Here is a 46,821-nt window from a genome sequence, read left to right as displayed (position 1 = left end):
ACTTGTGATGCTGATAATCTTGCGATCAGTCAGTCTTAACCCACAAGCACCCACACGAATTGCTTGATTCAGTTGTTAAAGAACGGTTGGCTGAGTCTTTCGTCTCAACCGAGGCGCGCATCTTACAGCACCCTCATTTGCTGTCAAGTTGTTTTTGAAGAATTTTTTCTTTCTTCTCAACACCTTGCAGCGCCCGACCAGATCATCTTCTCTCCAGCGGGAGGCGCATTCTACAGCGTTACAAACCGCTGTCAACACCCTCTTTACCGCCTTCGATCAAACCTGATCGAACCACCAACAGAGCCACTCAAACCACCCTGTCGATGCCGGCGCATTCTACTCGAATTCGCCGTCTGTGCAACCCTTATTTTCGTCTAACTCTTTGTTTCCAAAGGAGTTTTCAGATCAGGCTGCGCCGGAAGTGGTGCGCATTATAGGCCCCCACATTTTCTGGTCAACCGTTTATTTTCGATTTCTTGCGAAATGGATCGGTGCGCGATAATCGAACGCTTTGCCTTCTACTTATACAGGTAGCTAGTTGACCAAATTAACCAGTTAGTACATTTTTTACAGGCGCCATCACAGGCTGGCAGCACAATAACAACGGGAAGCACCATGGCTCCGATCATTCTCATCCTCAACGGCCCGAACCTGAACCTGCTTGGCACTCGCGAGCCAGCCACCTATGGTCATGAGACCCTGGCCGACCTCTCCAGGCTGTGCGCGGAGACTGCCGAGGCCCTGGGCCTGGCTATCGAGTTCCGGCAGACCAACCAGGAAGCCGAGTTGATCGACTGGATTCACAAGGCTCGTGGCCGCTGCGCCGGCATCGTGATCAATCCGGCAGCCTGGACACACACCTCAATCGCCATACGCGATGCGCTGGTCGCTTGCGAGTTGCCGGTAATAGAAGTGCATTTGTCCAACGTGCATAAAAGGGAAACCTTTCGCCACCACTCCTTCGTATCCCCTATCGCTCTGGGCGTGATCTGCGGCCTGGGCAGCGGTGGCTATCGCGCAGCCCTGCAGCACTTCAGCCACTTCGTTAAGGAATAACCCATGACCAGCACTACCCAGGGCATCCTGGCCGGCCTTATCGGCGCCGGCATCCAGGCTTCGCGAACCCCCGCCATGCACGAGCATGAAGGAGACGCCCAAGGCTTGCGCTACTTATATAGGCTGATCGACCTCGATCAATTGAAGCTCGATAGCGGCGCCCTCCCCGACCTGTTGAGCGCTGCCGAGCGCATGGGCTTTACCGGGCTCAACATCACCTTCCCCTGCAAACAGGCAATCATCCCCCTGCTCGATGAGCTCTCAGATGAAGCGAGGGGCATCGGGGCAGTCAATACGGTTGTGTTCAAAGACGGCAAACGTATTGGCCATAACACGGACTGCCTGGGTTTCCTGGAAGGTTTCCGGCGTGGCCTGGGTGACGTGCCGCGCCACCAGGTCGTGCAAATGGGTGCAGGCGGTGCAGGCGCAGCAGTTGCTCACGCCCTCCTGAGCGAAGGCGTGGAGCAATTGAGCATCTTTGACGTTGAGCCCGCGCGCGCCCAGGCACTGGCTGCCAGCCTGAACAAGCACTTCGGCTCACAACGTGCTCAGGCGGGTGGCGACCTCGCCTCGGCAATGGCGAACGCGGATGGGCTGGTCAATACCACGCCGATGGGTATGGCCAAGCTTCCAGGCATGCCGATCCCCAAAGAGCTGTTGCGTGCCGCCCTCTGGGTAGCCGAGATCGTTTACTTCCCGCTGGAAACCGAGCTGCTGCGTGAAGCGCGAGCCCTTGGCTGCAGAACGCTGGACGGCGGCAACATGGCGGTATTCCAGGCAGTGAAAGCATTCGAACTGTTCAGCGGTGTTGAAGCGGACGCGCAACGCATGCTCGACCACTTCCACAGCATGAACGCCTGATGCACGTGGGCCGGCGGCAGATCAACCGGCCCTTTCACCGCATGATGTAACGCAACACCGCTTCGCAGATCATGGTCTTGTGGCGCTGCTTGACCTGCTCATCCGGTAGGTCGATCTGGAAGATCTCACCGAAGGTATGGCGGTTGGACACTCGATAGAAGCAAAACGAGCTGATCAGCATGTGCACGTCAACGGTGGTAAGCCCCTCGCGAAACAGGCCTTCCTGCTCTCCCCGCTTGAGCGTTTCCTCAAGCGCCTGCAGCACCACATCACTCATTCTGCGGATTTCCGGCGACTGCTTTACGTATTCGCCGTAATGAATGTTCTCGATACAGACGATGCGCACGAAGTCCGAATTACGGTCGTGGTGATCGAAGGTGAATTCGACCAGCCGGCGGATGGCATCGGGCGCGGCCAGTTCACCGAGATGCAGGCGGTGCTCCGTGCTGCGGATATCGCCATACAACTTCAATAGCACCTCGACGTAGAGCTGCTCTTTGCTGCCGAAGTAGTAGTAGATCATGCGCTTGGAGGTCGCCGTACGTTCGGCGATGGCATCGACCCGTGCGCCTGACAACCCTTGCTGAACGAACTCGGTGATGGCGGCCTGCAGGATATTCTCCCGTGTCTTTTCCGGGTTGTTCTTGCGAGGCTTGCGCGGCGGCGCTGCGAGTTCCGGGCTTGCAGCCTCAAGGGTGGTGGTCATGGAATCACTCATCTTGGCGCTCTTGTTATCGTGGCTGACGCAAAGCGGATGCCGCTATTGGCCTGCATCCGCCCAAACACAGCTTACAGCTTCGCCGGACGCACGCTACCACTGCGTGCCTTGGCCATAGCCGCGAGGCGAACGGCGACGTTGGCGGCACCATAACCGACGTAGCCATTCTTGCGCTGAATGATCTCGAAGAAGAACCGTTCCTCGAAGGCCTCGGTGTACACGTGAAACAGCTCGCCGCCCTGAGCATCGCGATCATAGAGCACGTTGTAGTAGGCCAGTTCGCTAAGAAACTCGTCATCGAAATCGAAGCGCGCGGCCAGGTCGTCGTAGTAGTTGAGGGGAATGTCCAGCAGCGGAACACCGGCCTCCTTGGCCCGCTCGACCTCCTTGAAGATGTCCTCGCAGGAAAACGCGATGTGGTGCACGCCCGAGCCGCGGTAGCTCGACAGTGCATGGGCGATGGCGGTGTTGCGGTTTTCCGAGATGTTCAGCGGCAGGCGAACCGAGCTGCAGCGACTGCGCAGCGCGCGACTTTTCACCAGGCCGTAGGGATCGGGCAGCACAACCTCGTCGTCGGCCTCGAAGTCCAGCAGACTCTTGTAGAACAGCACCCAGCTGTCGAGACTTTCGGCAGGCAACGCCAGCGCCATATGGTCGATACGCTGCAGGCTTCCGGGCGGTACCGCGGCGGGGTCCAGTTTGAAGTCGCTGTCGTAAATGGTCTGCCCCGCCTCGGCCTGGTCGACCAGGTAGATGAGGCTGCCATCGGGGGCGCGCATGGCGGGAATCTCCCGTTCGTTGGGGCCGACCAGTCCGCGATACGGATGGCCCCGGTAGTCGACAGCGCGTTGCAGCGCCGCGGCACTGTTCTTGACCTTCAGCGCCGTGGCGCACAGCGAAGGGCCATGGGCTTCGAAGAAACCGTGGGCAAAGGAATACGGCTCGGCATTGAGCACGATATTGATATCGCCCTGACGCAGCAGGCTGACGTCCTTGGAGCGGTGCTCGCCGGCCTTGGCGAAGCCCAGCCGCTCGAGCCAGCCGGACAGCTTGGCCCCGGCCGCCTCATCGACGGCGAACTCGAGGAACTCCACACCGTGGTAACGGCTGGCTGGCGGCGTGTCGAACAACAGGTCTAGGTTCGCTGCCTGGGCATCCCCTGCCAGTAGCTGCCGGGTCTTTTCTTCCAGATAAAGAAGCGAGCGTAGCCCGTCAACAGCATTGGCGCGCGGCGGAGCGGCGCGGAAGCCATCGTTAAAGATTTCCAGCGACAGCGGACCGGTATAGCCGGTGCGGATGATCGGCGCCAGGAAGCCCGGCAGATCGAACTCGCCCTGGCCCGGGAAGCAACGGAAGTGGCGACTCCATTCCAGCACGTTCATGGCCAGCAGCGGTGCATCGGCCATCTGCACGAAAAAGATCTTGTCGCCCGGGATCTCGGCGATGGCCGCCGGATCGCCCTTGAGCGACAGGGTATGGAAGCTGTCGAGGATCACCCCGACCGCGGAGTGATCAGCCTGACGAACCAGATTCCAAACCTGCTGGTAAGTATTGACGTGGCGCCCCCAGGCCAGTGCCTCGTAACCGATACGCAGGCCGCGTGCGCCGGCTCGCTCACCCAACAGGCGCAGGTCATCGACCAGAATGTCTTCATCACCGAGCGAGTCGGCCGCGACGTTGCTGCACACCAGTACCAGGTCGGTGCCCAGCTCCTGCATCAGGTCGAACTTGCGCTCGGCGCGGTCCAGATTGCGCTGCAGGCGATCACGGCGGCAGCCTTCGAAATCGCGGAAAGGTTGAAACAGCGTGATGGCGATGCCCAGATCGGCGCACATCTTGCGCACATCTCGCGGGCTACCTGCGTAGTACAGCAGATCGTTCTCGAAGATTTCCACGCCATCGAAGCCGGCAGCGGCGATGGCTTCGAGCTTCTCCGGCAGGGTGCCGCTCAGCGAGACGGTAGCAATCGAGCGATGCATGCTTTAGCTCCTTGTAGATAACGACCTCTGCGGATCGTGCAATGGCCTGGATCCGGGAGCGGCGTAGCCAACACGGCGTTCGAGCCTGGGGTCAGCCATGCCGCTCCATCCCCTGCGGCGTATTTGCAGGGCTTGAAGCGATTATTCGCGCGCCCAGGTGAGTCAGCAATGTAAAGTGTACGAACTAGTTAGTATTTAGTGCGGTTATCGAACACTAGGCGGTTTAGTGAATTGACCCTATTTCACGGTTTGCAACACCATGCCCTCACAGCAGTGTGAAGCACCTGTTGGCGGGCTGGTAAACAGCCCCGCTTCAGCCATAACAATTTCAATAAGAGTACGCCCATGCTCACTTCCAAGCCTTTGCATACCCGCCTACCATTCGCACGCTTTTTGGCACCTACCCAGCCAACTGCGTCCGCGTCCGTCAAACCCTGACACGCGACACTCCGCTCGATAATCCTGAAAGCGGGTCGACCGGTGCCATCCCCAAGGCCGGTCACCTCGAGCTGTGGCCAGCCGCATCCCGGTGCCGCTTCGCTCAGCACGCTAATAACAACGGAGACCATGATGGCTAAGCCCTCGAATTCACAAGCCAAGAAAGCCACTGCCAGCGGCTGGGTCGGTTCAGCGCTGGAGTACTACGATTTCTTCATCTACGCGCAAGCTGCCGCGTTGATCTTCCCGCAGATCTTCTTTCCCAACACCGACCCGAAGATGGCCATCGTTGCCTCGTTGGCCACTTATGGCGTTGGTTACCTGGCCCGCCCGGTAGGCGCCTTTGTTCTCGGCCACTGGGGCGACACCCGCGGTCGCAAGAACGTGCTACTGCTGTGCATGTTCCTGATGGGCATCTCGACCATGGCCGTCGGCCTGCTGCCGACCTATCACGACATCGGCTTCCTCGCTCCGGCCTTGCTGGTCGTGCTGCGTCTGATCCAGGGGTTTGCCGTAGCCGGTGAAATCTCGGGAGCCAGTTCGATGATTCTCGAACACGCCCCATTCGGGCGACGAGGTTTCTACGCCAGCTTCACGCTGCAGGGCGTGCAGGCCGGCCAGGTGCTTGCCGCTGCCGTGTTCCTGCCGCTGGCCTACTTCATGCCGAGCGAAGCATTCAACGACTGGGGCTGGCGAATTCCTTTCCTGCTCAGCGCCTTCGTGCTGCTGGCGGGGTTCATCATCCGCCGTGAAGTCCACGAGACACCGGCCTTCGTCAACGAAGAGAACAAGCAGAAGATCGCCAAATCGCCGATCTCCGAAGCGTTCAGCACCAGCTGGCGGACCATGTTCCTGGTCATGGTCATGGCCCTGATGAACGTGATCCCGGTGGTGGCCACCATCTTCGGTGCCGCTTACGCCGTGCAACCGGCCTACGGAATCGGCTTCGACAAGAGCGTTTATCTGTGGATTCCGGTGGTGGGCAACATCGTCGCGGTGCTGGTGATCCCCTTCGTGGGTAACCTTTCCGACAAGATCGGCCGCCGCCCGACCATGATCACCGGTGCACTGGGCTCGGGTCTGCTGGCCTTCGGGTACCTGTATGCAATCAGCATCAGTAACGTGCCACTGGCATTCATCATGTCGCTGCTGATGTGGGGCGTGGTCTACCAGGGCTACAACGCGGTGTTCCCGAGCTTCTACCCGGAGCTGTTCCAGACCCGCTACCGCGTATCGGCCATGGCCATCGCCCAGAACATCGGCACCATGCTCACCGCCATGCTGCCTGCAGTATTCGCCATGGTGGCGCCGCCCGGATCGGACAACATCCCATGGCTGATCGGCGGCCTGGCATTCGGCATCACCTGCCTGTGCGCCATAGCTGCCTTCATCGCGCCGGAAACCTACCGGATCCCGATGAGCGAACTGGGCAAGCCGGGCGCCAAGCCGATGGACAAGGCCGAGTACGACGCCGCCCGCACCAGCAGCCTGAACGACACCACGCATTGAGCGGCGCACAGGCGTAAAACAAGAAGGCCTTCGATGGGCCTTCTTGCATTTCGGGGTCAGCGCTTGCGGCGCTGCTGGTAGGCCGCGGCCAGGCCGCTCAGGCAGATGATTGCGATACCCACCTTGGCGCTGGTCTCGGGGTCATGGCCGAACACCAGCAACCCGAGCAACCCCGCGAAAACGATCTGGCAATAACCAAACGGAGCCAGCAGCGCCGGTGCGGCATGGCGGAACGCCTTGGTCAGCAGCAGATGAGCGAACATGCCACACGCCCCGAGCGCCAGCATCAACGGCAAATGGTGCCACTGCGGCAGTTGCCAGAAGAACGGCACCAGGCAGCTCATCAGCAGGGTATTGAGCAAGCCTGTGAAGAAATTGCTGGTGGTTGGCGTGTCGTACTGGCTGAGCAGGCGCGTGAGTATCTGATAGGCCGCGAAGCAGCTCGCCGAGCAGAGCGGCAGCAGCACGGCCGGGGTGAACAGATCGCCACCCGGATGCACGATGATGAGCACCCCTACGAAACCCACCAGCACCGCAGCCCATTGCCCGCGGCTGACATGCTCCTTGAGCAGGGGTACCGACAGCGCGGTGACGAGCAGGGGGGCCAGGAAATTGACCGCCGTCGCTTCGGCCAGCGGGATATACAGCAGGCCGCTGGTGAAGAACAGGCTACAGCCCAGCAGACAGACCGCGCGCAATGCCTGCAACCCTGGCCGCTTGCTGCGTAAAACCCGCAAGCCCGACTGGGGCAGAAAGATGCCCGCCATCAAAAGGGTGTGCACCACATAACGCGCCCACACCACCATGACCACCGGATAGAAGCCGGACAGGTATTTGGATAGTGCGTCATGGCTGGCGAACAGGAAGGTCGCCAGGACCACCAGTGCAATACCTTTGAAAGGATGGTTGACGCCTGACAGCGAACTCGGGGTGCTCATGGGGATTCTCGTGATTCAGACGTCGTTATCGGTAGCAGACTAACTATCTAGGCGATCCACCGCCATCGCAGCTTTCAGTATGGGTCATGCTGGCGGGTCGAAGCGCTTCCATGACACGCAGACCTTACTAATGCCGTTGCACCGGATCCGGCGCCTGCCCTGCAGGCTTAACGGAACATTGGCCGGTAGGACAGCGCAACAGCCTTACCAAGTCACAATCGCCATCATCGGGAAAACCGTCACTCGTCGCGCGCCTGGCGTTAAATCTCCGCCATGCCATGCGGCCGCGGCTTAGCCACGTCGCCCCGCTGGGCATAACCCAGCCATGATGGTTCCATGCACTGCAGATCGTCGCGATGCGCATCCAAGTGGTCGTCCAGCAGCGTGCAGCTGTCATCTCGAACCTGCGAACCACGTGTACGGTCTTACCCGGCGAAATTAGCGGCAGGCGTGCCTGGCCGGGTCATTGGTGGCGACAGGCACCTCGCACGCGCGGCTCGAGACGCAGGATCTCCACGACGAGCACGCTGATACAGGTGGCGGGTGCTCAAGGGTTTAGCGAGGCAGCTGGATATCCGCGACCAGCGCAAGACGGTGCTCATCCTTATCACCGACACTAAGGCCCCTGGCCTGTGAGCGCACTCAGCGACGAACAAAGAGCAAGCAACACACCACCACCCCGAACCTGGTGCGATTCCATATGCACCTCCGGCGTGACCATACGCAACGCCTGACCCAGCTCGCCAACGCTCTTGCCAAACGCAAAGGCCGCGATGTCCGATTGGGAGAAGCCCTGGAGCTTGCCCTGACGGCAGGCTTCGCCTGGGACGACACCGATCTCTTAGACCTGGCGCCTTCCGACAAATCGTCCCCTCATTGGCTCGCGCTCGGCCCCGTCAATCGCCATGGCGGAGTAGCCTTGACGCCAGCAACGCTGCGTCGATGAGGGCAGACCATGAATACCCCATTGAACACGAACAGCACGCCCATAAGCGCCCCTACATCATCGGCAGGAGCCACATCACTTAACCTGATGACGCCTTCTCAGATTGCAGAGCTGTCTGCAAGGATCGAAGCCAATGCCGAGCTTTGGATTCAGTGCAACCGGCAGACAAAGACATATACCTCCAACAGCAGCAAACCAACCCCGAGCAAGACATCAACAAGGAGTGCGGGCAGACCGGCTAAATGCATCCACAACCCTTTTTTCGGATTCCTCGGACCTCAGACAGGCTATGGACGCTACCCGTACTTCAGCCAAGAAATTGTCGAGGGCATCGCACGACTGGACTGGCACGACCGGCCTATTGGCAAGGGAGGCTCATCCAAACCGCTGTCCGTTCGCTCAATGATGATGATCCTTGAGTCATGGGAGACCATCACCACCGAAGGCGTGGCAGCAGTCATCGGAACAAAGGAGCGCCAGGCCCAGCGTTATGTTAAGGCTATCGAGTTGGCCATCCCGTTCCTAATGAAGTCCCGACCCAAAAGATTGGTCTTCGACATGGATTTGCCCGAGGATGAATTCGTTAACGCAGTCTACAGTCGACAGCTTCAAGACAAGCCTTGTGAGCTGGAGGCTGAGATGGGCCCCGCACCCGCTGAAGACATCGCAATCCTGCGTCGAGACCTAGGAGATGACGCCTTCCAAGACTGGGTAATTAACGCCGCATACTATAAAGAAGACTCCTTCAAAGACCTCCCTGACACTGAAAAGGGCAGGCGTGGCACAGGCAGTAGCGAAGCTGCTGCATGGGGCCGTAGAGCCTGACCAGCAATCACGTTTAACCAACGATGTAGTTGGTCGTAGTCCCCCCCCCCCACAAATCCTCCGCTGATTTGACTCACTGTGATTGACCACTACTGAGATTGACACATCAGACCACCTCGTTTGTTGGTCGGTCTCAGAGGGAAGCCGACAGCAGCTCGCTGCGCTTCGCTACTGCCAACTCCCACGACCGCCCTTTATGCCCGGTCAGGTTGGTCTGACGCACCACCTGTATCTATGTCGGGAGTTGATTCATCCCTGTCGCCCTATCACTCGCCACTCTTCGGTCTTGCGGTCTCACTCTGAGACTGCCGGGTAGGGGCACCCAAAACTCACCATTAAGGAAATTACATGAACACCCGTACCTACATCGCCTTCACTGATGGCGCCTGCCTCAACAACGGAAATATCCTCGCCAGAGGTGGTTGGGGAGCGGTCATCCGTAACGCTGATGGCGAAACCCTGGAAATTGCAGGGCCGCTAGACGATGGCCTGCACCCGACCAACCAGCGAGCAGAGCTGACGGCAGCTATCGAATCACTAAAAGCGGTCAAGACCTCGTCTGCAATCACCTTGGTTAGCGACAGCAACTATGTCGTCAAGGGCATCACTGAATGGCTCCCAGGCTGGAAATCCAGGGGCTGGAAAAAGTCCGACAAGAAGCCCATAGAGAACGCTGACCTATGGCAGCAGCTCGATGCCCTCCTCAGCCATCATCAAGTTTCCGCTCAGTGGGTCAAGGGCCACAGTGGTCATCCAGATAATGAACGGGCAGACGCCCTAGCTGCACGCGCAGCTGAGTTTCAAAGGGCAAGCAGGCAGAGGCTGCCCAAAGTCGTAACCGTCGTCGCGTAACTCCATCATGTTCGATCCAGACCAGAAACCGGGTCTGGGTCGGCCTGCCTGCCTGCGCCCCTGCTGTTTTCGTGCGCAGGGTTGTCCCTGGCCGACCTGACCGCGCAGGGCCTTACCGCCCACCTGCAGAAAGTCGTGCTGGACATCATCGTCGACGAACAGATGGCCAAGTTCGAGGAGACCCTACCCGAGCGCCTGGAGACCCACGTAAAGGCCATCACGCTGGGCCACATCGAGCACATCCGTAACCACCTCAAGCTGGCCGACGAAATGACCTTCCGTATCGAAGTGAACATGGAGGAGGTACAGCCATGAGCGCCGCGAAAAGCATTCTGAAGCAGTTCAACAAAGCCGTAGCCAAGCTGGCGACTACAACTGCAACGAAGCCAGCGTCAAAATCGACCAGGCCGATGCTCTCGACCTCTTGGCAGAACAGCTCTTGAATTAAGCTGCAGCGGCTGACAAAGCAGCAGCTCGCCCGAAGGACATCCTGGATGCGCGGGCATGAGCAACCTCCAGACCTATCAACCCGGCGTAGCAGCCTATTGTCAGCAAGGCAGTTTGATTGATGAGGCAAAGGATTGGCATATATCAAGTGCGACTCGCTTTGCAAATGCCGAAAGCCGCTATGACTGGAAGACCATTTGTATTTCGCGTGCTGGCGCTCCAATGGTAGATTCCACCCTTAACTCTCGGGAGCACCGAACGAAATGCTCAGATTATGGATTCGAGCCAACTGCAGTGGGAATGAAGATAAGTATAAAAATTTTAAAATGCAAAATAACGTCAAATGCACCCAGGCCTGTCTTTTGAGCAGCCAATACCTTGTAGTGGTCTTCAGACTGCTCAAAATCTCCTTTTTAGTTGTACTCCTTTCACCCGCAGCATGGGGCGCCTTGGACATCGATCAAGAAAGCCAATTGAGGAAATCAGCTGATGCAGAGCTGATAGCGGTAACCAGCCGCCTGACCCCACTACTAGAGGCACTTGGGGATACTTCGGCCCTGTCGTTGAGCGAATACCTTACTAGAGCCGATGAAGCGCTTGATCAAATAGAAACGTCTATTGCCCGTCTCTCGGCCATGGAGTCGAAGGCAGAGTTTCTTAACAATCATTTGCAATACGTCAGAATTTCCCGTGATGTTGTCGTACATGCAAAACTCGGAGTTGGCGAATTTGTCGACTACAATAATGCCAAGAAGAAACTGACGGCGGCCGAGCTACAATCTGAGTCGCCACATGAATATATAAGAACGCAAGCGGACATTGAGAAGAGGGAGGCTTATAAACGGCTTATTATTCTAGCGGATAATCAAACAGATATACGCCTTAAGTTTCGAATGGCTTTAGCTGATCTCCGGCATGCTACAAGCGACTTAGAGGGCAGTCCTCCAGGGGCCGTTATAGATTTAGACGTTATTTCTAGAGCAGAGAATAAATAAAAACCTGTCTCGCCGATTTTATGCCCGGAGGCTAGCGTATCGAACACAGCGCCGAGGTGAAATTACTGGAATACCAGCGCTGACCTCATGACATAGCTAGGCACCTAGCAACAGGAAACCCGCACCAGCCAGGGCAAGGAGCATCAAATAAGACCGCCGCATACAATGCTCACTTCCAGACGTGAAAATGGACTCTACTCGACCTCCGACGCCGGCTTCCAAGCCATTGGCGGGCACTGAGAACAGCAGCGCACGTCGACAGCTCAAAAGACGTCATAGACGATCATTTCAATTACCGGCAGCAGCGACTCAGGCTTGAATTCCTTCCCGTATCGACTGAACGTAATGCCACCTGTTTGATGCCCAAGAATTCCACCGACTAAGGACTCCGCAACACCCTTCTGCTTCAAGTGGGCGGCCAACGTATGCCTGAAGCTGTGGAAGTCCTTTTTGCCCTCGAAACCCAATTGCGACCTGACACGTGTGAACCACTTGGACGGTGCGGCACTGTAGCCGTGCTTCTTGTGGAGAGTCAGCTCACGAAAAAGGCGGGCCTGTCCCAATTGCCGCTGGCTCTCGACGTACTCCAGAAACCCCAACGCCTTGAGCCGCGAATGGATCGGAATCAGCCGTTCGGAGCTGTCGGTTTTTATCTTCTGGTCATGAGCAGCGCTGCGAACGTGGAAACAGTCGATCCCATTGACGACGACAATGTCATCCACGCGTAGCTGGCAAAGTTCATTGAGCCGGGCACCGGTGTATAGCCCAGCAGGGGAAGCCAATACTGATTCGGCTTTGGCCCGTCCTTCGGTGCGTATCTGGTCTTATCGAACAACGCTCGCAGGTCGGCATCGCTGAACGCCTGCCGTTCCTGGCTGACTTTGCCCCGCCGCTTCACCCGCAGGCCATCAAAGGGGTTCTTGTCGCAGTACCCCTCCCGTACCGCATAGGTGAACACAGTGGTCAGATTTTTAACGTAGTTATTGAAGGTGGTCAGGCTGATGGTTGTCTCTGCCTGCGCGATAGCCTCCTCCAATGTAGTCACTGAAAGCTGGTGCATGCGTGGCGGCAGCTTCAATGCAGTCTCACGAAAGCGATGCGCTTCCTGTCTGGTAATCAGGTTGATGGGCTGGTCGCCGATGATGCGAACCAGCAGCGTTGCAACTGCCCGCTTGTCATCCAAGGCCTTGATCGACACCCCCTCCCGTGCCCGCTCTCGCAGATGCTCATCGACCACTTCCGAAAACCTGGGGGTCAGTTTTGGTCGATCCCTCACCAAGGCTATAGGAGCTGCAACACGAGCGTTTGAAGGCTGGGCTCTGGGGTTGCCTATCATTGACTCGAAACTGCTCACCAATTGCTGCTGGCGAAGCCAGGAAGCCAACTGGCTACCCGCTTGCCGCCTGCATCCCAGGCACCACACAGCAACTCCAGCGGCGGTTTTCTGCCCTGGAACGCTTCAGTGAACAGCCGCTGCACCTGCAGCAATAGCTCCCGGCCACGGATAAGCGCCTCGCGTCGACAACGGGTCTGCAGCGACCTGCGTATCTCGCGCTGGACAAACAATGGGCGAATGACATCGGGCACCACGATTCGGAAGTAAAAGACCGAATGGCGCGAAAGCAGAAGGTAGGATGGAACGGTAGACACGGATGTATCACTCCTTGTACCACTACGTGGTCTGGAGCGAAAAACCGTTGAGAATCAGTCACTTAAAGGACTGGAGGCGATCCTGCCAGCCACACCCCGGCACACAATGTTCCCGCTGTGGCTGCTTCCTTCCGGATCTGACCAGGTTCACGGGTAATCGTTGCGGGGGGACCGGCAGGACCACCATAACGCAGCTCGCCATGCAGCGAGCCGGCGCCATTGTACCGGCTTGCGCCGAACTTACAACTGCTTCAAACACTTAGCTCGCCAACGCGAGGCCAAAAGTGGCCGTGCCGGAGCAGTTGACGCAGGCCGAGGCACAACTTCGGCAGATGTTCACTGCGTTTGCATGCTGGCCGAGCACCCTGCGCCGCCCGGTTGGCAAGGATGCCGCCAGCCACCACGCTGCAACCTTGATGCGGCTCTGCCGTGCGCACGCTGGCACTGCCCTGGCGGCGTGTCGCTCGCGGGCCCGGCGACGACCCGACGCGCCGGCTTCCGTCGCCTGCGCCCCAAGGCAAACCGAGGCAGCTGGCTTGCTGCAAGGGATAACAAGCCCTGGGGGCGAGCCAAAACGGCTGTGAATGCCCGTAATTGAGCACTGTGATGGGAATTAACCAGCGGCAGGTAGGTCACAATGAAGCCTGACCGACCGGGCAGAACCGCCCGACCGGTCACCCATGATGCACGGGCATCATTCAATGCCAGTCTTTTCATCCCAAGGAGCTATCACATGGCCATTACCAAAGACCAATTGATCGGTGACATCGCCGAAGCCATCGACTCGCCGAAGACCACCGTTCGTGCGGCACTCGACCAGCTGAGCGAGATCGTCAGCGACGCATTGGAAAATGGTGGTGAAATCACCCTGCCGGGTATCGGCAAACTGAAGGTCAGCGAGCGCCCGGCCCGCACCGGCCGTAACCCGCAGACTGGCAAGGCCATCGAGATCGCTGCCAAGAAGGTCGTGAAGTTCGTACCGGCCAAGGCGCTGACCGACGCGGTCAACTGATCGACCAGCGAGGCGTCGCACGACGCCTCGCTGCCTCCCCGCGACACGCTCCCCTCGTTAACACTGAACCCCTGCCTGCCTGCTGCCTCAAACGACGACACCCGTCAGACGCAGGTTCGTCATGCCCGCCGACCGCGAACTCACTTTCCGCGCCCTGTCCTCAGGCGTGCTGCTCGGCGCCTTGCTGACGCCGTCGAACATCTATTCCGGCCTGAAGATCGGCTGGTCGTTCAACATGTCGATCATTGCCCTGCTGGTCAGCTACGGCATCTGGCGCAGCCTGGTGCGCTGGCGTCTGGGCACCGCCTGGAGCATGCGCGAGAGCAATATCAACCAGACCACCACCTCGGCCGCGGCCTCGATCATCTCAGGAGGGCTGGTGGCGCCGATCCCGGCCTATACCCTGCTCACCGGCCAGCAACTGCCGACCCTGCCATTGGTGGCCTGGGTGTTTTCGGTCAGCTTCCTGGGTATCTGGGTGGCCTGGTACCTGCGCCGCAGCATGGTCGAAGACACCCGCCTGCGCTTCCCGGAAGCGGTCGCCACCCTGGAAACCATGCAGCAGGTCTACAACCATGGGCGCGACGCGATGCAGCGTCTCTGCGTGCTCGGCGCCGCCGCCGTGCTTGGCGGGTTGGTCAAATGGGCTGATACCTTCGTCTTCGCATTGCCGCGCTGGTCGCCCAGCGTGCAGCTGGAGCGGCTGACGTTCAACCTCGATCCGTCACCACTGCTGATCGGCTTTGGCGGCATCATCGGCATTCGCGTCGGCCTGTCGCTGCTGCTTGGGGCGCTGATTGCCTGGGGAGGCCTGGCACCCTGGCTGCTGAGCAGCGGCCTGGTCGCGCCGGGCAGCGAAGCCAGCGGCCCGCAATTCGCGCCATTGGTGGAATGGCTGTTATGGCCAGGGGTGACACTACTGGTCTGTGCCACCCTGACCGCCCTGGCCATACGCTTCGTGGCCAGCCGGCGGGCAGCCCGCGCGCCTGGTAAAACGCCGCGCCAGGCCCCGGCGAAGCTGCCACTGCTCATGCTGACCCTGGCCTCGCTACTGGTGCTGACGCTACAGGTCTTGCTGTTCGATATCGACCCGCTGATGGCACTGCTCAGCGTGCCTCTGGCGGTCGCCCTGGCCTGCATGGCGGCGCGGGTGGTCGGCGCGACCGGTATTCCGCCGATTGGCGCTACCGGGCAGCTGTCGCAGCTGACGTTCGGGTTGATCGCACCGGGGCAGATCAGCGTCAACCTGATGGCCGCCAATACCGCGGGAGGCGCAGCCGGCCAGTGTACCGATCTGCTCAACGACTTCCGGGTGGGCCACGCCATCGGCGCCAAGCCCTACAACCAGTTGATCGCCCAGTGCCTGGGTATACTGGTCGGCAGTATCGTCGGCGTGCTGGTCTACCAGATACTGATTCCCGATCCCCAAAGCATGCTGATCACCCAGCAATGGCCGGCGCCGGCCGTGGCCACCTGGAAGGCGGTTGCCGAAGTGCTGGGCTACGGCCTGGACTCGCTCGACGCCAGTATTCGCTGGGCCATGCTGATCGGCGCACTGTGCGGCGTGGTGTTCGGTGTACTGGAAGCGAGCCTGCCGGAGCAGTCGGTGTTCGCCCGGCTGCTGCCCAGTTCAGCGGCCTTCGGCCTGGCCTTTATCATCCCGGCGTCGATCTCGCTGATGATGGCCATCGGTGCCCTGCTCGCCTGGGTGGTGCAGTCGCGCTGGCGCAGCCTCGGCGAACGCTTCACCATTGCCGCCGCGGCTGGCCTAGTGGCCGGGGAAAGCATCGTCGGGGTCGGGGCGTCATTCTGGATGATGCTGGCCGGCGGTTGATGCGTGGGCAGCGTTCAGCCGTTTAGTCGATGGGTTGCACCCATCCTACAAGCTGTGACCTGGAAATGGGCATCACACCATGCGGGAACGGGCGGAGGCGCCCGCTCCACACAGGTGATTCGCGGGGATGGCCCGCTCCCACATAAGTGGATGCTCAATCCAATGCTGCGCCCTAACGCTAGCCAGGCGTAGCGCGCCAGTTACGCCCCTAGTCGGCAGCGATACCGTACTCACCCAACCTGGCGATAAAGGTCTGCTCGTCGAGCACCGGTATGTTCAGCTCGGTGGCCTTGGCCAGCTTCGAACCCGCCCCGGGGCCGGCTACCACGCAAGTGGTTTTTGCCGACACCGAACCGGCCACCTTGGCGCCCAGGCTTTCCAACTTGTCCTTGGCGATATCGCGGCTCATCACTTCCAGGCTGCCGGTCAGCACCCAGGTCTGGCCGGCCAGCGGCAGGCCTTCGACCACCTTTTTCTCGCTCTCCCAGTGCATGCCGAAATCACACAGCTGCGCTTCGATCGCTCGTGCGCGCTCGGCATTTTCTGCCCTGGCAAAGAACTCGCGCACCGACTGCTTGGCCTTCTCGTTGAGCCCCTTCATGGCGCTCAGGTCGAGCCAGTCGGCGGTGATCACCGCGTCCAGGGTCTTGAAGCGCTCGGCCAGGTTCTTCGCGCCGGTTGCTGCGACAAAGGGAATGTTGAGCTTGTCGAGCAGCCCACCAAGGGTCGTGCTGGCAGCGAACTCGGCCGCCAGTTCGCCCTGGTCCTGCAACTCCAGGCCACGCTCGAGCAGCTGCTTGATCACCGTCTGGTTGTGCTCGTCCTCGAAGAAGCTGTGGATTTCGTGGGCCACTTCCAGGCCGATGTCCGGCAGGTAGGTCAGCACTTCGGGCAAAGCCTGGGTAACGCGCTCCAGCGAGCCCAGGGAGCGCGCCAGCACCTTGGCGGTTTCCTCGCCCACATCAGGAATGCCCAGAGCGTAGATAAAGCGCGCCAAGGTCGGGCGCCTGCTGTCGGCGATGGCTTCGAGCAGCTTGCGGCTGGACACTTCGGCGAAACCTTCAAGACCGACGATCTGCTCGAATTCGAGGGTGTAGAGGTCGGCCGGCGAGCCGACCAGGCCTTCGTCGACCAGTTGCTCGACGCTCTTCTCACCAAGGCCCTCGATGTCCATGGCGCGGCGCGAGACGAAATGGATGATCGCCTGCTTGAGCTGGGCTGCGCAGGCCAGGCGGCCGACGCAGCGATACACGGCGCCTTCGCTGACCGTTTCGCGGCCCTTGCTGCGCTTGATCAGCTGGGTGCGCTCGACTGCAGAGCCACAGACCGGGCACTGCTCGGGCACCGCGACCGGGCGAGCGTCCTCGGGGCGACGTTCGGTGACCACCTGCATCACCTGGGGAATCACGTCACCGGCGCGGCGGATGATAACCGTGTCGCCAATCATCACCCCCAGGCGCGCCACTTCGTCCATGTTGTGCAGCGTCGCGTTGGCCACCGTCACACCCGCCACCTTGACCGGTTTGAGACGCGCCACCGGCGTCACCGCGCCGGTACGGCCAACCTGGAACTCCACGTCGAGCAACTCAGTGAGCTCCTCCATGGCCGGAAACTTGTGGGCCACGGCCCAATGCGGCGTGCGCGCACGAAAGCCCAGCTGCTGCTGGTCTTCGATGTTGTTGACCTTGAACACCACGCCGTCGATGTCATAGGCCAGGCCCATGCGCCGTTCGCCGATATCGCGGTAGTATGCCAGGCAGTCTTCGATGCCCTTGGCGAGTTTCAACTCGGGGCTGATGGGAATGCCCCAGGTCTTCAGGCGCTGCAGCATGCCGACCTGGGTCGGCGCCGGCTCGGCACTGTGCTGGCCGAGGCCATAGCAGCAGAACTCAAGCGGCCGGCTGGCGGTGATCTTCGAGTCCAGCTGGCGTAGGCTGCCCGCCGCTGCGTTGCGTGGGTTGGCGAAAGTCTTGCCGCCGATCTCGGCCTGGGCGGCGTTGAGGCGTTCGAAGCCAGCGCGGGACATGAACACCTCACCACGTACTTCGAGCACATCCGGCCAGCCAGTGCCGTGGAGTTTGAGCGGCACGTTGCGGATGGTGCGCACATTGACACTGATATCTTCGCCGGTGGTGCCATCGCCGCGGGTGGCGCCGCGCACCAGCTTGCCGTCACGGTACAGGAGGCTTACCGCCAGGCCGTCGAGCTTGGGCTCGCAGCTGTATTCGACTTCGGCGCCGGCACCGAACAGATCGCCGCCCCGCAGGCCCAACCCGCTCTGCACGCTGCGGTCGAAAGCTCGCAAGTCGTCCTCTACGAAGGCATTGCCAAGGCTCAGCATGGGCACTTCGTGGCGCACCTGGCCGAAGGCGCTGAGTGCTTCGCCGCCTACGCGCTGGGTCGGCGAGTCGGGTGTCACCAGCTCCGGATGCTCGGTTTCAAGCGCCTGCAGCTCGCGAAACAGGCGGTCGTATTCGGCGTCCGGCACACTGGGCTCGTCGAGCACGTAATAGCGGTAGTTATGGGCGTCCAGTTCGTTACGCAGTTCGAGGATACGTTGGGCAGAATCTTTCATGCGGGTCATTCTCGGCGGGCCACGGCCAGGGCACAGAAACGAAAAACCTCAAGCCAAGCGCTGGGCTTGTAGCTTGAGGCTCGTCGGTGCCGCTTTCTTTCAGCGTTTTTGCGTCAACAGACGGCGTTCGTATTCGACGATGCGCTGACGGTAATGTTCGATGGTTTGTGCAGTCAGCACGCTGCGCTGATCGTCCTTGAGTTCGCCATTGAGCTCATGGGCCAACTTGCGCGCCGCGGCGACCATCACGTCGAAGGCCTGTTTGGGATGGCGCGGGCCGGGTAGCCCCAGGAAGAAGCTCACCGCACGGGTGCTGAAGCCTTCGATATCGTCCAGGTCGAAGGTACCGGGTTTCAGCGCATTGGCCATGGAGAACAGCACTTCGCCGTTGCCGGCCATGCTCTCGTGGCGGTGGAAGATGTCCATCTCGCCGAAACGCAGGCCGCTTTCCAGGATGTTCTGCAGCAGCGCCGGGCCCTTGAAGCCCTGCTCGTCGCGGGCAATGACGTTGATCACCAGCACTTCGTCGACCGGCGGCAGATCCTTGTCAGCTTGCTTGCTGGAGGCGCCAGCGCGGTCGTCGCGTTCATCGTCCACCGGGCTGAGCAGCGTCGGTACCGGCTCGTCGCTGGCCAGATCCAGGTCACCCTGACGCGGCTCGCTGCGACGGCGGCTGCTGTTGACGTCACGCGCGCTCATCGACGGCAGATCGTCTTCGTCCAGCGAGGGCTCATGATTGCGCTCCACCACCCTGGGCGGGCTGAGCACGTCGGGGTCACCTTCGTCATCGGGCAGATTGGACACGTTACGATCCAGTCGGAACTTCAGCTTGCCCTTGCCACCGCGCATCCGCCGCCAGCCATCGAAGAGGATGCCGGCGATGACGATGATACCGATGATGATCAGCCACTCGCGTAGACCGAATTCCATGAAATGTCCTGACCCCTAAAGCAAAAATTGATGAAAAAAAGGCGTCCCGGCCCCTGCTGATGACCCTGAAACGTGGCGCCAACTCCATGTTCTGACTGGCGTTTTCCCACGCACAACAAAAGTGGGCGTTAAGCTAGCACGACGAAAGGCAACTTTACACCGGCAAAACGCTGTAAAACCGCCGCCGCGGCCTGTTTTTACGCGACAAAATCCTTGTTTGGCCCTCTCAAGTGTCCACCATCGCCAACGCCTCTTCGACATCCACCGCCACCAGACGCGAACAGCCGGGTTCGTGCATGGTCACGCCCATCAACTGGTCGGCCATTTCCATGGCGATCTTGTTGTGGGTGATGTAGATGAACTGCACGGTCGCCGACATCTCCTTAACCAGCCGCGCGTAACGCCCGACGTTGGCATCGTCCAGCGGTGCGTCCACCTCGTCGAGCATGCAGAACGGTGCCGGATTGAGCTGGAAGATCGAAAAAACCAGCGCCAACGCCGTCAATGCCTTCTCGCCGCCGGACAGCAAATGAATAGTGCTGTTCTTCTTGCCCGGTGGACGCGCCATGATGGTCACCCCGGTATCGAGTAGATCTTCGCCGGTGAGTTCCAAATATGCGCTGCCACCGCCGAAAACTTTCGGGAAAAGCGCCTGCAGACCGGCGTTGATCTGGTCGAAGGTTTCCTTGAAACGGTTGCGGGTTTCCCGGTCGATCTTGCGGATGACGTTTTCCAGGGTGTCCAGCGCCTCGACCAAGTCGGCGTTCTGGGCATCCAGATAGCGCTTGCGCTCGGATTGCTGCTGGTATTCCTCGATGGCCGCCAGGTTGATGGCGCCAAGGCGCTGGATGCGCGCGGCCATCTGCTCCAGCGCCTGCTCCCAGGCGCTCTCGCTGGCGTCTTCGGGCAGCGTGGCAAGCACGCCGTGCAGGTCGTAGCCGTCCTCCAGCAGTTGATCCTGCAGAGCCTTGCGGCGCACGTTCAGCGACTGCCACTCCAGACGCTGCTGCTCCAGCTGCCCGCGCAGCAACTGCGCCTGCTGTTCGGCCTGGGTACGGCGCTTCTCGGCGTCGCGCAGCTCGCGGTCGGCGTCTTCCAGGGCCAGACGCGCCAGGCGCAGTTCCTCTTCGACGCCCATGCGCCGCTCGAGCAGCTCTTCGAGCTTGAGGCGCAACTCTTCCAGCGGTGCGGCGCCCTCTTCCAGATTCAGGTCCAGTTGCTCGCGCTTTTCGGTGAGGCGCTCGGACTGCAGCTCCAGGCGCTCCAGGGCCTGGCGCGTGGAGTCATGCTGAGCGCGCAGCGAGCCCAGGCGCACGGCCAGTTGGTGAGCGTGATCCTTGTGCTGGCGGGCTTCCTGGCGCACCCGATCAAGCCGCTCGCGCAGGGCGTCGCGGCTGGCCAGCAGGCTTTCGCGCTGCTCGGTGTCCAGGGCCATGCTGTCCAGCGCATCCTGCAGGTACAGGCGCGCCTCGCCCAGCTGCTCGGTTTCCATGGCACGCTGCTCGGCCAGTTCCTGCTGCTCGGCCTCGATGCGCTTGCGGCGCAGCACCAGTTGCTCGGCCTTGGCCTGCCCCGCTGAGAGGCGCGCCTTGAGCTCGCCCAGGCGGCGCGCCTGATCCTGCAACTGGCGGCGCTGCTGCTCACGTAATTCTTCTTCATGACGCTGGCGCTCGCGCAGGGCCTGCATGCTGTCATCGAGCAGCGCCAGCGAGGCTTCGCGCTCTTCACGCTCCAGGCCCAGGCTCTCCAGTTCCTGGGCACGGGCCAGCACGCCGCTCTGCGCCTCGCTGGCACGCCGTACGCGCAGGAAATGCCGACCTACCCAATAGCCATCGCGGCTGACCAGGCTTTCGTCGGGCGCCAGGCTGGTTCGCTCGGCGAGGGCCTGATCAAGGCTCTCCACAGGGCGCACGCGGCCCAGCCAGGCCGCGAGATCCACCGGGGATTCGACCTTATCGAGCAGGCTGCCGGGCATGCGCAGGCCATCGCCAGCCGCCGATACCAGGCGCAGCTCGCCCTGCTCCAGAGCGGCAAAGTCCAGCCCACTGAAATCATCCTGCAGCACGGCCTGCAAGTCGGCGCCAAGCACGGTTTCCACCGCCAGCTCCCAACCGGCCTCCACCCGCAGCCCTTCGGCCAGGCGCGGGCGTTTGTCGAGGCCGTGCTCACGTAACCACTCTGCCGTGCCTTTGCCAGGATCCAGCGCAGCCTGCTGCAAGGCTTCCAGGGAAGCGAGGCGACCATCGAGACGCTGCAGTTCGCCCTGGGCCTGCTGCTGGGCCTGGCCGGTTTGCTGCAATTCATCACGCAGTTGCTGCAGGCGCTCGGCCTGTTCGGCCTCCTGCTCCTGCAATTGTTCGAGACCCAGCTCACCGACCGCGATCTCTTCGCCCAGCTCGATGATCGCCGCATCTTCCGGGTCGGCCGCCAGTTGCTGCAGCTCATCGCCCAGACGCCGCTGGCGTTCGGCGAGGCGCTCCAGGCTCTGCTCCAGCTGCTGGATGCGTGACTGTTGCACCTCGGCCTGGCGACGCGGCTCGGCGCTGCGCTGGTTGAAGGCGTCCCACTGCTCCTGCCAGCCGTGCATGCCGGTTTCGGCTTCTTCCAGCGTCGCAGCGGACTCTTCGGCAGCAGCGGCGGTGATTTCCTGCTCGGGCTCGAGCATCGCCAACTCTTCGCCCAGGGTCGCCAGCAAGGTGCGGTCATGGCCCAGGTGCGATTCGGTTTCCAGGCGCGCACGCTCGGCTTCGCGCAGGTCGTCCTGCAACTGGCGCAGGCGCTGCTGGCCGTGCTGGATACTCTGCTCCACCCGGGCAATGTCGCCGCCCACCGAATAGAAGCGCCCCTGCACCAGGTTGAAACGCTCGGACAGCTCGTGGTGCCCGTCACGCAGCCGCTCGATGCTGGCATCGGCATTACGCTGCTCGGCCACCAGCGCCTCGAAGGCGATTTCCTGGTTGCCGATCACCGCCTCACGCTGGCCAACCTGCTCGTTCAGCGTCTGCCAGCGCAGCGCAGTCAGCTGGGCTCTGAACTGGCGCTCCTCGGCCTTGTATTCCTGATACTTCTCGGCGGCCTGGGCCTGGCGGTGCAGGCGTTCGAGCTGGCGCTCCAGTTCTTCGCGCAGGTCGGTCAGGCGCGCAAGGTTTTCCTGGGTACGGCGGATGCGGCTCTCGGTCTCGCGGCGGCGCTCCTTGTACTTGGAGATCCCCGCCGCCTCCTCGATGAAGTTGCGCAGCTCCTCGGGTTTGGCCTCGATCAGCTTGCTGATCATGCCCTGCTCGATGATCGAGTAGCTGCGCGGCCCCAGGCCGGTGCCAAGGAAGATATCGGTGATGTCACGACGACGGCACTTCACGCCGTTGAGGAAATAGGTGTTCTGGCTGTCGCGGGTCACCCGGCGACGGATGGAGATTTCCGCGAAAGCCGCGTACTCGCCGGTCAGGGTGTTGTCGGAGTTGTCGAAGATCAGCTCGATGCTGGCCTGGGTCACCGGCTTGCGGGTGTTGGAGCCGTTGAAGATGACATCGGTCATCGACTCGCCGCGCAGGTTCTTCGCCGAACTCTCGCCCATCACCCAGCGCACCGCATCGATGATGTTGGACTTGCCGCAGCCGTTGGGGCCGACCACCGCCGCCATGTTGCTGGGGAAGTTCACCGTGGTAGGGTCGACGAAGGACTTGAAGCCCGCCAGCTTGATGGATTTCAAACGCATGGGCGGGCACTCGCCGAGACGGCAACCAAGTTGGCAGGGAGGTCAGCGGCGCACAGCGTCATATAGGTCCTTGAGGCGCGATGCTTGGGGAGCGCAAGGTTCTGGCCATTGGCCAGAGGGGGCGGGAGTTTAACACAGCAGTGCAGCGAAGCTGAGCAGCGCATGCACACAGGGAACGCCGCCGCTTCGCTGGCATCCAACCGCCAGGCCAGGCGACCGTCTGGCGCCGCATTTCCTTGCCCCGAGGTTCTCATGCAGACGTACGCATGCGCAGCGAAACTGGATCGTCTGAATTTCTTCCTGGCTGACGTCCGCGACGGGCTCGGGCCTTACCTGGCGATCTACCTGCTCTCGGTGCACAAATGGCAAGCGGGCGACATCGGCCTGGTCATGGCCCTCGGCGGGCTGGCCGGCCTGGCCGCGCAGATTCCGGCCGGCGCGCTGGTCGACTGGGTGCGCGACAAGCGCCTGCTGATCGTCATCGCCTCGGTACTGGTGACCCTCGCCTGCCTGGTCACCCTCTGGAATGCCCAGTTCGCCTGGGTGGCGGTAAGCCAGATCGCCGCCGGCATGGCCTCCTCGGTATTCGCCCCGGCGCTGGCGGGCATCACCCTGGGCATCGTCGGGCCGAAGGCGTTCACCCGGCGCATCGCCCGTAACGAATCCTTCAACCACGCCGGTAACGCCACCGCCGCGCTCCTCGCCGGCCTGTTCGCCTACCTGTGGGGGCCGGTCGCGGTGTTCTACCTGATGACCGCCATGGCCGTGCTCAGCCTGCTGTCGGCATTGAGCATTCCGGCGCGCGCCATCGACGCCGACCAGGCCCGGGGCCGGGAAGCCGGCGTGGCGCTGACGCCGCTGCGCCAGTTGCTCACCCAGCCGCCGCTGGTGCTACTGGCGCTGTGCTGCGCGCTGTTTCACCTGGCCAACGCCGCGATGTTGCCGCTGGTGGGGCAGAAACTTGCGCTGGCCAATCCGGAGCTGGCCACCACGCTGATCTCGGCCTGTATCGTCGCCGCCCAACTGGTGATGATTCCGGCGGCCATGCTGGTCGGTGCCCGGGCCGATCGCTGGGGGCGCAAGCCGCTGCTGCTGGCCGGCTTTCTGATCCTACCGATCCGCGGCGTGCTGTACACGCTGAGCGACGATCCGGTCTGGCTGGTATCGGTGCAATTGCTCGACGGCATCGGCGCCGGCCTGTTCGGCGCCTTGATCCCGCTGATGGTGCGTGACCTGACCCACGGCAGCGGCCATTTCAACGTCAGCCTGGCCAGCGTCAGCCTGGTGTTCGGTATCGGTGCAGCGCTGAGCAACGGCCTGGCCGGTTATGTCGCCGAGGCCAAGGGTTACGACAGTGCCTTTCTGGTACTGGCCGCCGTGGCCGGCTGCGCGGTGCTGCTGCTGTTGGGCATGCCGGAAACCCTGAAGGGCGACGCGGCGACGCCGCAAATCGACGACACAGCACCTCGCCCCACCACCTGACCATCAGGTCAACATTCGTCCCGGACATGGTTGTCGGCGCCCCGCTTGTCACGCAGAATCCCGGCTCACAGCCACGAGCGCCCTCTACCATGGCGCTCGCCCAGTGGGCATCGCCATCCGCGAAGCCCGCACCGCTCCATCGGATTTGAATCGAGGCCCCATGTCCAACGTCATCCACGCCTACCGCGGCGCTATCCTGCACAGCCTGGCCGACCCGGCCGAAGTCGGTATCGAGGCGTCGTACGCCTACTTCGAGGACGGCATTCTGCTGGTCGAAGACGGCAAGGTCCGCGAGGTCGGCGCGGCCGCAGACCTGCTGCCACGCCTGACCGGCGTTGCCGTGCACTACTATGAAAATGCGCTGATCACGCCCGGCTTTATCGATACCCATATTCACTATCCGCAAACCGGCATGATCGGCGCCTACGGCGAGCAATTGCTGGACTGGTTGAATACCTACACCTTCCCGACGGAAATGCGCTTCGCCGACAAGGCCCACGCCAGCGAAGTGGCCGATGTGTTCATCAAGGAAATGCTGCGCAACGGCACCACCACCGCACTGGTGTTCGGCAGTGTGCACAAGCAATCGGTAGACGCCTTGTTCGAAGCGGCCGACGCCCTGAACCTGCGCATGATCGCCGGCAAGGTGCTGATGGATCGCAACGCGCCCGAGGCGCTGACCGACACCGTCGAATCCGGCTATGCCGACAGCCGCGAGCTGATCGAGCGCTGGCACGGCAAGGGCCGCCTGCACTACGCGGTAACGCCGCGCTTCGCGCCGACCAGCACGCCAGAGCAACTGGCCATGGCGGGGCGCCTGCTGGGCGAGTATCCGGATCTGTACCTGCACACCCACCTCTCGGAAAACCGCCAGGAAATCGACTGGGTCAAGGCGCTGTTCCCGGAAAACAGCGGCTATCTGGATGTCTATGACCGGCACCAGCTGACCGGCCCGCGCTCGGTGTTTGCCCATGCGGTGCACTTGTGCGACGCCGAATGCGAGCGCCTGGCGGAAACCGGCTCGGCGGTGGCCTTCTGCCCGACCTCCAACCTGTTTCTCGGCAGCGGCCTGTTCGACCTCAAGCGTATGGAAGAGCACAAGGTGCGCGTCGGCCTGGGTACCGATATCGGTGCCGGCACCAGCTTCTCGCAGCTGCGCTCGCTCAGTGAGGCCTACAAGATCATGCAGCTGCAGGGGCAGAAGCTCGACCCGTTCAAGTCGCTGTACCTGGCCACCCTGGGCAGCGCACGGGCGCTGTATCTGGATGAACGCATCGGCAACTTCGCGACCGGCAAGGACGCCGACTTCGTGGTGCTCGACTACCAGGCCACGCCGCTGATCGACTACCGCCTCAAGCAGAGCAGCAGCCTGGCCGAGCGGCTGTTCGCGCTGATTACCCTGGGCGATGATCGAGTGATCAAGGAGACCTTTGCGGCTGGGCGGAGTGTGCATCGGCGGGATGCCTGAATCGCAGATTGCGATAACACATAATCCTCATATCTAGGGCTGCCTAAGGCTGGCTACATGGGATTTGAGGATGAGGGAAACACATTGTGTGAACGGGCCATGCCCGCGACAGCTTCGCGGGCATGGCCCGTTCACACAGGTGGCTACCTTCAACCATTCACCGCCGAGCTATTCCCTTGCTCGTATAACCACCCCGGGTATTGCTGCGCTCAACCTGGGTTACAGGCCCCTAGCCTGGTCGAACGCAGCGATACCCGGGTGTGCTACGCACCGATCACCGATACCGGGTAGATCGCGGTATAGGCACCATCGTCGACACTCAGGGTGCGGCAATCGACGCCGTACACCGCCGCCAGGTGCTCGGGGGTTAGCATCTGCGCGGTGCTGCCGCAGCCGTGCACACGGCCTTGAGTGATCATCAGCGCATCGTCGGCGTAGCGGCTGGCCAGGTTCATGTCGTGGAAGATCGCCAGGGTGACGATGTTCTCGCGCCGGGTGTAGGCGCTCACTGCCTCGAGCATGTGCAACTGGTTGGCCAGGTCCAGTGCCGAGGTCGGCTCGTCGAGCAACAGCAGCCGTGGGCTGCGCACCAGCGCCAGGGCGAGGGAAATCATCTGCCGTTCGCCGCCGGACAACTGCCCCGGCTGTTGCTCGGCGAATCGTTGCAGGCCAAGCAGGTCGAGCACTTCGCTGGCCCGTCGCTGGCTGTCGCGCTGGGTCGACCAGCCCCGCGCGCCACCGTGCTGCGCGAGCAAGAGCAGCTCATAGGTTGACAGGCCTACGTCGAGGTGGGCCATGTCCTGGGCCACATAGCCGATCAGCCCAGCGCGTAGCGCCGGCTCCAGGCCGAGCAACTGGGTGCCGTCGATGGTCGCCGAACCTTCGGCACGCAGCAGCCCGCACAGCCCCTTCATGAACGTCGACTTGCCCGCGCCATTGGCGCCGAGCAAAGCCAGGGTGCGGCCCGCTTCGGCACGCACGGCGAAGTCGCGGATGATCGGCCGGCCGCCGATGGACACGCGATAACCCTCGGTGACGAAACTCATCGGGACGTCAGCCTCCGGTCGCGCAGGATCAAGACGATGAAGAACGGCAGGCCGATCAGCGAGGTGACCATGCCGATGGGCAACACGGCGCCCGGCACGATCAGTTTGCTGGCCAGCGACGCCAGGGTGACGAAGATGATCCCGCAGGCCAGGGTCACGCCGATGGTGAAGCGCTGATCCTCGCCGACCAGCAGGCGCGCCACATGGGGCGCCACCAGGCCGACGAAACCGATGATACCAACCACTGCGGTCACCGCGCCGGCGAGCAGCGCGGCCAGCACCAGCATCAGGGTGCGCACGCGCTTGACGCGAACGCCGAACACCACCGCCTGCTCGCCGAAGCTGCGCAAAGCGGTCAGCGCCCAGGCCTGCATCAGCACCAGCGGCACCGCTACCAGCGCTATGGCGGCACACAGCGCGACCTTGCTCCAGGTCACGTGGAGCAGCGAACCCATCAGCCAGAACACGATGCTCTGCAGCTGATCGACGTTGGACAGGTACTGCACCAGGCCGAGCAGCGAGCTGAACACGAAGTGCACGGCGATACCCAGCAGGGTGATGGCCTGCAGGCCGATCTGCCCACGGGTCAGCAGGAGGATCACGCCGACGGTGAGCAGCGAGAACAGGAAGGCGTTGGCGGTGACCAGCATTTCCGCACCGAAGCCCGGCAGCCACTGCGCCAGGGACAGGTTGAAGGTCAGTGCCAGCGCTGCGCCAAAGCCCGCTGCCGAAGAAATGCCCAGGGTGAAGGGTTCAGCCAGCGGGTTGTCGAGCACCGTCTGCATGATCAGCCCGGCCAGCGCCAGGCAAGTGCCGGCCAGCACCGCCATCAGCGTCATCGGCATACGCAGCTCCCAGAGGATCACCCGCGTGGCGTCATCCACCTGGTCCGGGGTGAACAGCCCCTGCAGCGCATCGGCGAAACTCAGGGTCCCGGAGCCCACCACCAGGTCGGCGATGAACGCCATCAGTGCTACCAGCAGCAGCCCGACCAGCAGCAGGCTGCGCTGCCAGACCGCGCGCCCATAACGGTGCTGGTAACCGTCGGCCGTGGCTGCACCTAGCACGGACTCATTCACCGGCCGGCGCCTGGCCGAAGAGAATCGCCGGCACCTCGCCGAGACCGGTCATGCCCAGCAACGCGCGGGTGCTGGCGGCATGATCGAGGCCGCCGGCGGCTTGCGGGTAGAAAGCCTGGGCCAGGTACTCGACCGCCAGAATGTTCCAGGCGCTGGCATAGAACTGGTGATACACACCGTACACGCGGCGCTGCTGTACCGCCTGCAGCTGCGCCATACCGGGGCGCTGCAGCAGTTGCCGCATGGCCTTGTCGATTGCGCTCTGCTGCACCGTCGGGCCAAAACCGAAGGGCGGCGAAATCGAGGCACTGCCCGGGAACTGGGTGCCGCTCATCACATACACCTCGGGCTTCTTGCTGATCACCGTTTCCAGGGTCACGTCGCCCGTGGCACCTGGCAGCAACCGGCTGCCGAGGTTATCACCGCCGGCCGCCTGCACCAGCTTGCCCCAATACACATCGCCATGGGTGAAACAGCAACTGCTGGCACCGCCCTGCCCGGCCTTGGCCTCGACGAACACCAGCGGGCGTTTGCCCTGCTCGGCGACCAGTTTGTCGACCTGCGCCAGGCGCGTCTTGTAGAAATCCAGATACGCCTTGGCGCGCGCCTCGCGGTTGAGCACCTTGCCGAGCAATGCCACGCTCTGCTGGCCGTTGGGCACCGGGTCCAGGTCGCTGTCGACGTAGATCGCCGGAATCTTCAGCGCTGCCAGCTTGCGCTCGACGCCTGCGCCTTCCAGGGATTTGCGCGCACGCAACTGGAACACCAGGAGATCCGGCTTGCCGGCGACCACGGCCTCGAGGTTCATGTCGCCCTCGTCGCCAAATTGCATGTCGACGGCCTGCCCGGAACTCTCTGGCCAGCGTTTCTGGAAGACCTGCCAGGTGTTGGGGTCGGAGCGCTTGATGATGTTGTTCCACACCATTATGCGCGCGAACGGATCTTCGCGATCGAGCAGCGCCAGGGCGAACAGATCACGCCCGTCCTGCAGCACGATGCGCTTGGGCTCGTGCTCGATGGTCACCCGGAGACCGGCCAGGTCGGTGATGGTAAGTGGGTAGTCGCTGGCATGAGCGCCAAGGCTGGCAAGCAGACACAGGGCGGCCGTGAGGCGAACGAAGAGCGAGGGGATAGTCATCGAGGAAAAACCTTTTACTGCGCGGCATAACAGGCGCGAGCCAGCCGTTTGAGGAAACATAGGGTAACAAAGACGCCGCATAACGTCAGTAAGAACTATTCTCGATGAATATGGCGACCCTTCCTTGCGCTGCCAGCTGGCTGTCGCCACGCCCAACGATCAGGAGGGCCTGGATTACGCCAGCCGATCCAGACTCGAGACGGCCGCTATTCGCGGCGCAAGGTGTGCACCGCTGAGCCGCCGTCCTGCGCGCGAGCAATCCCCAGGCATAAAAAAAGGATGCCCTGGGGCATCCCTTTTTTCACGCGGTGCTGATCAGTTGGCGCGTGCGGTATCACGCAGCGACTTGACCTGATCATGGTTGCGCTGCACGCCCTGCATCTGCTTTTCGAGCACGACGCGTACGTTGCTCGGCAAATCTTTCTGCAGGGCATCGCGATAAGCCTTCAGGGCGACGTCTTCGCCACGCTCGCACTCGTTGAGGATGGCCTCTTCGCTCTTGCCGGTCAGCAGCGACTTGAGGTCGACCCAACCGCGGTGCAGGGCACCGGATACGCTGGAGCTGGTTTCAGGGTCGCCGCCCAGGCCACGTACCAGCTGTTGCAGTTCGGCTGCGGCGCTGGCGCAGTCCTGCGAACGCTGCACGAAGAAGCTCTTGAGACGCGGCTCTTTCACGTCTTCGGCACACTCGCTGAAGCCTTTCTCGCCGTCTTTGCTGGTTTCGATCAGGTCGTTCAGTACCGAAATAACGTCTTTGTTATCCACTTTGGATCTCCTCGTCGCTTCAGAAAAATAGCCCTTTCAGGCCGCTCCCTTAAGTGGAGTGAGCGTCCGTTGCGGAGGTTCAGGGCAAATTCCGAAGAGCCAGCCAAACGGCGATTAGCCACCTATGGGCAAAGGCCCGCACTGCCTGGGCGCGAACCGCTCGTCTGGATGGCGAAAAGGGCCAACGTCTTGCGGGCAGAAGAACGGCGCGGCGAAGCAAGCGAGACCCGGTCGCAATCGCGCACGGCTTTAGGGGGTAACCAATGCGCAGGCCGGGCTGCGCTCAACGCAGCAAAGCGAAGGCCCCGCGGCCATCGCGAGGACCATTAGCCGCCGGTCATGCTCATGAAACGTATGACCTGCACCTGCTCATCGGTCTCGAAGTGATGGCGCTCGGGCTTGAGTTGCAGCGCACCGACCAAGGCCTCGCGCAGGCGCCCGCTGTCGCCCGGGTGGGCACGCATCAGGCTGCGCAGATCCAGCGCATTGTCGTGCCCCAGGCACAGCACCAGCTTGCCTTCGGCGGTGACGCGCACCCGGTTGCAGTCGCCGCAGAAATTGTTGCTGTGCGGTGAGATGAAACCCACGCGGGTGTCGCTGCCGCTGACCTGCCAATAGCGTGATGGCCCGCCGGTAACATGGCTGCTACGCACCAGCGCATGACGCTGCTCGATGCGCTGGCGCACCACGTCGCTGGAGCAGAAGGTCTGCTCGCGCTGGTGACTGACCACGCTGCCCAGCGGCATCTCTTCGATGAAACTGATGTCCAGGCCGCGGGCCATGGCGTACTCGACCAGCCCCAGCACTTCGTCGTCGTTGCGACCGGTCTGCACCACGCTGTTGAGCTTGATGCGCCGGAACCCCGCCGCAGCTGCTGCGTCGATACCGGCGAGCACCTGGTCGAGCATGTCGCGTCGGGTGAACGCGGCGAAGCGCTCGCGCTGCAAGGAGTCGAGGCTGACGTTCAGGCGGGTGACGCCGGCGGCGCGCAGGTCGTTCGCCATATGCGCTAGCTGCGAGCCATTGGTGGTGATCGACAGGTCTTCGAGTTCACTGCGTTCGCCCAGGCGACGCAGCAGGCTGAGCAGGTTCTTGCGTACCAGCGGTTCGCCGCCGGTGATGCGAATGCGTTTGACGCCCAACCCGATAAACGCATCGGCGACGTTGTACAGCTCTTCCAGGCTGAGGATCTGCGAACGCGGCGCGAAGACCATGTCCTCGCTCATGCAGTACGTGCAGCGGAAGTCACAGCGATCCGTCACTGACAGTCGCAGGTAGGTGATGCGCCGGCCGAAGGGATCGACCAACTGCGTCGTGTGCATCTATCCGATCTCCCGGCCTCACGGCCAGCTGGAAGTGGCTGCCGCCGTAGCGACAGTGGGCAGCCATGAGCTGCGAAGTGACGCCAAGTTTACCACGCCTGCCCCGCCGGCGTGCCGATCATGGCGTCACACCCGGTCGGTTCGGGCAGCGCTACCCACACATTCAGTGACACAACCGCCCTTACCTACATACCGAACAAAACGGTTAACGGCATCCGACGCAGCTGCGCGAACCCAGGCGCGACGCGGCCTGCGTCGATTCGAGCGGTGGCTCCCTGAGCCTCCCGGCCAAGCGGGCAAAAGGTCGAACCGGTTTTCTCGGCCCAGGGTCACATGGGCAGACCTCAGGACGACTGGCAATGGAGGGCACCGATGCCACTGCTGAAACTGCTGCACTTCACCGCACTGATCGCCTGGTGCGGCACGCTGCTCTATTTGCCTGCATTGATTGCCGCCAGCTGCCGGTCCCCGTTACGCGCGGAGCGTCCGGGGCATCCGCAGCTCAACCGCACGATCTTCAATCTGATTGCCACGCCAGCCGCCCTCGTCGCCATCGGCAGTGGTACCGCACTGTTCCTGCGCGACGGCACCTTCGGGATCTGGCTGGTGGCCAAGCTCACGGCCGTGGCGGTGATGGTCATCTGCCATGCGCTGTGCGGCCTGCTGATCCTGCAGTGCGAACGCCAGCCCCGCCCAGCGCTGACCATCGTCTGCGCTGCACTGGGCGGCACCACCCTGGGCATGATTGCCGCCACCCTATGGCTGGTGCTCGCCAAACCTTACTGAACCAGGAGCTTTCCACCCATGAATGCAGGCGGGCCAAAGCCGAACTCAATCGACGTCTACACCCACGGCATGCTCATAGACCAGACGCCCGCCCAGGTAAGCGGCGATGGCGATCAGCCCGGCGGTAAACAGCGACAGATAGAACGCCCACATCTCGAAGCCCTCCTCGCCATGGCGGTAGCGCAGCATCCAGTTCAGCGACGCCAGGGAGAGCATCATCACGGCGATAATGGCGTGGCACCAGGCGCTGATCTTCTGGCGAATGCGCTGCACGGTCAGCAGGTCGATCAGCCCGGCGATGCTGGCGATCCAGCCGCCGACCGCGCCCACACCCGCCAGCCACAGACTGGCCCGCGCCCAGAACGGGTCGGTGGTCCAGAAGTAGGCGAAATCGGTGGCCACCAGGCCCAGCAGCGCGGCGACCGGAAAGTGGATCATCATCGGGTGCAGCGGGTGCCCGGCAATGGCCGCGCGACTGATGATGGACTCTTGTTGCTCAGCCATGGCGGCCTCCCTGTCGATTCGAGAAAGGGCCGTACGTGCGCGACCCTACTCAAGTTGACCGCAGTCGCCGCAGCAGTTCCGATTATCTCCGCCTGCAGTGGTGACCAATCAATTCTGGCCCCGGCCGGCCCGGTGGCACGCGACATCGCCCTGTTGTGGTGGGCCATGTGCGGCTTCTTCAGCCTGGTGCTGGTGGTGGTCAGCGCGCTTTGGATCTACGCCCTGTGGCGCAAACCACGCGAGTATTCGCTCGAGGACGCCCGGCGCATCCAGCGGCGCTGGCTGATCGGCGGCGGTATCGTGCTGCCCTCGGTCACCATCGTGCTGCTGCTTGCGTTCGGCATTCCGGTGGGCCAGCGCATGATGCAGCTGCCGATTCTCGGCGAGCGGCCCTTGCAGATCCATATCATCGGCCACCAGTGGTGGTGGGAGGTGCGCTACCCGGACAGCGGTGTAGTGACCGCCAACCAGTTGCACCTACCCGCCGGCAGGCCGGTGGACATAACGGTCAGCAGCGCCGACGTGATCCACTCCTTCTGGGTACCGCGCCTGGGCGGCAAGATCGACATGATCCCCGGCCGCGAGAACCGCATCCGCCTGCAGGCCGACAAGCCCGGCACCTTTCGCGGCCAATGCACCGAGTTCTGCGGCACCCAGCACAGCCACATGATTCTCGATGTGCAGGCGCATAGCGAGGAAGACTTCGCCGCCTGGATCGACGCCCGGCGCGAGCCACGGGTCGAGGCATTGCAAGGTCCGGCCGCCGACACCTTCCTGGCCCACTGCGGGATATGCCACCGGGTGGCCGGCGTCAGTGCCGGCAATCGCGCCCCGGACCTTACCGACCTGGCCAGCCGACGCCATCTCGGCGGGGGCCTGCTGACCAATGAGCCCGGCGCCACGCTGACCTGGATACGCGAGCACGGCCGCCTGAAACCGGGCACCGGCATGCCGCTCACCGACGATCTCGATGCCGAGCACCTGCAGGCCATCGCCACCTGGCTGGAGGGCCTCGAACCATGACCGACAGCCGCGAAACGCAGTGCCGTGAAACCGCTGACGCCGATGCCCTGCACGACCAGTTCAACGATGTATGGGGTAATCCTCGTGGCTGGCGGGCGCTGACCATCGTCAATCACACCACCCTGGGCCTGCGCTTCATGGTCACCGGGCTGGGCTTCTTCCTGTTCGGCATCCTGCTGGCGATGCTGATCCGTACCCAGCTGGCGCTGCCGGGCAACGCCTTCATGGGCCCGGAGGTGTTCAACCAAGTGTTCACCATGCACGGCACGGTGATGATGTTCCTGTTCGCCGTGCCGATGATGGAAGGCCTTGCGGTGTACCTGATCCCCAAGATGCTCGGTGCCCGCGACCTGGTATTCCCGCGCCTTTCGGCCCTCGGCTACTGGTGCTACCTGTTCGGCGGGCTGATCATCTGCTCCAGCCTGCTGTTCGGGGTGGCGCCCAATGCCGGCTGGTTCATGTACACGCCGCTGTCCAGCGCCGCACATTCGCCGGGCATCAACGCCGACTTCTGGCTGCTGGGTATCACCTTCGTGGAAATCTCAGCGGTGTCGGCCGGGGTCGAGCTGGTGGTATCGATCCTGCGCACCCGCGCCGAGGGCATGGCGCTGAACCGGATGCCGATCTACGCCTGGTACATCCTGACCATGGCGATGATGATCGTCATCGGCTTTCCGCCACTGATCCTTGGCAGCATCCTGCTGGAATTGGAGCGCGCGGCCGGCCTGCCGTTCTTCGAGGTGACGCGCGGCGGCGATCCGTTGCTCTGGCAACACCTGTTCTGGCTGTTCGGCCACCCCGAGGTGTACATCATCTTCCTGCCGGCGGCCGGTATCGTCTCCACCCTGCTGCCGGTGTTCTGCGGCCGCCCGCTGGTGGGCTACCGCGCCGTGGTGCTGGGCGTGCTGAGCACCGGTTTCATCAGCTTTGGCCTGTGGGTGCACCACATGTTCACGGTGGGCATCCCGCAGCTGGCCCAGGCGTTCTTTTCCGCGGCGAGCATGCTGGTGGCGATTCCCACGGCGATCCAGGTGTTCTCCTGGATCGCCACGCTGTGGCTCGGCAAACCGCGCTACAACGTACCGATGCTGTGGCTGGTAGGTTTTCTGATCATCTTCGTGTGCGGCGGTCTGACCGGGGTGATGCTGGCCCTGGTACCGTTCGACTGGCAGGTGCACGACACCCAGTTCGTGGTCGCCCATTTCCATTATGTGCTGATCGGCGGCATGCTGTTTCCGCTGATCGCCGGGCTGTATTACTGGCTGCCGCACTTCTCCGGGCGCATGGCCTCCGAACGCCTCGGCAAGTGGGGGTTCTGGCTGGTGTTCATCGGCTTCAACATGACCTTCCTGATCATGCACTGGACCGGGCTGCTGGGCATGCCGCGGCGCGTCTACACCTACGACAGCGGCCTGGGCTGGGACATGCCCAACCTGATCTCGTCGATCGGCAGCTTCATCATGGTGATCGGTATTGCCACCCTGCTGCTGGATCTCATCCTGCACTACCGCTACGGCAAACCTGCCGGCAACAACCCCTGGCAGGCCGACACACTGGAGTGGGCCACCAGCCTGCCGCCCAACCCGTACAACTTCGTCAGCCTGGCCAAGATCACCGACCGCCACCCGCTGTGGCGCGACCCGGAGCTGGGCGAGAGCATGGCCCGCGGCGAGCACGCCCTTACGGTGATCGACCATGGCCGCCGCGAGACCTGGGGCGTCGATCCGCTGACCGGCGAGGTGCGCGAGATCATTCACCTGCCGGGCAATAGCTGGCTGCCTTTCATCGCCGCCTGTTTCATCGCCGTGTTGTGCCTCAGCCTGCTGGCCAAGAGCTACCTGCTGGCGCTGTTCGCCTGCGGTGCCTCGATCGTGGTGCTGCTGCGCTGGAGCTGGGAGAACGGCGCCCATCCCAAGGCCGCGCCGGACGCCCGCACCCAGCCCCATGAGCCGCCGCTGCATTCGCGTACCTGCGATGGCCCGGGGCTGTGGGGCATGGGCGTGACCCTGCTGTCCAACGGCGCGCTGTACCTGTCGCTGCTGTTCGGCTGGTTCTACCTGTGGACGGTGGCGCCCAACTGGCAGGTGCCGGATGCCCCGGTGTTCAACCACTGGCTGCTGTTTGCCAGTGCCCTGCTGCTGTCGCTGGCCATTCCCTGGCAACGACGGGTCAACGGCAGGTTGCGCCAAGGCAACGCCCAGGGGCTGCTCGCCTGTCAGGTGAGCCTGGCGTTGATCGGCCTGGTGCAGGCGGCGTTACTGCTCTGGGCGCTGCGCAGCGAGGCCCTGGAACCCACCGTGCGTGCCCATGATGCAGTGATTTTCGTAATGCTCGCCTACAGCTTCGGCCACGCCCTGCTCGCCGGCACCCTGAGCGCACTGCAGGCGCTGCGCGTGCGCATCGGCTACGTGGGTGCCGAGGCGCCTTACGAGCCGCTGGTGGTGGCGCAATTCTGGTACTACAGCCTTGGCGTGCTGTGGGTCAGCTACTTCGCCATCGCCTTGTTCCCACCCGCTTTCGGAGGTGCGTGATGCAAAGCCTCGGCAACGTCTACAACCCGACTCACATAGTCACCGGCCTGAGCATCTGGAGCCTTTGGTTCATCGCCCTGTATGGCGGTCAGGGCGTCGGCTGCTCGGTGGCGCCACCGCCGCTGAGAGACGGCCCCTGGACCTGGCTCAACCTGGCACTGGGCCTGCTGTCGCTGCTGACCGCCGGCCTGTTGCTGGGCCTGGCACGGCTGTTCCAGCAGGCCGCCAGGCGCCCGCACTGCAGTGAACGCGAGCGCTTCGTGGCCAGTGTTTCGGCAGCCGGACACCTGATCGGCGCGATCGCCGTGGTGTTCATCGCCCTGCCGATCATGGCCCTGCCGCCCTGTGCCTGAGCAGGCGAGGGAAACCTGCTGAAACAGCTGGGAAGCCCCATATAGAGCATCAGACGGCATAGTTCTCGGCTAAAAGAAACAACGAGAACAAGACAATGAGCAAACCAGAACAATCCAATGGCGCACTGTTGGCCGCCCGTATCGGCCTGTTTCTCGGGCCTTTGTTACTCCTTGCCTGCATCGCCAGCGAGCCACCGACCGGCCTCAGCCAGGAAGCCTGGCTGACCGCCGGCCTTATCGGCCTGATGGCCACCTGGTGGGCCACCGAGGCGATCCCCATTCCAGCCACTGCCCTGCTGCCAATCCCGTTGATTCCGCTGCTGGGTATTGGCACATCGCAAGCGGCCACCGGCCCTTACGCCAACCCGGTGATCTTCCTGTTCCTGGGTGGTTTCCTGCTCGGCCTGTGCATGCAGCGCTGGGAGCTGCACCGACGTATCGCGCTGAATACCCTGATTGCGGTGGGCAACCAGCCGGCCCGGCAGATTGGCGGCTTCATGCTCGCCACCGCATTGATCGGCATGGGCGTGAGCAACACCGCGACGGCGATCATGATGCTGCCCATCGGCCTGTCGGTGATCACCATGCTCACCCAGAAAGGCGATGCCGCCGAACACCAGCGCTTCGCCACCGCCCTGCTCTTGGGCATCGCCTACGCCGCCAGCATCGGCGGAATTTCCACGCTGATCGGCACGCCGCCGAACGCGCTGCTGGCCGCCTACCTGCGTGAACACCACGACGTGCACGTCGGCTTCGGCCAGTGGATGATGGTCGGCGTGCCGGTGGCTACGTGCATGCTGCTGTTCGTCTGGTGGTGGCTGACCCGCGGCGGCTTCAGGCTCGAAGGCGACAGCCAGCCGATGCTCAGGGACGAACTGGCCAAGCTCGGCGCCTGGTCGACCGGCGAGAAGCGCATCGCCCTGGTGTTCGGCCTTGCCGCCCTGGCCTGGGTCACCCAGCCGCTGATCGCCAAGGTGGTCAGCACGGTGGACGACACCCTGATCGCCATGGTCGCGGCCCTCAGCCTGTTCCTGATTCCCGGCAAACGTGATGGCGACAAGCGCGTGTTCCTGATGGACTGGGACACTGCCAACAAGGTGCCCTGGGGCATTCTGATCCTGTTCGGCGGCGGCCTGTCGCTGGCTGGCGCGATCACCTCCACGGGCCTGGCCACCTGGATCGGCGAGGGCCTGCAGGGGGTCGGCACGCTTCACCTGTTGCTGATCATCGGCGCAGTGACCCTGACCATCAACGTGCTCACCGAGGTCACCTCGAATACCGCCACCGCGGCGGCGTTTATTCCCCTGGTCGGCGCGCTGGCGGTGTCCCAGGGAATTCCGGTGGAGCTGCTGACCATCCCGGCCACCATCGCCGCCAGTTGCGCCTTCATGATGCCGGTAGCAACGCCGCCCAATGCCCTGGTGTTCGGCACCGGGCTGATGCGCATCCAGTCGATGATCAAGGCAGGCTTCGTGATCAACGTCTACAGCGTGATCCTGGTGACCACCCTGTGCTACCTGCTGATCGGCATGATCTGGAGCCACTGATCGGTGCAAGCAGTGGCAGCCGGCGGGGACGCCCAGGCCATGCCCTCGGGATGAGGCAACGAGCGAGACAGCCGCCTAGCCGCGCTCGGCAGGCGCCGAAGTCAGTTCGAAGGGGCTGTTGCTGCGGCGCTGGTTGCGGTCTTCACGCGGCGTGGCGCCGAAGAAGTTGCGGTAGGCGCTGGAGAAATGCGGGCCCGAGGAGAAGCCGCAGGACAGGCCGATCTGGATGATCGACTTGCTGGTCTGCATCAGCAGCTGGCGCGCCTTGTTCAGGCGCAGTTCCAGGTAATACTGGCTGGGTACACGATTGAGGTACTGCTTGAAGATGCGCTCCAACTGGCGCCGCGAGACGCATACGTGCTGGGCGATCTCGTCGGTGGTCAGCGGTTCTTCGATATTGGCCTCCATCAGCAACACCGCCTGGGTCAGCTTGGGGTGGCTGGAGCCCAGGCGATTCTGCAGCGGAATACGCTGGCGTTCGCCACCTTCGCGAATGCGCTCGACCACCAGCTCCTCGGATACCGCCCCGGCCAGCTCGGCTCCATGGTCACGGGCCAACAGGGCCAGCAGCATGTCCATCACCGCCATGCCGCCACAGGCGGTGAGGCGGTCACGGTCCCAGTCGAACAGGTGGCTGGTGGCGATCACCTTGGGAAAGCGCTCGGCGAAATCGTCCTGCCAGCGCCAGTGCACCGACGCCCGGTAGCCGTCGAGCAAGCCCAGCTGCGCCAGGGGGTAGACCCCCGCCGCCACCGCGCCGAGGCAGCAACCGTTGCGCGACACCTGCTTGAGTGCGGTGGCCAGCGCCGGCGCTACGCTGGCCGGCGGCTCATCGGCAAGCAGGAACAGCTTGCGATAGCCTTCCAGGCCGGCCGTCCAGGAACTGCCCGGCAGGCGCCATGCGCCCTGCGCCGGCTCTTCGGCCTGCAGGAACGCCACCTCGTAGACCACCTCCGGATGGACGCGCTGGGCGACGCTCAGGGCCTCCTCCGCCAGCGCCAGGGTCAGGGGCTTGGTAGAGGGCCAAAGCAGGAAGCCGATTCGGGGGGCAGTCATGATGGGCAGGTTGGGCTCTGAAGGCAGTGATAGGTCGGGGATGATAACGCCAACTACTTGAGGCTGCCGCTGAGGAACTGTTGCAGCCGTTGAGACTGCGGGTTAGCCAGCACCTCACGGGGGTCGCCGCGTTCCTCCACCAGACCCTGATGCAGGAACAGCAAGCCGTTGGACACCTCGCGGGCAAAGCCCATCTCGTGGGTGACCACCACCATGGTACGCCCTTCATCGGCCAGGTCGCGCATGACCTTCAACACATCGCCGACCAGTTCCGGGTCAAGGGCCGAGGTCGGCTCGTCGAACAGCATTACCTCCGGCTCCATGGCCAGGGCCCGGGCGATGGCCACACGCTGCTGCTCGCCACCACTCATATGGGCGGGATAGGCGCTCTTGCGGTGGGCAACGCCGACCTTCTGCAGGTAGTGCTCGGCCTTGTCGCGAGCCTCGGCCTTGCCCATGCCCAGCACGTGCACCGGCGCCTCCATGACGTTTTCCAGCACGCTCATGTGCGCCCACAGGTTGAAGTGCTGAAACACCATGGACAGCCGCGAGCGCAGGCGCTGCAGTTGCTTGTCATCGGCGGCGCGCAGGGCGCCGTCCTTGCCGGGCACCAGCTTGAGCGCCTCGCCGTTGAGCTGGATCTGCCCGGCGTGGGGCTGCTCGAGCAGGTTGATGCAACGCAGGAAGGTGCTCTTGCCGGAACCACTGGAGCCGATGATGCTGATCACGTCACCGGCCTTGGCGGCCAGCGAAACGCCCTTGAGCACCTCGTGGCTGCCGTAGCGCTTGTGCAGGTCCGTCACTTCGAGCTTGTACATGCTTTTCACTCTTTACAGAAGTCCGAGGGCTCAGGAACGCCGCGGCGCCAGGTAGGCCAGCCAGCGACGCTCGGCCAGTTTGAACAGGCGCACCAGGATAAAGGTCAGGCACAGGTAGAACAGGCCGGCGGTGATGAACGCCTCGAACGGCAGGTAGTACTGGGAGCTGACGGTGCGCGCCGCGCCAGTGATGTCGATCAGGGTGACGATCGAGGCCAGGCTGGTGGTGTGCAGCATCATGATCACTTCGTTGCTGTACTGCGGCAACGCGCGGCGCAGCGCCGACGGCAGGAGAATGCGGCGATACAACTTGGCCCGCGACATGCCCATGGCCTTGGCCGCCTCGATCTCGCCATGGGGCGTGGCTTTCAGGCTGCCGGCAAGAATCTCGGCGCTGTAGGCGCTGGTATTGATGGCGAACGCCACGCAGGCGCAGAAGGTGGCGTTGGACAGGTACGGCCACAGCAGGCTCTCGCGCACCGCCTCGAACTGGGCCAGGCCGTAATAGACCAGAAACAACTGCACCAGCATCGGCGTGCCACGAATCACGTAGGTATACAACCAGGCCGGCCCGTTGACCCACGGCGAGCGCGAGGTGCGCATCAGCGCCAGGGGAATGGCCAGCAGCAGGCCAAAGAACAGCGCGATGGCCAGCAGCTTGAGGGTCACCAGCACGCCGCCGAAATACAGCGGCAGGCTGTCCCAGATGACGGTGTAATCGAAAATCATCGTTGGGCCCTCACAGCTCGGCAGCCTTGGTGCCGACCGAGTAGCGTTTTTCCAGGAAACGCAGGGCCAGCAGCGAGACGCTGGTGATCAGCAGGTACAGGCCGGCCACCGCCAGGTAGAAGGTGAAGGGCTCGCGGGTGGCGTCGGCGGCGCTCTTGGCCTTGAACATCATGTCCTGCAGACCGACCACCGAAATCAGCGCGGTAGCCTTGGTGAGCACCAGCCAGTTATTGGTGAAGCCAGGGATGGCGAAGCGGATCATTTGCGGCACCAGGATGCGCAGGAACACCTGCAGGCCGCTCATGCCATAGGCCGCGCCCGCCTCGGCCTGGCCCTTGGGAATGGCCATGAAGGCGCCACGGAAGGTCTCCGACAGATAGGCGCCGAAGATAAAGCCCATGGTAAACACGCCGGCGATGAAGGGGTTGATGTCGATGTAGTCGTCGTAGCCGAGCATCGGCGCGACGCGGTTCACCATGTCCTGGCCGCCGTAGAAGATCAGCAGGATCAGCACCAGGTCGGGAATGCCACGGATCACCGTCGAATAGGTTTCCCCCAGCACCGCCAGCCAGCGCACCGGCGACAGCCGAAACGCGGCGCCGATCAGGCCGAGCACTATCGCCACCGCCATCGAGGTCAGGGCCAGAATCAGGGTGAGCCAGGCGCCCTCGATAATGGACGAGCCGTAGCCGTTGAGCATCCGCTTACCTCATGCGTGCGCCCTGGGGCGCCGGAAATGCAATGCAAAAGTGGCACACGCCGAGCGTCAGCGTGTGCCACCTCCAACAAGAAATCACCCTATGCGAGCTAGAGCCATGCCAGGCAAAAGTCAGACGAGGACGCGGAGTGTACTTTCGTACGCAAGCGTCCAAGCTAATTTTAAAGCCACAGGGCTGCCGCGCAGCAGATCGTGGGCTTACTTGCCGTAGACGTCGAAGCTGAAGTACTTGTCCTGAATGGCCTTGTACTTGCCGTTCTCGCGGATCGCCAGGATTGCCGCGCTGATCTTCTCGGCCAGCGCCTTGTCACCCTTGCGCACGGCGATGCCCTGGCCTTCGCCGAAGTATTTTTCTTCGGTGAAATCCGGGCCCACGAAGGCGAAGCCTTTGCCGGCGTCGGTTTTCAGGAAGCCGTCCTCGATGTTCACCGAGTCGGCGATGGTGCCATCCAGGCGGCCAGCGCTCAGATCTAGGAACACTTCGTTCTGCGAGCTGTAGCGCACGATCTCGGCACCGGCCGGGGCAAAGACATCGGTGGCGTAACGGTCATACACGGAGGAACGCTGCACGCCGATCTTCTTGCCCTTGAGGTCGGTGGCCACGTCGTTCATCACCGCACCGCTCTTCATCGCCAGCTTGGCAGGCGTGGCGTAGTACTTGCCGGTGAAGTCCACGGCGCGCTTGCGCTCTTCGGTGATCGACATCGACGACAGCACGGCGTCGAACTTGCGAACTTTCAGCGCCGGGATCAGGCCGTCGAATTCCTGCTCGATCCACTTGCACTCGACCTTCATTTCTTCACACAGGGCCACGCCGATGTCGTAGTCGAAGCCGGTGATGTTGCCGTCGGGAGTCTTGTAGGCGAACGGCGGGTAGGCCGCTTCGATACCGATACGCAGCGCCTTGGCCTCCTGGGCCATGGTCAGCGGCGACAGCAGGGATAGTGCCAGCGCGCCGAGCAGTGCGATCTTCTTCATGGGGAAACTCCTGACAGGGATGGGGTTTCACTGGCCTGAAGGCGGGTAAGCCGGGCCATGCAGAGGTGACGTCGCCAGCGTAGCGCAGGGCTGCGGGCGGCGCACGGAAGTGCGGCATTCTAGCGATAGCGCGGCGAGCGATATTTCCCAGATGCGACAACTAATTACAGAACCCACCGGGACGCCATGAAAGGATCTTGACAGAACAAAATTCAGCCAATCCTGACTCATCAGTTCAGCCCTAGGGTGTCACGCGAAGAGTAGAAACGCAGACGCCCCACGCGGACGAGCCGGCGTGGGGCGCTGCAGTGAGGCGCATCTCAGATCAGGCGCAGGCGCTCTGCATCGACTTGTGGGTGTCGATCAGGTGCTGCACCACGCCCGGGTCGGCCAGGGTGGAGATGTCGCCGAGGCTGTCGTACTCGGCCGTAGCGATCTTGCGCAGGATACGGCGCATGATCTTGCCCGAACGGGTCTTCGGCAGCCCCGGCGCCCACTGGATCACGTCCGGTGTGGCGATCGGGCCGATTTCCTTGCGCACCCAGGCCTTGAGTTCCTGGCGCAGTTGCTCGGAAGGTTCCTGGCCCTGGTTGAGGGTCACGTAGACATAGATGCCCTGTCCCTTGATGTCGTGGGGCACGCCGACCACCGCGGCTTCGGCGACCTTGGGATGGGCGACCATGGCGCTTTCCACCTCGGCGGTGCCCATACGGTGGCCGGAGACATTGAGCACGTCGTCGACGCGACCGGTGATCCACCAGTAGCCGTCCTCGTCACGGCGTGCGCCGTCACCGGTGAAGTACATGCCCTTGAAGGTCTTGAAGTAGGTGTCGACGAAACGGTCATGGTCGCCGTACAGGCTGCGCGACTGGCCTGGCCAGGAATCGAGGATCACCAGGTTGCCCTCGGCGGCACCCTCGATGATGTTGCCCAGGTTGTCGACCAGCGCCGGCACCACGCCAAAGAACGGCCGGGTCGCCGAACCCGGCTTGAGGGCGGTGGCGCCGGGCAGCGGGCTGATCAGGATGCCGCCGGTTTCGGTCTGCCACCAGGTGTCGACGATCGGGCAGCGCTCTTTGCCGACGTTGCGGTAGTACCAGTCCCAGGCCTCCGGGTTGATCGGCTCGCCCACCGAACCGAGCAGACGCAGGCTGGAACCATCGGCGCCGGCCACGGCGGCTTCGCCCTGGGCCATCATGGCGCGGATCGCGGTCGGCGCGGTGTAGAGGATGTTGACCTTGTGCTTGTCGATGACCTTCGACACGCGGGTCACGTCCGGGTAATTGGGGATGCCTTCGAACAGCAGGGTGGTGGCGCCGTTGGCCAGCGGCCCGTAGACGATATAGCTGTGGCCAGTGACCCAGCCCACGTCGGCAGTGCACCAGTAGACATCACCCGGTTTGTAGTCGAACACCCGCTCGTGGGTTAGCGCGGCGTACAGCAGGTAGCCGCCGGTGGTGTGCAACACGCCCTTGGGCTTGCCGGTGGAGCCGGAGGTGTAGAGGATGAATAGCGCTTCTTCGGCGCCCATTTCCTTTGGCGCACAGACGCTGCCGGCAACCTTCATCAGATCCTCGAACCAGATGTCGCGGTGCTGGTTCCACTTGATCTCGGAGCCGGTGCGCTGCACCACGATGACCTTCTGGATGCTACGGGTCTCGGGGTTGGTCAGGGCATCGTCGACGTTGGCCTTGAGCGGGATCTTCTTGCCGCCACGCAGGCCTTCGTCCGCGGTGATCACCACCTTGGACTGGCAATCGATGATGCGCCCGGCCAGCGCCTCCGGCGAGAAGCCACCGAACACCACGGAGTGGATGGCGCCAATGCGCGCGCAGGCCAGCATGGCCACCACGGCTTCCGGGATCATCGGCATGTAGATGGTCACTACGTCGCCACGGTGCACGTCCTGGCCGCGCAGGGCGTTGGCGAACTTGCACACCTGCTCATGCAGCTGGCGGTAGGTGATTTCCTTGTGCTCGGACGGGTCGTCGCCTTCCCAGATGATCGCGACCTGATCGCCGCGCTCTGCCAGGTGGCGATCCAGGCAGTTGTAGGAAACGTTGAGGGTGCCGTCGGCGAACCACTTGATGTCGACGTGGTGATCGTCGAAGGAAGTCTGCTTGACCTTGGTGAACGGCTTGATCCAGTCGAGGCGCTGCGCCTGCTCACGCCAGAAGCCATCCGGGTTGACCACCGACTGCTGGTACATGGCTTTGTAAGTGGCTTCGTCGGTCAACGAATTGGCCGCCGCCTCAGGGCTCACCGGATACAGGGACGCAGCGCTCATTGAATCACCTCGGTTATTGATGTTGTTCTTCTATATCTGCATTTGTAACCAGCCCCCCTGCATACAACCATTCGACCATGGTCTTACCGATGCAGGACCTGATCGCAGCCGTCACCGGATTGACGCCAGATCGGCCGACCCGGCGAGCATTTCGCGACACAGCGGACATTTTTGTCGTGCAGCTTTCGCTAAGCTAGACACAGCCCCCGGATCAAGTGACCCCCTCATGCCCTTTTCCACCCTTAGCTCCCGCGGACGCGCGTGGCGCCTGAGCTCCTCGTTGGGGGTGGCGCTATTGCCGCTGCTGTTGGGGCTGCCGCTGATGTACTGGCAGGCCGCGACCTTGCTGCAGGGCCGCGCGGAAAAAAGCGCCACGGACGCTCGGCAGCAGCTCGATGCCATGCTCGATGACGCCGCGCGCTCCGCGAGGGAGGTGATCGGGCTATCTGGCCAGCCTTGCGAGGACGTGGAGCAGACGCTGCGCAGCCAGGTGGCCATCAGCCCCTTTTCGCGCTCGGCCAATCTGGTACACGACGGAGTCATCTACTGCACGTCGCTGATAGGCGCCTACGATAACGAGGAAGACGCCGACACCTATGTCCAGGGAACGCTGCGACTGATGGCCGGCAACAGCGTGACACCGGATCGCGCGGTCCTCGTCTATCGCCAGGCAACGGCTGGCCATGGCGTATTGATCGGCATCGACGGTCAGCACCTGATCAACCTGCTCAGGCTCAATGGCCAGGAGGTTGCCCTGCAGATCGCGGTGGGCGAGAACTGGATCACCGCCAGCGGCGCCGTGACCTCGGCGAACAACGGCGCGATCACCGAGTACGCCTTCGAAACCGCCTCCTCCGGCTATCCCTTCCAGGTGCTCGCCAGTTATCCGCAAGGCGCCACGCTGCAGTACATGCAGGCGCACTATCAGCCACAGTGGCTGTTGTTCGTGATACTCGGCGCCCTGGCTGGCGCCGGTACCTACCGCCTCAGCCTACGCTCCGCGTCGCCGGGCACGGAACTCAAGCGCGCGCTGGAGGCAGGTGAATTCGTGCCCTATTACCAGCCGGTGGTCGATGCGCAGCACGGTTGCTGGCATGGCGTGGAAACGCTGATGCGCTGGCAACACCCCACCGAGGGCCTGGTATCGCCGGATCAGTTCATCCCGCTGGCCGAGCGCTTCGACCTGATCGTGCCGATGACCCGGCAACTGATGCGCCGGGTTCGCGAGGATTTTGCCGGCCGCCTCGAGCAGCTACCGGCAGGCTTTCATCTGAGCATCAATGTCACCGCGGCCCATTGCCAGGATCTTCACCTGGTTGACGAGTGCCGCGAGTTCCTCGAGGCATTCCCGGTCGGCCATATCGTCCTGGTCCTCGAGCTGACCGAGCGGCAGATGATCACCTCCACAGCAGTGACGGATCAGCTGTTTGCCAAGCTGCGCGACCTGGGCGTGCGCATCGCCATCGACGATTTCGGCACCGGCCATTCGAGCCTCGCCTACCTGCGCGAATTCCGTGTGGATTTCCTGAAGATCGATCGCAGTTTCATCTCCATGATCGACTCCCATGCCCTCTCCCGGCACCTGCTCGACAACATTCTCGATCTTGCCATGCGCCTGCAATTGGCCCTGGTCGCCGAGGGCGTGGAAAGCCTCGAGCAGCGTCGCTACCTCAGCCAACGTGGCGTGCGCTACCTGCAGGGCTACCTGTTCGCCCTGCCGATGCCGGCCGAGGCGCTATTCACCGCGCTGCAGGTGGCGCCCGACCACGAACCGCGCGCATAAAAAACCCGGCCGAGGCCGGGTCGAGAAAGCACGGCCGCTTACATACCCAGCCAGTTCGGCAGCCCCAGGGAAATGAACGGCACGTAGGTCACCAGGATCAGGAACGCCAGCATCACCAAGAGCCACGG

The 46,821-nt window shown here is 62.7% G+C and carries 38 protein-coding genes, 1 other RNA gene and 1 pseudogene; 17 read left to right on the top strand and 23 right to left on the bottom strand.

Annotated elements, in window-relative coordinates; translation table 11 throughout:
* Positions 1–615 precede the first annotated feature (615 nt).
* Both aroQ and BM154_RS23355 read left to right on the top strand, forming a co-directional pair.
* Positions 616–1,056 carry a type II 3-dehydroquinate dehydratase gene (gene aroQ, locus BM154_RS23360; protein ID WP_074890251.1) on the top strand — a complete coding sequence of 147 codons (441 nt, stop codon included), beginning with the start codon at positions 616–618 and terminating at the stop codon, positions 1,054–1,056.
* A 3-nt stretch (positions 1,057–1,059) separates the two neighbouring features.
* Complete coding sequence (locus BM154_RS23355) at positions 1,060–1,917, top strand: shikimate dehydrogenase (RefSeq protein ID WP_074890249.1); 858 nt, start codon at positions 1,060–1,062, stop codon at positions 1,915–1,917.
* Between the two features lie 34 nt (positions 1,918–1,951).
* Here BM154_RS23355 and BM154_RS23350 read toward each other — a convergent pair whose 3' ends face one another.
* Both BM154_RS23350 and quiC read right to left on the bottom strand, forming a co-directional pair.
* On the bottom strand, positions 1,952–2,635 hold the full coding sequence (locus BM154_RS23350; RefSeq protein WP_074890246.1) for a TetR/AcrR family transcriptional regulator: 684 nt from the start codon (positions 2,633–2,635) through the stop codon (positions 1,952–1,954).
* Between the two features lie 71 nt (positions 2,636–2,706).
* Positions 2,707–4,614 (bottom strand): 3-dehydroshikimate dehydratase QuiC, encoded by a 1,908-nt coding sequence (quiC, locus tag BM154_RS23345; protein ID WP_074890243.1) that lies wholly within the window; start codon positions 4,612–4,614, stop codon positions 2,707–2,709.
* 570 nt (positions 4,615–5,184) lie between these two features.
* Between quiC and BM154_RS23340 the strand changes: the two genes are divergently transcribed.
* Positions 5,185–6,561 (top strand): MFS transporter, encoded by a 1,377-nt coding sequence (locus tag BM154_RS23340; RefSeq protein ID WP_074890240.1) that lies wholly within the window; start codon positions 5,185–5,187, stop codon positions 6,559–6,561.
* A 56-nt stretch (positions 6,562–6,617) separates the two neighbouring features.
* On the opposite strand, the gene BM154_RS23335 is transcribed toward BM154_RS23340, so the two are convergent.
* Entirely contained in the window at positions 6,618–7,499 is an 882-nt protein-coding gene (locus BM154_RS23335) for a DMT family transporter (protein WP_074890237.1), read from the bottom strand.
* Positions 7,500–8,454: 955 nt separating this feature from the next.
* On the opposite strand from BM154_RS23335, the gene BM154_RS24065 reads away from it, so the two are divergent.
* The 4 genes from BM154_RS24065 to BM154_RS23310 all read left to right on the top strand — a co-directional run bounded on the left by BM154_RS24065 (position 8,455) and on the right by BM154_RS23310 (position 11,564).
* Positions 8,455–9,270, top strand: coding sequence for a hypothetical protein (locus BM154_RS24065; RefSeq protein ID WP_139225513.1), 816 nt, complete (start codon positions 8,455–8,457; stop codon positions 9,268–9,270).
* Between the two features lie 348 nt (positions 9,271–9,618).
* A complete protein-coding gene (gene rnhA, locus BM154_RS23320) occupies positions 9,619–10,122 on the top strand; it encodes a ribonuclease HI (RefSeq protein WP_074890229.1) in 504 nt (167 codons plus the stop codon).
* Positions 10,123–10,203: 81 nt separating this feature from the next.
* On the top strand, positions 10,204–10,437 hold the full coding sequence (locus tag BM154_RS23315; RefSeq protein WP_074890227.1) for a hypothetical protein: 234 nt from the start codon (positions 10,204–10,206) through the stop codon (positions 10,435–10,437).
* A gap of 395 nt (positions 10,438–10,832) precedes the next feature.
* A complete protein-coding gene (locus tag BM154_RS23310; RefSeq protein WP_139225512.1) occupies positions 10,833–11,564 on the top strand; it encodes a hypothetical protein in 732 nt (243 codons plus the stop codon).
* Positions 11,565–11,827: 263 nt separating this feature from the next.
* Here the strand turns inward: BM154_RS23310 and BM154_RS24510 are convergent, their stop codons facing one another.
* The 4 genes from BM154_RS24510 to ffs form a co-directional block, all read right to left on the bottom strand.
* A complete protein-coding gene (locus tag BM154_RS24510; RefSeq protein WP_244157268.1) occupies positions 11,828–12,286 on the bottom strand; it encodes a tyrosine-type recombinase/integrase in 459 nt (152 codons plus the stop codon).
* A complete protein-coding gene (locus BM154_RS24505) occupies positions 12,214–12,762 on the bottom strand; it encodes a phage integrase SAM-like domain-containing protein (protein WP_244157266.1) in 549 nt (182 codons plus the stop codon). The genes BM154_RS24510 and BM154_RS24505 overlap by 73 nt, the downstream gene beginning before the upstream one ends.
* Positions 12,763–12,914: 152 nt before the next feature.
* Positions 12,915–13,214 carry a DUF6538 domain-containing protein gene (locus BM154_RS24500; protein ID WP_244157264.1) on the bottom strand — a complete coding sequence of 100 codons (300 nt, stop codon included), beginning with the start codon at positions 13,212–13,214 and terminating at the stop codon, positions 12,915–12,917.
* Positions 13,215–13,294: 80 nt separating this feature from the next.
* An RNA gene (gene ffs, locus BM154_RS23300) (signal recognition particle sRNA small type) lies at positions 13,295–13,391 on the bottom strand.
* A gap of 556 nt (positions 13,392–13,947) precedes the next feature.
* On the opposite strand from ffs, the gene BM154_RS23295 reads away from it, so the two are divergent.
* On the top strand, positions 13,948–14,226 hold the full coding sequence (locus BM154_RS23295; RefSeq protein ID WP_073268992.1) for an HU family DNA-binding protein: 279 nt from the start codon (positions 13,948–13,950) through the stop codon (positions 14,224–14,226).
* 121 nt (positions 14,227–14,347) lie between these two features.
* Positions 14,348–16,060, top strand: coding sequence for an OPT family oligopeptide transporter (locus tag BM154_RS23290; RefSeq protein ID WP_074890221.1), 1,713 nt, complete (start codon positions 14,348–14,350; stop codon positions 16,058–16,060).
* 208 nt (positions 16,061–16,268) lie between these two features.
* Here BM154_RS23290 and ligA read toward each other — a convergent pair whose 3' ends face one another.
* The 3 genes from ligA to smc form a co-directional block, all read right to left on the bottom strand.
* The gene (gene ligA / locus BM154_RS23285) at positions 16,269–18,635 is read right to left on the bottom strand and encodes an NAD-dependent DNA ligase LigA (RefSeq protein WP_074890219.1); all 2,367 of its coding nucleotides are present in this window, start codon (positions 18,633–18,635) and stop codon (positions 16,269–16,271) included.
* Between the two features lie 99 nt (positions 18,636–18,734).
* Entirely contained in the window at positions 18,735–19,565 is an 831-nt protein-coding gene (gene zipA, locus BM154_RS23280; protein ID WP_074890216.1) for a cell division protein ZipA, read from the bottom strand.
* Between the two features lie 226 nt (positions 19,566–19,791).
* Positions 19,792–23,280, bottom strand: coding sequence for a chromosome segregation protein SMC (gene smc, locus BM154_RS23275; RefSeq protein WP_074890213.1), 3,489 nt, complete (start codon positions 23,278–23,280; stop codon positions 19,792–19,794).
* A 252-nt stretch (positions 23,281–23,532) separates the two neighbouring features.
* Here smc and BM154_RS23270 point away from each other — a divergent pair, with 252 nt between their 5' ends.
* Positions 23,533–24,762, top strand: coding sequence for an MFS transporter (locus BM154_RS23270; RefSeq protein ID WP_074890210.1), 1,230 nt, complete (start codon positions 23,533–23,535; stop codon positions 24,760–24,762).
* 160 nt (positions 24,763–24,922) lie between these two features.
* The gene (gene guaD / locus BM154_RS23265) at positions 24,923–26,230 is read left to right on the top strand and encodes a guanine deaminase (protein ID WP_074890207.1); all 1,308 of its coding nucleotides are present in this window, start codon (positions 24,923–24,925) and stop codon (positions 26,228–26,230) included.
* 263 nt (positions 26,231–26,493) lie between these two features.
* Here guaD and BM154_RS23260 read toward each other — a convergent pair whose 3' ends face one another.
* The 5 genes from BM154_RS23260 to moaA all read right to left on the bottom strand — a co-directional run bounded on the left by BM154_RS23260 (position 26,494) and on the right by moaA (position 31,580).
* Entirely contained in the window at positions 26,494–27,276 is a 783-nt protein-coding gene (locus BM154_RS23260; RefSeq protein WP_074890204.1) for an ABC transporter ATP-binding protein, read from the bottom strand.
* Positions 27,273–28,355, bottom strand: coding sequence for a FecCD family ABC transporter permease (locus BM154_RS23255; protein ID WP_074890201.1), 1,083 nt, complete (start codon positions 28,353–28,355; stop codon positions 27,273–27,275). Before BM154_RS23255 ends, BM154_RS23260 begins: the two co-directional genes overlap by 4 nt.
* Entirely contained in the window at positions 28,348–29,493 is a 1,146-nt protein-coding gene (locus tag BM154_RS23250) for an ABC transporter substrate-binding protein (protein WP_074890199.1), read from the bottom strand. The genes BM154_RS23255 and BM154_RS23250 overlap by 8 nt, the downstream gene beginning before the upstream one ends.
* A 315-nt stretch (positions 29,494–29,808) precedes the next feature.
* Positions 29,809–30,258, bottom strand: a complete 450-nt coding sequence (locus tag BM154_RS23245) for a PA2169 family four-helix-bundle protein (protein ID WP_074890196.1) — start codon at positions 30,256–30,258, stop codon at positions 29,809–29,811.
* Positions 30,259–30,584: 326 nt separating this feature from the next.
* Positions 30,585–31,580 carry a GTP 3',8-cyclase MoaA gene (gene moaA / locus BM154_RS23240; protein WP_074890192.1) on the bottom strand — a complete coding sequence of 332 codons (996 nt, stop codon included), beginning with the start codon at positions 31,578–31,580 and terminating at the stop codon, positions 30,585–30,587.
* A 372-nt stretch (positions 31,581–31,952) separates the two neighbouring features.
* On the opposite strand from moaA, the gene BM154_RS23235 reads away from it, so the two are divergent.
* The gene (locus tag BM154_RS23235) at positions 31,953–32,366 is read left to right on the top strand and encodes a CopD family protein (RefSeq protein WP_074890190.1); all 414 of its coding nucleotides are present in this window, start codon (positions 31,953–31,955) and stop codon (positions 32,364–32,366) included.
* Positions 32,367–32,411: 45 nt separating this feature from the next.
* Here the strand turns inward: BM154_RS23235 and BM154_RS23230 are convergent, their stop codons facing one another.
* Positions 32,412–32,870: a DUF2231 domain-containing protein gene (locus BM154_RS23230; RefSeq protein WP_074890187.1), complete on the bottom strand. Its 459-nt coding sequence runs from the start codon at positions 32,868–32,870 to the stop codon at positions 32,412–32,414.
* 132 nt (positions 32,871–33,002) lie between these two features.
* Here BM154_RS23230 and coxB point away from each other — a divergent pair, with 132 nt between their 5' ends.
* The 4 genes from coxB to BM154_RS23210 all read left to right on the top strand — a co-directional run bounded on the left by coxB (position 33,003) and on the right by BM154_RS23210 (position 38,324).
* Positions 33,003–33,893, top strand: a complete 891-nt coding sequence (coxB, locus tag BM154_RS23225; protein WP_074890254.1) for a cytochrome c oxidase subunit II — start codon at positions 33,003–33,005, stop codon at positions 33,891–33,893.
* Positions 33,890–36,424 carry a cytochrome c oxidase subunit I gene (ctaD, locus tag BM154_RS23220; RefSeq protein ID WP_074890185.1) on the top strand — a complete coding sequence of 845 codons (2,535 nt, stop codon included), beginning with the start codon at positions 33,890–33,892 and terminating at the stop codon, positions 36,422–36,424. Before coxB ends, ctaD begins: the two co-directional genes overlap by 4 nt.
* Positions 36,424–36,777, top strand: coding sequence for a hypothetical protein (locus BM154_RS23215; protein WP_074890182.1), 354 nt, complete (start codon positions 36,424–36,426; stop codon positions 36,775–36,777). The genes ctaD and BM154_RS23215 overlap by 1 nt, the downstream gene beginning before the upstream one ends.
* A gap of 95 nt (positions 36,778–36,872) precedes the next feature.
* Positions 36,873–38,324: an SLC13 family permease gene (locus BM154_RS23210; protein WP_074890180.1), complete on the top strand. Its 1,452-nt coding sequence runs from the start codon at positions 36,873–36,875 to the stop codon at positions 38,322–38,324.
* A gap of 75 nt (positions 38,325–38,399) precedes the next feature.
* Here the strand turns inward: BM154_RS23210 and argR are convergent, their stop codons facing one another.
* From argR to acs, 6 genes are all read right to left on the bottom strand, one after another.
* A complete protein-coding gene (gene argR, locus BM154_RS23205) occupies positions 38,400–39,380 on the bottom strand; it encodes a transcriptional regulator ArgR (protein ID WP_074890177.1) in 981 nt (326 codons plus the stop codon).
* Between the two features lie 53 nt (positions 39,381–39,433).
* A complete protein-coding gene (locus BM154_RS23200; protein WP_074890175.1) occupies positions 39,434–40,198 on the bottom strand; it encodes an ABC transporter ATP-binding protein in 765 nt (254 codons plus the stop codon).
* Positions 40,199–40,228: 30 nt separating this feature from the next.
* Entirely contained in the window at positions 40,229–40,927 is a 699-nt protein-coding gene (locus BM154_RS23195; RefSeq protein ID WP_074890172.1) for an ABC transporter permease, read from the bottom strand.
* A gap of 10 nt (positions 40,928–40,937) precedes the next feature.
* The gene (locus BM154_RS23190) at positions 40,938–41,627 is read right to left on the bottom strand and encodes an ABC transporter permease (protein ID WP_074890170.1); all 690 of its coding nucleotides are present in this window, start codon (positions 41,625–41,627) and stop codon (positions 40,938–40,940) included.
* 216 nt (positions 41,628–41,843) lie between these two features.
* Positions 41,844–42,623 (bottom strand): ABC transporter substrate-binding protein, encoded by a 780-nt coding sequence (locus tag BM154_RS23185; protein ID WP_074890167.1) that lies wholly within the window; start codon positions 42,621–42,623, stop codon positions 41,844–41,846.
* Positions 42,624–42,948: 325 nt separating this feature from the next.
* Positions 42,949–44,910 (bottom strand): acetate--CoA ligase, encoded by a 1,962-nt coding sequence (gene acs / locus BM154_RS23180; protein ID WP_074890165.1) that lies wholly within the window; start codon positions 44,908–44,910, stop codon positions 42,949–42,951.
* Positions 44,911–45,136: 226 nt separating this feature from the next.
* Between acs and BM154_RS23175 the strand changes: the two genes are divergently transcribed.
* Positions 45,137–46,693 (top strand): EAL domain-containing protein, encoded by a 1,557-nt coding sequence (locus BM154_RS23175; protein ID WP_074890163.1) that lies wholly within the window; start codon positions 45,137–45,139, stop codon positions 46,691–46,693.
* 38 nt (positions 46,694–46,731) lie between these two features.
* On the opposite strand, the pseudogene BM154_RS24495 reads toward BM154_RS23175, so the two are convergent.
* Positions 46,732–46,821, bottom strand: a pseudogene (locus tag BM154_RS24495) (TRAP transporter large permease subunit); the annotation flags it as partial.

This window comes from Phytopseudomonas argentinensis (assembly GCF_900113905.1).
Taxonomy (GTDB): domain Bacteria; phylum Pseudomonadota; class Gammaproteobacteria; order Pseudomonadales; family Pseudomonadaceae; genus Aquipseudomonas; species Aquipseudomonas argentinensis.
Note: the sequence above shows the minus strand (reverse complement) of the source record. Positions and strands in the feature narration are given on the sequence as shown.

Excerpts from the sequence above, each read along its gene's own strand:
- BM154_RS23290 (WP_074890221.1), top strand. The coding sequence starts at position 14,348 with ATGCCCGCCGACCGCGAACTCACTTTCCGCGCCCTGTCCTCAGGCGTG.
- ligA (WP_074890219.1), bottom strand. The coding sequence starts at position 18,635 with ATGAAAGATTCTGCCCAACGTATCCTCGAACTGCGTAACGAACTGGAC.
- BM154_RS24065 (WP_139225513.1), top strand. The coding sequence starts at position 8,455 with ATGAATACCCCATTGAACACGAACAGCACGCCCATAAGCGCCCCTACA.
- guaD (WP_074890207.1), top strand. The coding sequence starts at position 24,923 with ATGTCCAACGTCATCCACGCCTACCGCGGCGCTATCCTGCACAGCCTG.
- BM154_RS23175 (WP_074890163.1), top strand. The coding sequence starts at position 45,137 with ATGCCCTTTTCCACCCTTAGCTCCCGCGGACGCGCGTGGCGCCTGAGC.
- BM154_RS23185 (WP_074890167.1), bottom strand. The coding sequence starts at position 42,623 with ATGAAGAAGATCGCACTGCTCGGCGCGCTGGCACTATCCCTGCTGTCG.
- smc (WP_074890213.1), bottom strand. The coding sequence starts at position 23,280 with ATGCGTTTGAAATCCATCAAGCTGGCGGGCTTCAAGTCCTTCGTCGAC.
- rnhA (WP_074890229.1), top strand. The coding sequence starts at position 9,619 with ATGAACACCCGTACCTACATCGCCTTCACTGATGGCGCCTGCCTCAAC.
- BM154_RS23340 (WP_074890240.1), top strand. The coding sequence starts at position 5,185 with ATGGCTAAGCCCTCGAATTCACAAGCCAAGAAAGCCACTGCCAGCGGC.
- BM154_RS23260 (WP_074890204.1), bottom strand. The coding sequence starts at position 27,276 with ATGAGTTTCGTCACCGAGGGTTATCGCGTGTCCATCGGCGGCCGGCCG.
- BM154_RS23350 (WP_074890246.1), bottom strand. The coding sequence starts at position 2,635 with ATGAGTGATTCCATGACCACCACCCTTGAGGCTGCAAGCCCGGAACTC.
- ctaD (WP_074890185.1), top strand. The coding sequence starts at position 33,890 with ATGACCGACAGCCGCGAAACGCAGTGCCGTGAAACCGCTGACGCCGAT.
- BM154_RS23310 (WP_139225512.1), top strand. The coding sequence starts at position 10,833 with ATGCTCAGATTATGGATTCGAGCCAACTGCAGTGGGAATGAAGATAAG.
- BM154_RS23295 (WP_073268992.1), top strand. The coding sequence starts at position 13,948 with ATGGCCATTACCAAAGACCAATTGATCGGTGACATCGCCGAAGCCATC.
- BM154_RS23215 (WP_074890182.1), top strand. The coding sequence starts at position 36,424 with ATGCAAAGCCTCGGCAACGTCTACAACCCGACTCACATAGTCACCGGC.
- BM154_RS23235 (WP_074890190.1), top strand. The coding sequence starts at position 31,953 with ATGCCACTGCTGAAACTGCTGCACTTCACCGCACTGATCGCCTGGTGC.
- BM154_RS23250 (WP_074890199.1), bottom strand. The coding sequence starts at position 29,493 with ATGACTATCCCCTCGCTCTTCGTTCGCCTCACGGCCGCCCTGTGTCTG.
- BM154_RS23210 (WP_074890180.1), top strand. The coding sequence starts at position 36,873 with ATGAGCAAACCAGAACAATCCAATGGCGCACTGTTGGCCGCCCGTATC.
- BM154_RS23190 (WP_074890170.1), bottom strand. The coding sequence starts at position 41,627 with ATGCTCAACGGCTACGGCTCGTCCATTATCGAGGGCGCCTGGCTCACC.
- BM154_RS23335 (WP_074890237.1), bottom strand. The coding sequence starts at position 7,499 with ATGAGCACCCCGAGTTCGCTGTCAGGCGTCAACCATCCTTTCAAAGGT.
- aroQ (WP_074890251.1), top strand. The coding sequence starts at position 616 with ATGGCTCCGATCATTCTCATCCTCAACGGCCCGAACCTGAACCTGCTT.
- argR (WP_074890177.1), bottom strand. The coding sequence starts at position 39,380 with ATGACTGCCCCCCGAATCGGCTTCCTGCTTTGGCCCTCTACCAAGCCC.
- zipA (WP_074890216.1), bottom strand. The coding sequence starts at position 19,565 with ATGGAATTCGGTCTACGCGAGTGGCTGATCATCATCGGTATCATCGTC.
- BM154_RS23270 (WP_074890210.1), top strand. The coding sequence starts at position 23,533 with ATGCAGACGTACGCATGCGCAGCGAAACTGGATCGTCTGAATTTCTTC.
- BM154_RS23195 (WP_074890172.1), bottom strand. The coding sequence starts at position 40,927 with ATGATTTTCGATTACACCGTCATCTGGGACAGCCTGCCGCTGTATTTC.
- quiC (WP_074890243.1), bottom strand. The coding sequence starts at position 4,614 with ATGCATCGCTCGATTGCTACCGTCTCGCTGAGCGGCACCCTGCCGGAG.
- BM154_RS23355 (WP_074890249.1), top strand. The coding sequence starts at position 1,060 with ATGACCAGCACTACCCAGGGCATCCTGGCCGGCCTTATCGGCGCCGGC.
- moaA (WP_074890192.1), bottom strand. The coding sequence starts at position 31,580 with ATGCACACGACGCAGTTGGTCGATCCCTTCGGCCGGCGCATCACCTAC.
- BM154_RS23200 (WP_074890175.1), bottom strand. The coding sequence starts at position 40,198 with ATGTACAAGCTCGAAGTGACGGACCTGCACAAGCGCTACGGCAGCCAC.
- BM154_RS23230 (WP_074890187.1), bottom strand. The coding sequence starts at position 32,870 with ATGGCTGAGCAACAAGAGTCCATCATCAGTCGCGCGGCCATTGCCGGG.
- acs (WP_074890165.1), bottom strand. The coding sequence starts at position 44,910 with ATGAGCGCTGCGTCCCTGTATCCGGTGAGCCCTGAGGCGGCGGCCAAT.